Genomic DNA, 54,573 nt, shown 5'->3' on the forward strand with positions numbered 1-54,573 from the left:
CCACTCACCGACCTCCAACCCCCGCGCCTGCGGCGCTGCCCCCGAACTCCGGGGGCGGTAGTGCCGGCCGCTGGCCGGGTACGCTCGGCACATGCGTGCTGTCGCTCCCGCATTTCGCTGCGCGAACCGCGGGCCCCACTCACCGACCTCCAACCCCCGCGCCTGCGGCGCTGCCCCCGAACTCCGGGGGCGGTAGTGCCGGCCGCTGGCCGGGTACGCTCGGCACATGCGTGCTGTCGCTCCCGCATTTCGCTGCGCGAACCGCGGGCCCCACTTACCGGCCTCCAACCCCCGCGCCTGCGGCGCTGCCCCCGAACTTCGGGGGCGGTAGTGCCGGCCGCTGGCCGGCATCCCGATCAGCTCAGGGTGATTGCGGTTGCCGGCCAGCGGCCGGTACTACCGGGGGACGCCCAATTCCGAACCAGCCCAGCGTTACCCCGCACAGGGGGCCGATCAGCAGGGCGAAGGCGAGGGTGCCGACACCGACATTGCCGCCGAGCCACCAGCCCAGCAGCAGCACGCTGCCCTCGATCAGGCTGCGCACCTTCCAGATCGGCCAGCCGGTGCGGGCATGCAGGCCGGTCATCAGGCCGTCGCGTGGGCCGGGCCCGAGCTTGGCGCCGATGTACAGGCCGGTGGCCAGGGCGACCAGCAGCATGCCGGCGCAGAACATCGCCAGCTGCCAGCCAAGGCCGACCGCCGGGGGAAGCAACCACAGCCCGAACTGCGCGGATGGACCGATCAACATCACGTTGAGCACGGTGCCGACGCCCGGCTTCTGTCGCAATGGCCACCACAGCAGCAGCACCAGTGCACCGATCACATTGGTGGCCAGGCCGAACGATAGCGGCGTCTGTGCGGCGATGCCCTGCGACAACACGTCCCAGGGGGCCACGCCGATCGCTGCACGGATCATCAGCGAGGCGCCGAAGCCGTACAGGAACAGGCCGATGATCAGTTGCAGCAGACGCAGGGGCAGGGCGGTGGGCATGGTGGCGCTCGGGGAGAGGGGGGGGGGCTGTTTCCACCGTAATCCCGATTCAGTCACTCCCATAGATACAGATGCCGGCCGATCCACCGCTACAGGAGTCGTCGATCCTGCGTATGGGCCGTTCTGTGGAGCTGGGCCATGCTCCGGCTGCTTTGCCTGGCACCGCCAGCCGAACATGGCTCGGCACTGCACTGGCGTTCCAGCCTGGCTCAGTCGCCCCAGCCGGCCAGCGCCAGCTTGCCCACCGTGCGCCCGCTGGCCAAGCGCTGATGCGCGATGTCCAGATTCGCCGCATTGATCGCGCCCAGTGTCTCGCTGAGGGTGCCGCGCAGCTGGCCAGCGTCGATCATGCTGGCCGCGCGGCTGAGGATGCGGTGCTGTTCGATGCGGTCCGCCGTGGCGAAGCGCGAACGCGCGAACATGAACTCCCAGTGGATGCCGATGCACTTGGCCTTGTAGGGATCACCGATGCGCAGCGCGCCGCGCGGTTCGACGATGAGGCCGACATGGCCCTGTGGCGCCAGCAGCTGACCCAACGCATCCCAGTAATGGTCGGTGTCGGCCAGGTTGAGCGCGACCTGTACTGCGTCGATGCCCAATGCCTGCAGCTGGGGCAGCAGCGGCTGCCGGTGGTCGATTACATGCTGGGCACCCATCTGCCGGCACCAGTGGATCGATGATTCACGCGAGGCGGTGGCGATCACCTCGAATCCGGCATGCCGGCCCAGCTGGATCGCCATCGATCCAACACCGCCTGCTCCGCCGATCACCAGCAGGTGCTGGCCGGCATGGCGGCGATCATCCAGCTGCAATGGCATGCGCTGAAACAGCAGTTCCCATGCGGTGAGCGTGGTCAGTGGCAGTGCGGCCGCTTCGGCGAAGTCGAGCGTGGTCGGCTTGCGCGCTACCAGCCGTTCGTCCACAAGATGGAACTGCGCATTGCAGCCCGGCCGGGTGACATCACCGGCGTAGTAGACCTCGTCGCCGGACGCGAACAGGCTGGCGTCCTCGCCGATCGCTTCGACCACCCCGGCGGCGTCCCAGCCGAGTACGCGGGGTGCTTCGAGCGTGGCCGGATCGGTGGCCGCCCGCTGCTTGCCGTCGACCGGGTTCACCGAGACGGCCTCGACCCGGATCAGCAGGTCGCGGCCACCCGGAGGCAGCGGCGGGGGCAGGTGGATATCGCAGAGGGCGGGGGCGGATTCACGACTCAGGGCGACGGCTTTCATCTCGGCTCCGGCTGGGTACGTGGCTCCATCATAGAGTTCCTCACGTTTCAGCAGATACGCTGAATCGGGTGGAGCAAGCTGTTGCGCAATATGTCGTATTCCGCACTTAAACCCCGTCAAACCCTTGCAGCGTGAGGGTCTTGCGGATTTTCATCATCCTGTATAGGGTTTCAACGTCGGACCGGTGGAGGGTCGGGCGCGATACTTCACATGTTACGGGACTGTTAACATGACCTTCACCCGCCTGAGCATAATGTTCGCGGCGGTGGCGTGCTGAATCGGCTGTCGAACATCGACGCACTAGTGCTGGCCCATGCCTCTACCGGTTTCATACCCCCGAAATAGGAGCTGTACTCAATGAACAAGAAGATCCTTACTGCCGCGCTGCTGGGTGGTCTGGCTTTCGCCCAGGCTGCGTCCGCGCAGGAGTTCGATGACCGCTGGTACCTGACCGGTTCGGCCGGCTTCAACTTCCAGGACAGCGACCGCCTGACCAATGACGCTCCGTTCGTCACCCTGGGCCTGGGCAAGTTCATCAGCCCGAACTGGTCGCTGGACGGTGAGCTGAACTACCAGAACCCGAACTTCGACGCCAACAAGGACATGAACTGGTCGCAGTACGGCGTCTCGCTGGACCTGCGTCGCCACTTCATCAAGGAAGGCCGCGGCTGGAACCCGTACCTGCTGGCCGGCCTGGGCTACCAGAAGTCGGAAGAAGAGTACAACCCGATCAGCGGTGGCCTGGCTGACCGCAAGGACGGCAACTTTGCCGCCAAGGTCGGCGTCGGTCTGCAGACCACCTTCGAGAAGCGCGTTGCTGTCCGTGCCGAAGTCGCCTACCGCGCTGATTTCGACGACCAGAGCGTGAACCCGAAGCGTGCCGGCAACGATGAAAGCTGGTTCGGCGACGTGCTGGCTTCGGTCGGCGTCGTGATCCCGCTGGGCCCGGCTCCGGTCGCGGCTGCTCCGGCTCCGGCTCCGGTTGCCCCGAGCTGCGCCGACCTGGATGACGACGGTGACGGCGTCAACAACTGCGACGACAAGTGCCCGAACTCGCAGCCGGGTCAGACCATCGGTCCGGACGGTTGCCCGGTGCCGGTCTCCATCGACCTGAAGGGCGTCAACTTCGACTTCGACAAGTCGAACCTGCGTCCGGACGCCGTGGCGATCCTGAGCGAAGCCACCGAGATCCTGAAGCGTTACCCGGATCTGCGCGTTGAAGTCGCCGGTCACACCGACTCGAAGGGTACCGACGCTTACAACCAGAAGCTGTCGGAGCGTCGTGCTACCGCCGTGTACAACTACCTGACCAAGAACGGCGTTGACGCCGGTCGCCTGGTCGGCCCGATCGGCTACGGCGAGAGCCGTCCGATTGCTCCGAACACCAACCCGGATGGTTCGGACAACCCGGAAGGTCGCGCCAAGAACCGTCGTACCGAGCTGAACGTCCAGAACTAAGTTCTGACGCTCTGCCAGTAGGACACAGCAGGACCCGGCTTCGGCCGGGTCTTGTTGTTTCTGCGGCCCGGAATCCGGTGCCTGCCGGTCCGAGGGTAACCGTTCGTCGGGTTTTTGTCCGTAAAACCAATGGGTTGCCGTATTCATTGAAAGTGGCGCTTGAAAGCTGTCGCGGCATTGCTAAACTCGCCGCGTCACTTCCTTTCCTGGATGCCCTTCATGCTGCGCTCTGCATCGGCCGCCGTCCTGGCGCTGGCCCTGGTTCCCGCCGCCCACGCTGCGGTCGATTGCTCGGTCAACACCAGCGCCTCGCCGCTGCCGTTGCCGGCCACGACCATCGCGCCGGTGGCCGACGAGCTCTACATCCGTGGCAACCAGCTGGGCATGCCGGCCGGCGTGCTGAGCAGCAACTACGATCCGTCGCAGTCGCTGGACCAGGTGCTGCAGCGCCTGCGCATCGATGGCTGCCAGAACATCGCCAAGGCCATTCCGAGCGCACCGGCGGTGAAGCCGAACGATCCGGCGGCCTACAAGCCGCAGACCGAATTCGACAACACGCCCTGGCGCTTCGACATGAGCCAGAACGGCAAGCGCATGACCGCCGAAGAGTTCGACGCCTGGATGAAGGCGCGTGGCGTGCGTGTGGTCAAGGCGCGTCCGGCTCCGGCCGCCACTCCGGCCCCGGCCGAAGCACCGGCTGAGACCAAGCCGGTCGACAAGAAGTAAGCGCCGCGGGGAGCAGAGGCTTGCGCACGCGCCGCCCACCTGCCGCCCCCGCCGCCCGCTCCCACGCATCGCGTGGGCGTGCGACTCCCGCTGCCACCGCCGCCGGTGTCCGTCATGGCCTGGCGCGCGTGCTGTCCAAGGCCGGCGTGTGCTCGCGCAGCGAGGCCGCGCGCTGGATTGCCGACGGACGCGTACGCGTCTCCGGCCGCATCGTGCGGGATCCCGAGTTCCCGATTGGCCAGCCGGCGCCGCCGATCGAGGTCGATGGCCAGCCGATGGGCGCGCCGCAGCGCCTGTACCTGATGCTCAACAAGCCACGCGGGGTGGTGACCACCGCGCAGGACGAGCGTGGCCGCGACACCGTCTACCGCTGTTTCGATGGTGCAGGGCTGCCGTGGATCGCGCCGGTCGGGCGCCTGGACAAGGCCAGTGAAGGGCTGTTGCTGTTCAGCAACGATCCGCAGTGGGCCGCGCGCCTGACCGATCCGGAAACGGGTCCGCAGAAGACGTACCACGTGCAGGTCGACCGCCTGCCAGATGACGCCACGCTGGCGGCCCTGCAGGCCGGCGTGGAGGACGAGGGCGAGTTCCTCGTGGCCCAGGCCGTGCGCGTGCTGCGCAGCGGCGACAAGACCGCGTGGCTGGAGGTGGTCCTCGACGAGGGCCGCAACCGCCACATCCGCCGCCTGCTGGCGGCCTTCGACCTGCAGGTGCTGCGCCTGGTCCGGGTTGCGATCGGCGGGCTGCAGCTCGGCGATCTCGGCAAGGGTCAGTGGCGGATGCTGGAGGTCAATGACCAGCAGCGGCTGGGGGCCGCTGCACCGGGCTGATCATCGCCCGCGGCCGGCGGTTGCCGGCCACCGTTCCAGGCGTAGGGGGCGCCTGGTTGCTGAACTTCCCGAACGGAGCCTGCCCATGTACCACCCGACCCTCAACCAAACCCTGCGCTGCGCAGGCCTGCTGCTGCCGATGGTGCTGCTGACCGCCTGTGGTGGCCACAAGAAGGTGGCCAAGGCAGAAACGCCGGCCGAAACCCCGGTGGTGGAAGTGAAGACCCCGGAGCTGGATGGCCGCGGCAGCTACCGCTTCCTGATGAGCAACGGCGACAAGAAGATGACCGCCGACGAGTTCGATGCCTGGATGAAGGCCAACGGCATCCGCGTTGCCAAGGGCAACGGCCAGGACGCTGCCGCCAAGCCGGTGGTGGTGGCCAGCAAGGACGAGCCGAAGGGCAAGAAGAAAAAGAAGTGATGCCGGGAAGGTGCCGACCTCGGTCGGCACGCCCTCAAGCTCTGGTAGGTGCCGACCTTGGTCGGCACGCTTTGACCGCTGGGATCAACCCTTGATCACGCCCAGCTCGACACCGATGCGGGTGAACGCATCGATCGCGCGGTCCAGGTGCTCGCGGCTGTGCGCAGCGCTGATCTGGGTGCGGATGCGGGCCTGGCCCTTGGGCACCACCGGGAAGAAGAAACCGATCGCGTAGATGCCTTCTTCGAGCAGGCGCTCGGCGAACTTCTGCGCCAGCGGTGCGTCGTACAGCATCACCGGGCTGATCGGGTGCACGCCCGGCTTCACGTCGAAACCGGCGGCGACCATCTTTTCGCGGAAGTAGCGGGTGTTCTCCACCAAGGTGTCGCGCAGGTCGTCAGCGGCAGCCAGCATCTCGAATGCCTTGATGCCGGCGGCCACCACATGCGGCGGCAGCGAGTTGGAGAACAGGTACGGCCGCGAACGCTGGCGCAGCAGCTCGATCACCTCGGCGCTGGCGCAGGTGAAGCCGCCCAGTGCGCCGCCCATGGCCTTGCCCAGGGTGCCGGTGATGATGTCGATCTTCTCCAGCACGCCCTTCACTTCGGCAGAGCCGCGGCCGGTGGCACCGAGGAAGCCGGTGGCGTGGCATTCATCGATGTGCACCAGCGCGTTGTACTTCTTCGCCAGTGCGGTGATCTCGTCCAGCGGGGCAATGAAGCCGTCCATCGAGAACACGCCGTCGGTGGTGATCAGCTTGGTCTTGCAGCCGGCGGCATCGGCGGCCTGCAGCTGGGCTTCCAGGTCGGCCATGTCGCAGTTGGCGTAGCGGAAGCGCTTTGCCTTGCACAGGCGCACGCCGTCGATGATCGAGGCGTGGTTCAGTGCATCGGAAATGATCGCGTCGTTCTCACCGAGCAGCGGTTCGAACAGGCCGCCGTTGGCGTCGAAACAGGCCGCGTACAGAATGGTGTCCTGCTTGCCGAAGAAGTCGGCGATCTGCTTCTCCAGCTGCTTGTGCAGGTCCTGGGTACCGCAGATGAAGCGCACCGAGGCCATGCCGAAGCCGTGGGTATCCAGCGCATCCTTGGCGGCCTGGATCAGGTCCGGATGGTCGGCCAGGCCCAGGTAGTTGTTGGCACAGAAGTTCAGCACCTTGCGGCCATCCTCGAGGGTGATCTCGGCCGACTGCGGGCTGGTGATGATCCGCTCGGACTTGAACAGGCCCTGGGCGCGGATGGCGTCCAGTTCCTCGGCGTAGTGGCGGGTCAGGGCGGAGGAGGCGTCGGTCATGGCGTGGGCACGGCTCTGAACGGGGAAACCGTTGATTCTACCGGGCTACGACGGCCTTCGACCGGGCCGGGCAGGGCACCGCCACGGGTGACACATGTTGCATCGCAATAGCAAACGGGTTAAAAATTCGTGAACCGCGCCTGTCTGGCGCCGGTTGCCCGCTCCCCCTTCCCGCCCCCGCCACCCTCGGAGACGCCCATGAAGCACGCCCGTGCCTGCCTCGCCATTGCCGCTGCCCTGACCCTGGCCGCCCCGTTCGCCGCCAGCGCCCAGGAAAACGAATCGCCGTACAGCTGGAACGTCACCGCTGTTTCCGATTACCTGTTCCGTGGTGTGTCGCAGACCGACGAGGATCCGACCCTGCAGGCCGGATTCACCTACACCAGCCCGGTTGGCCTGTACGCAGGCGTGTGGGGCTCGGGCGTGGATTTTGGTGCGGGTGACCCGAAGACCGAGGTCGACTACCTGATCGGCTACGGCGTGGACGTCACCGAGCGCGTCAACTTTGACGTGCTGCTGAACCGCTACACCTACCTGAAGTCCAGCCACCAGAACTACAACGAGCTGATCACAACCACCACGCTGGATGACACCTACAAGCTGACGGTGGCCTACACCAACGATGTCTGGAACAGCAGCACCGATGGCTGGTACTTCGGCCTGGGCGGCAGCTGGGGCCTGCCGAAGGACTTCACCCTGAATGCCAACGTCGGTCGCAGCACCTTCGAAGACGGCATCGCCAAGGACTACACCGACTGGAACGTCGGCGTCGCGCGCCAGTTCGGCCTGTTCAACATCGGCCTGGGCTACTACGGCACCGACGGCAACGGCCGTGACAATTCCGGCAAGCTGGCCCACAGCCGCGTGATGCTGAGCGTCGCGATCGGTAACTGATGCGCCTTCGCTGATGTCCACGAAAAAGGCGCCCAATGGGCGCCTTTTTCAGTTCCAGCAGCATGCCTCACCCCGGCTGGGGGAGAGCCCCCTTGTTGTTCAAGGGGGCGCGCCGACGGCGCGGGGATAAGGAAACCTGCGGGGGAATTGACCCGAAGGGTCAATTCCAGCTGAGCACGACCTTGCCGGCCTTGCCTTCTTCCATCAGGTCGAAGCCCTTCTGGAAGTCGTCGATCGGCAGCTGGTGGGTCATCACCTTGCCGAGCGGGAAGCCGGACAGCACCAGCTGGGTCATCTTGTACCAGGTCTCGTACATCTTGCGGCCGTAGATGCCCTGCACGGTCAGGCCCTTGAAGATGATCTTGTCCCAGTCGCAGCCGGCGCCCTTGGGCATGATGCCGAGCATGGCGATCTTGCCGCCGTGGTACATGCAGTCGAGCATGTCGTTGAACGCGCGCGGGTTGCCGCTCATTTCCAGGCCCACGTCGAAGCCCTCCATGTGCAGTTCCTTCATCACGTCCTTCAGCGACTGGTTGGCCACGTTGACCACGCGGGTGGCACCCATGTCGGCGGCCAGCTTCAGGCGGAAATCATTGACGTCGGTCACCACCACGTTACGCGCACCGATGTGCTTGCAGATGCCGGCGGCGATGATGCCGATCGGGCCGGCACCGGTGATCAGCACGTCCTCGCCGATCACATTGAATTCCAGTGCACAGTGCGCGGCGTTGCCGTACGGGTCGAAGAACGCAGCCAGCTCCGACGGGATCTGGTCCGGGATCGGCCACAGGTTGCTGGCCGGCATCACCATGTATTCGGCGAAGGCGCCGTTGACGTTGACGCCGATGCCGACGGTGTTCGGGCACAGGTGCGGGCGGCCGCCACGGCAGTTGCGGCAGTGGCCGCAGACGATGTGGCCTTCGGCCGAGACGCGCTGGCCGATTTCATAGCCGGTCACGGCCGAGCCGAGTGCGGCGACGCGACCGACGAATTCGTGGCCGATGGTCAGGCCCGGCTTGATGGTGCGCTGGCTCCACTCGTCCCACAGGTAGATGTGCAGGTCGGTACCGCAGATCGCGGTTTTCTCCAGCTTGATCAGGACCTCGTTCGGGCCCGGGGTCGGCACCGGAACCTCTTCCAGCCAGATGCCCTTGGCCGCTTCACGCTTGACCAGGGCCTTCATCGTTTGCTGCGCCATCGGGGTGGAACTCATCAGGGGGAAAGCGCGGATTATAGGGTGCCGCGCGGATTTCCCATGTTGCGCTGCGGGTGCAGTGGCGGAACGAAAGGCGTGCGCAGGCGGGCGTTTCGAACGTGCCGCAAACAGCAGCGCCTCCTTGATTCCGGGGGAGGGGGCGTGGTCACCCTGGCCGGGACACGCAAAAGCCCATCCATGGTGCTCGATGGCGCCTTGCTCGTGCGCGCTGTCCTGCGCACACGGCAAGACCGGGGTTGGGCGTCCTGCCCAACCCGCCAGTCGCATGCGCCCGGCCCATGGCGCCAACGGTCCCGGCCAGGATGCTCTGGACGATTCCATGTGCGCGGCCGAGGTGCGCATGGCAGCGCAAGAAGTAGGCCCATGACTTCCGGGGTTCGGGCCGGGGCAGGGCGGCGGGCTACAATCGAGGGTTCCACTACCAGGGGCCGCTCCATGCGCTCGAACCTGCTTGCATTCTCCATCGTCGCCAGCCTCGGGCTGGCCCAGGTCGCCCATGCCGCTGAAGGCATGTGGGTGCCGCAGCAGCTGCCGGAAATCGCCGGCCCGCTGCAGAAGGCCGGCCTGAAGCTGTCCCCGGAACAGCTGTCCAACCTGACCGGCGACCCGATGGGCGCGGTCGTCGCCCTCGGCGGCTGCACCGCCAGCTTCGTCTCGCCGCAGGGCCTGGTGGTCACCAACCACCACTGCGCTTATGGCGCCATCCAGCTGAATTCGACCGCGCAGAAGAACCTGATCAAGGACGGCTTCAACGCGCCGACCCTGAAGGACGAACTGAGCGCCGGCCCGAACGCCCGCGTGTTCGTGCTCGACCAGATCACCGACGTCACCACCCAGGCCAAGGCCGCCATCGCTGCCGCCGGCAACGACCCGCTGGCCCGCAGCCGCGCGCTGGATGCCTTCGACAAGGCCCAGGTCGCCGCCTGTGAAGCCGATGCCGGCTTCCGCTGCCGCCTGTACAGCTTCTCCGGCGGCAACACCTACCGCCTGTTCCGCAACATGGAAATCAAGGACGTGCGCCTGGTCTACGCGCCCCCGGGCAGCGTCGGCAAGTTCGGCGGCGACGTCGACAACTGGATGTGGCCGCGCCACACCGGCGATTTCTCGTTCTACCGCGCCTACGTTGGCAAGGACGGCAAGCCGGCCGCCTTCGCCGCCGACAACGTGCCGTACCAGCCCAAGCACTTCCTGAAGTTCGCCGACCAGCCGCTGGGTGCCGACGACTTCGTGATGGTGGCCGGCTACCCGGGCCGCACCAACCGCTATGCACTGGCCGGTGAATTCAACGAAACCGCCAGCTTCACCTACCCGACCATCGCCAAGCACTACAACGCGGTGCTGAAGATGATCGCCGACGCCGGCAAGGCCGACGCCGACGTCAAGGTGAAGTACGCCGCCACCGCCGCCAGCATGAACAACGTGGCCAAGAACTACCTGGGCCAGCTGGAAGGCTTCAAGCGCATCGACGCCGCTGGCCAGAAGCAGGCTGAAGAAGCCGCCGTGCTGGCGTGGCTGAAGAAGCAGGGCGCTGCCGGCAAGCCGGCGCTGGCCGCACACGCACAGCTGCTCAAGCATCTGGATACCAGCAAGTCGACCCGCGAACGCGACCTGTTCGTCGGTCAGTTCAACAACACCTCGGCCGTTGGCGCGGCGATCACCCTGTACCGCCTGTCGATCGAGCGCAGCAAGCCGGATGCCGAGCGCGAAGCCGGTTACCAGGAACGCGACCTGACCACCATCGAAGGTGGCCTGAAGCAGATGGACCGCCGCTACGTGGCGAAGATGGACCAGCAGCTGCAGGCCTACTGGCTGGACCAGTACGTGGCCCTGCCGGCCGCACAGCGCGACAACGAAGTGCTGAACAAGTGGCTGGCCGGCAGCGATGCCGCTGCGGTGAAGTCGCTGGTGGGCAAGCTGTCGGGCACCGAGCTGGGCAGCCTGGACGCACGCTTGAAATGGTTCAAGGCCGACCGCGCCGCGTTTGAGGCCAGCAACGATCCGGCCATCCAGTACGCCGTGGCCGTCATGCCGGCGCTGCTGAAGCAGGAAGAGCAGAAGAAGATCCGCGAAGGCGAATCGCTGACCGCGCGCCCGCTGTACCTGCAGGCCGTGGCCGACTACAAGAAGAGCCAGGGTGAGTTCGTCTACCCGGACGCCAACCTGTCGCTGCGCATCACCTTCGGCAACGTCATGGGCTATGGCAAGGACGGCGTGAAGTACACCCCGTTCACCACCCTGGAAGGCGTGGCGGCGAAGGAAACCGGTGAGGATCCGTTCGATTCGCCGAAGGCGCTGCTCGATGCGGTCAAGGCCAAGCGTTACGGCGGCCTGGAAGACAAGCGCCTTGGTTCGGTGCCGGTGAACTTCCTGTCGAACCTGGACATCACCGGTGGCAACTCGGGTTCGCCGGTGCTGGATGCCAACGGCAAGCTGGTCGGCCTGGCCTTCGATGGCAACTGGGAATCGGTCAGCTCCAACTGGGTGTTCGACCCGGTGATGACCCGCATGATCGCCGTCGACAGCCGCTACATGCAGTGGATCATGCAGGAAGTGGCGCCGGCGCCGCAGCTGCTGAAGGAACTGAACCTGGCGAAGTGAGGTAGTGCCGGCCGCTGCCGGCAACCTCGACCAGACAGCCGGAGTTTCCGAAACCCCGCGACTCACGTCGCGGGGTTTTTTCATGCCCGGCCCGGCCCGGTGCGCCGAACAGGTATCATCCCTGTTCCGCGTACTTCACAGGATGTGAACGAAACGCGGAAACCTCCTCCCCCCAGGACCCCTTGCACGCATGCGCATCCTGCTTGCCCGCCACGGCGAAACGCCGTGGAACGCCGAAGGCCGCTACCAGGGCCAGATCGATATTCCGCTTTCGCCGATCGGTGAAGCCCAGGCCCAGGCACTGGGTGCCCGCCTGGCCTCGGTGGACATCACCCGTGCCGTCGCCTCGCCGCTGTCGCGCGCGCAGCGCACCGCGCAGCTGGCGCTTGGCGCCGCCCGCGCCGACATGCTGCTGACCGAGCCGGAGCTGCAGGAAATCGCCCACGGTGAATGGGAAGGGTTGCTCGCCAGCGAGATCCACGAGAAGGATCCGTCGCGCCTGCAGGCCTGGCGCGAGGAGCCGGATACGGTGCTGATGCCCGGCGGCGAATCGCTGCGCCTGGTGCTGGAGCGCAGCTGGCGTGGGCTGGCGCGTGCCACCGAAGGCCTCGGCGAGCACGACACTCTGCTGGTGGTTGCGCACGATGCGGTCAACCGCGTGATCCTGTGCAAGGTGCTGGGCCTGCCGCTTTCCCGCCTGTGGACCTTCCGCCAGGCACCGACCACGCTCAACCTGCTCGAAGGCGCCGACCTGGACAGCCTGGAAGTGGTGCGCCTGAACGACTGCGCCCACCACACGCCGTTCTTCGGCGAAGCCAAGCACCGCGCCCTCTGATCCATCCCCCGCATCAACTGCTTCTGCTGGAACCGCTGCCGTGACGAACACCCCGACCACCCTGGCCGACTGGCTGGACTACATTGAACGCCAGCACCCGGCGAGCATCGACATGGGCCTGGAGCGCGTGCGCGCCGTGGCCGCGGCGATGGGCCTGGGCGCGCCGGCCAAACGCACCATCGTGGTCGGTGGCACCAACGGCAAGGGCTCAACCGTGGCTTTCATCGAAGCCATTGCACGCGCCGCCGGCTGGAAGGTCGGTGCCTACACCTCGCCGCACCTGCTGCGCTACAACGAGCGCGTGCGCATCGACGGCCAGGACGTGGACGATGCCGCGCTGGTCGCCGCGTTCAATGCCATCGAAGCCGTGCGTGGCGAGATCACGCTGACCTATTTCGAGTACGGCACGCTGGCCGCGCTGCAGCTGTTCGCCGACGCCGGGCTGGACCTGGCGGTACTGGAAGTGGGCCTGGGCGGCCGCCTCGATGCGGTCAACATCGTGGACGCCGACGTGGCGGTGATCACTACCGTGGACATCGACCATGCCGAGTGGCTGGGCGAGGATCGCGAGGCGATCGGGACCGAGAAGGCCGGCATCATCCGCGGCTGGAAGCCGGTGATCCTGGGCGAGACCGATCCGCCGTCGAGCGTGCTGCGCCGTGCCTACCTGGTTGGCGCCAATGCGATCCGTGGTGGCAGCGACTATTTCTACGAGCCGATCGATGCGCAGCGTTGGCGCTGGCGCGATGTCGGCCTGCGCATGGAACTGCCGACCCCGGCGCTGGCCGGCCCGATCCAGCTGGCCAATGCGGGTGCCGCCATCGCCGCGCTGCGCGCGCTGGACAAGCCGGTGCCGCGTGCGGCGTGGGCCGCCGGTGTCGCAGCGGCACGCATTTCCGGCCGGCTGCAGGCATTCGAGCGCGATGGCGTGCAGATCCGCGTCGACGTCGGCCACAACCCGCAGGCGGCGGGCCAGCTGGCGCGTGCGCTGAAGGCCGAGGTCTCTGCCGGGCGCACCCTGGCGGTGTACGCCGCGCTGCAGGACAAGGACGCAGCGGGGGTGGTGCAGGCGCTGGAGGACGTAGTGGGCGAGTGGACCCTGGCCGGGCTGGAAGGCCCGCGCGGGCAGAGCGCCGTCCAGCTGCAGGCACGCCTGGCCGGCACCGCCGCCGCCACGGCGCTGCTGGCTGACAGCGTCGAACAGGCACTGGCGCAGGTGCTGGCCCAGGCCGAGCGCGGTGACCGCGTGCTGGTGTTCGGCTCCTTCCATACCGCTGCCGCCGCCCTGCAATGGCTGCAGGGCGATGCCTGATACGCGTTCAGCCAACGCCGACGCCGTCCGGTCCGGCACCCGTATAATCGATGCCAATCTCCGGACAGTTGCCTGCCTCACGTGGATACGCCTCTGAAACAGCGTCTGATTGGTGCCATCGTGCTGGTGGCACTGGCCGTGATTTTCCTGCCGATGCTGGTCAAGGGGCCGGCACCGGACAGCGGCGTGGCCAATGTGCCGATCGCCGCGCCGGATGCACCGGCCGATGGCCAGTTCGAAACCCGTGAGCTGCCCCTGGTCGCCCCGGCCGGTGGTGCCACCGGCCTGCAGACCGGGCAGGCCAAGCCGCTGCAGGACGCCGCCACGCCGGCCACTCCGCCGACCGTGGACACCTCGCCGACGGTCGCCGCCGGCAACTATGCGGTTACCTTCGGTGCCTACGGCAGCAAGGCCGACGCCGATGCGGTGATCGCCTACCTGAAGCGCTCGCAGCTGCCGGGCTTCGCCGAAACGGCGACCATCAACGGCCGCCAGGCATGGCGCGTGCGCGTGGGGCCGTACGCCGACCGTGCACAGGCCGAGGCCGCCCGCCTGCAGGCGGTGAAGATCCGTGCCGATGTGAAGGCCGAAGTGATCACCCTGGATGCCGCAGCGGACAGCAGCGCCCCGGTGGCAGCCACCCCGGCACCGGCTACGCCGAGCGCCAGTACCCCATCCGCCGCCACCGCGCCGTCGGCCAGCAGCAACCCGGTGCGCAGTGAAAGCCTGCCGCCGAGTACGCCGACTGCAACGACCACTCCGGCGGCCAAGCCCGAGCCGCCGAAGCCGGCGCCGAAGCCCGAAACCCCGAAGCCCGAGCCGAAGCCGGAGGCCACCGCCAGCAAGCCGGCAACGGCCCCGGCCACGCCGGCAGCGCCGGCCGCCAGCGGCGTCGGCTTTGCCGTGCAGCTGGGCGCGTTCGGCCAGGCCAACGATGCCAACGCCCTGCGCGACAAGGTCCGCGCCGCCGGCTTCAGTGCTTTTGTCGAGCAGGTGCGCACCGAAAAGGGCACCCTGCATCGCGTCCGCGTCGGGCCGGTGGCCAACCGTGGCGATGCCGAGCAGCTGAAGGCGCAGGTTGCCGCCAAGGTCGGCGTGGCCGGCATGGTCCGACCGCACCCATGACCCACGCGCAGCCTCGTTGCCAGCGCCGCCGAAGGAGCGGGGCGCCATGATCGACGTGGTGCTGCTGATCGTGATCGCCGCCTCCACCCTGCTGGGGATGCTGCGCGGCTTCGTGGGAATCGTCATCGGCACCCTGTCGTGGCTGCTGGCCGCGTGGGCGGCCTTCGCCTTCGGCAATGACGCCGCCCATTGGTGGGCCGCCCCGGCGGCCCCCGGTGGCGAACACTTCGTCGGTGGCTACCTGGGGGTCGGCATCGGCGTGATGATCGTGGTCGCGGTGATCGGCATGGTCATCAAGGCTCTGGTCCACCGCAGCATGCTGACCAGCCTGGACCGCCTGCTGGGCGGGGTGCTGGGCGCCGTGCGGGGCGGCCTGATCGCCGCGATCCTGCTGCTGCTGGGCAGTTTCACCCCGTTGACTGCCGAGCCCTCCTGGCAGCGCTCGGCGGTGCGCCCGCTGCTGAACCCCACCGTTGCCTGGATGAACAGCAAGCTGCCGCACTGGGAGGTTCCCGGGGCCGATCTGCTGCCCAAGGCCTTGCCGACCGACGCGCTGTCCCCATCTGCATTGATGGAGTTGGGCAAGAACGCAGGCGCCGGGTTGGGAAAGCCGGGCGCGGCAGGCGATAATGGCATCCTCAACCAGGTAGTGGCAGGCAGCGGATGGCTGCGGCCTGCGAAAGCGGAACAGGGCGATTCCTACGATCCGGCCGAAGTGCGTCCGGACGCCCCAGCACTGCCGGACAGTATCGAGCCGGGCGATCCGGCCAATGTCGACCGCAGGCGCGGCGACCACCGCGGCCAGGTACGGCCACCTTCCTTGTAACTGGGCACAGCCCAGCGGAGACCTCGCACCATGTGTGGCATCGTCGGAATCGTCGGCAACCAGAACGTCGCCGGGCAGTTGTATGACGGCTTGACCGTCCTCCAGCACCGTGGCCAGGACGCGGCGGGCATCGCCACCGCCAACGGCAGCCGCCTGCGTGTGCAGAAGGCCACCGGCCTGGTCCGCGATGTGTTCGATGCCCGCACCATGTCCACCCTGGAAGGCAGCGTCGGCATCGCCCACGTGCGTTACCCGACTGCCGGTTCGGAAGGCATGGACGAGGCGCAGCCGTTCTACGTCAATTCGCCGTACGGCATCGCGCTGGCCCACAACGGCAACCTGATCAATACCGAGGCGCTGCGCCAGCAGGTGTTCGAACAGGACCGCCGCAACGTCAACACTGATTCGGACAGCGAAGTGCTGCTGAACGTGTTCGCCTACGAACTGGAGCAGCAGCGCCAGCTGAGCCCGGAAGCCGCGATCCGCGCGGTGGCTGGCGTGCACCGCCGCTGCAAGGGTGGCTATGCAGTGGTCAGCGTGGTGCTGGGCCTGGGCCTGGTCGCCTTCCGCGACCCGCATGGCATCCGTCCGCTGGTGTTGGGCAAGCGCAGCCATGCCGAGGGCGACGAGTACATCGTGGCGTCCGAGTCGGCCGCGCTGGACGTGCTGGGCTTCCAGCGCGTGCGCGATGTGCAGCCGGGCGAAGCGCTGGTGATCACCGCGCGTGGCGAGCTGTTCTCGGAGATCTGCGCCGAGCCGGCCGAGCACACCCCGTGCATCTTCGAATACGTGTATTTCGCACGCCCGGATTCGATGATCGACAACGTGTCGGTGCACAAGGCGCGCATGCGCATGGGCATCAAGCTGGGCGAGAAGATCCTGCGCCTGCGCCCGGACCACGACATCGACACCATCATCCCGATCCCGGATACCTCGCGCGACGCTGCGCTTGAGATCTCCAACGTGCTCGGCGTGAAATACCGCGAAGGCTTCATCAAGAACCGCTACATCGGCCGTACCTTCATCATGCCGGGGCAGGGCGAACGCGTGAAGTCGGTGCGTCGCAAGCTCAACCCGATCCACCTGGAGTTCCGCAACCGCGTGGTGCTGCTGGTGGACGATTCGATCGTGCGTGGCACCACCAGCCAGCAGATCGTGCAGATGGCCCGTGACGCGGGCGCGCGCAAGGTCTACCTGGCCAGCGCCGCGCCGCCGGTGCGCTACCCGAACATCTACGGCATCGACATGCCGGCGGCCGAGGAACTGGTCGCGCACAACCGCACCGTGGAAGAGATCGAAGCCCACCTGGGCTGCGACTGGCTGATCTACCAGGACCTGGAAGACATGGAAGCGGCAGTGAGCGAGGGCAATCCGGCGCTGCGCAACTTCGATTCGTCCTGCTTCAACGGCCACTACCCGACCGGCATTGAACCGGGCTACTTCGAGCGCATCCAGCAGCTGCGTTCGGACGACGCCAAGCACAAGCGCCGCGCCTGAGGACCAGGCGTGGTTGACGTGCCCGACGTTGCTGGCGACCTGCTGCGCGCAGCGCAGCAGTGCCTGGCCGAAGCCGACCCGCTGCGCAAGGTTGCGCTGACCCAGGCCTACGCCGCTGCGTTCCGTGCCGGCCGCCTGAAGGTGGCTGCCGACGCGCCACCGCCAGAGCCGATCCGCATGCCGGGCCGGCCGGCACAGCTGGTGCTGGTGCACCCGCGCGAAGTGCCGCGGCGCGGACTGGGCGGTGTGGAAGGACGGGCTGCCTTCATCCACGCCATCGCGCATATCGAACTCAACGCGATCGACCTGGCCTGGGACGCGGTGTACCGCTTCCGCGGCCTGCCGCCGGCGTTCCATGCCGACTGGGTCAGCTGTGCCGACGACGAATCGCGGCACTTCATGCTGCTGCGGGAGCGCCTGCAGGTGCATGGCCACGACTACGGCGACTTCCCCGCGCACAACGGCCTGTGGGAAATGTGCGAAAAGACCGCGCACGATGGCCTGGCACGCATGGCGCTGGTGCCGCGCGTGCTGGAAGCGCGCGGCCTGGACGTGACGCCCGGCATGATCGAGAAACTGCGCAATGTCGGCGATGGCGAGACCGCCGATGTGCTGGAAGTGATCCTGCGCGAGGAAGTGGCACATGTGGCTGCCGGTTCGCGCTGGTACCGCTGGTACTGCGACCGCGCCGGCGTCGAGCCGCGCGCACGTTTCAAGGAACTGCTGGTGGAGTACGCCGGCGGCTACCTGCACGGACCGTTCAACATGGAAGCGCGCCTGCTGGCCGGTTTCGATGCGGATGAGCTCGCCAACCTGGTCGAACAGGCCGGTTGAAGAAAAGGGGACGGAGGGGATCAAGTCGTTTGTGGCACAAACGACTTGATCCCCTCCGTCCCCTTTTCTCAGGCGTTCGGCAACACCACGCGCTTGCCATCCACCGTCGGCCGGTTGATGTAGAACAGGCCGGGACCCGGCCGGTAGGGCAGTTCGCTGACGCCGGCATCGGCCGCGTAGGTCAGTGCGGTGTCGCCCAGTGCATCGAAGTTCCAGTGCGCCGATTGCATCAGGTAACGCCGGCGCAGCAGCGCCTCCTGTGTCTGCGTCAGCGGCTGTCCGGTCACCAGGCGCCGTGCGATCGGCTGCAGGGGGGACGGGAGCTCCCAGCCAGGAACCTCGGCGGCATTGGCGGTCCATTGCACGCCGGCGTCGATGGCCTGCTGCTGCATCACCTGCAGTGCAATCAGCTGGTAACGCCAGTCGATGCGCCGACGCAGCACCACCGCGGCAGTCACATACAGCACCGGTGACAACAGCACGCTGCGGCTGCCGGCGCGACGCTGCTGCTGCCACTGGTGCCAGACATCCACCCAGACCTCCTTCTCACCCACGCCCAGCTGCTGGCGCCAGCGTTCGGCATCGGCCTGTGCTTCGGCGTAGACCGTGGTGGCCCGCAGCAACGCCAGTGGAGGGACCTGGTAGTCGGCAACCGCGGGGCGGCGCAACTGTTGCCGGCGCGGGCGGCTGAGCAGCTTGGGACCTTCTTCCAGCTGGTTGTAGCCACCGCCGATATTCGCGTGTACGCCGGGTAGGGCGATCTCGGCAAACGGCGGTGCCACGCTGGTCAACGGATAGTGCTGGCGATGTTCATCGCGTGCAGTGAGCTGCACGACGCGACCGGCGATGCCGCTGTGCAGGGCCAGCTGCGGCCGCTCATCGGCGCGGCCGCCATTGACTGCGACAACGGTGTCGAACAGCCCGATGAAGCGCAGCACCGGCGTGGCCGGGGCGAAGTTCGCAGTGCAGGACAGGCCGGCGGCCTGCAGCAGCTGGCGCCAGCGCACGCTGTCCCAGCCCTGCAGTTGGTTGGCGATGTCACGTGCGGCAGCAGCACCGCGTGAATAACCGAACAGGTCCAGCTGCACGCCATGCAGCGGTCGCTGCCAGCGTGCGGATAGTTGCGCCAGCGCGGCCGGCAGCAGCACCTGCAGCGCGCGCTGCACTTTCGCGCGAACGCCACTGGCACCGATGCCGAAGGCCAGCCCGATCAGATCGTCGTCGGCATCATCGCGGGTACCCACGCCTTCGACATAGATCGACAGCGAGGGAGCGGCCATCGCATCACGGCGGCTGTCCGGATACAGCTGCTGCAGGCGCGCGATGTTGGTCAGGCCGTTGTCGTAGCTGCTGGTCAGCCGGCTCTGGTAGGTCGAATCATCGTCCGCGCGCAGCTGCGCCGGTCGAGGCTGCGGAACCTGCGGACGGCCGCGCGCCAGGTTGTGTGCGTTGTTGCGGGTGCCGTCGAAGAACAGGCCGATCCGCAGCAAGCCGACATCTTCGTCCGTGTCCTTCGCTGGTGCCATGTGCATTCCCCGTCGTGGCCGCGTCACGGTAGCGCGAAAGCGGTGTATTGGCGAAGTGTAGTGACGCTTTTGACCTTACTTAACGCAGATGCGGTCGATCACAGTTCCTGATTTTCATTCCCATCTTCTATTGAATTCACACGACCCGCGCGGGCCATATGGCCAAACCCGGCAAACCCGGGCGTGCTGCATCAACGCTGTTCACATCATTCAAGGAGCGACGCAATGTTGTCCAGATCGATTGGCAAAGCGGCAGGTGGCCTGGTGTTGGGTTTGTCGGTGGCGGCAGCCGCGCATGCGGCACCGTTGTTCGAACCGGTGACGGTCATCAGCCGGGCATCGGCCAACAGCGAGCCTGCACTCGGCAAGCTGCTGGCCACCCCGTCCACGGCGACGGTGCAGGAAGTGCGTGTCGACGCGGCGGCTACGGCGCAGCCGCAGCTGGAATTCGAGCTGCTCGGCAAACGGGTGCAGGCGGTGCGCAGCAAGGTCGAGGCGCTGCCCGATGGTGGCAGCATCTGGTACGGCCAGTTCCGTTCGCCGTCCGACCGGTTGACCGCCGCCACCTCCAGCGGCCAGGACGATCCGGGCAATTCGTTGATCCTGGTACGTTCGGGCGACACCATCACCGGTTCGATCCGCAAGGACGGCAAGCTCTATCGCCTGCGTCCACTGGGTAACCGCCACGTGCTGGTCGAAGTCGACGAATCGAGGATGCCAGCCGATCATCCGGCTGACTACAACCAGCTGCCGAAGATCCCGATGGCCGACAACGACCACATCGGCATCGCGCAGGCCTCGTCGGGAACGCCGGCGACCATCCGCGTGCTGGTGGTGGCGACCAATGCGGCGGTCACTGCCTATGGCGGCAACATGCAGTCGCTGGTGCAGCTGGCGGTGGCCGAGTCCAACCAGGGTTACGTCAACAGCAACGTTGGAATCACCATGCAGCTGGCCGGTTACGAGACCACCAGTTACACCGAGTCCGGCAGCTTCGATACCGATCTGGCGCGCTTCCGCGGCACCAGTGACGGCTACATGGACAGCATCCACACCAGCCGCAACAACACGGCGGCCGACGTGGGCGTGCTGCTGATCAACAACACGGCGTACTGCGGCCTGGCGTCGGGGATCGGCTCGACGGCGTCGACGGCGTTCGCTGCGGTGTACTGGGATTGCGCAACCGGCTACTACTCGTTCGCGCACGAGATCGGCCATCTGCAGAGCGCGCGGCATGACATCGCCACCGACTCGAGCACCTCGCCCTACGCCTATGGCCACGGCTATCGCTACGAGCCTGCCACCGGCACCGGTTGGCGCACGATCATGGCCTACAACTGCACCCGTAGCTGCCCGCGCCTGAACTACTGGTCGAACCCGAACATCAGCTACAACGGCATCCCGATGGGCAATGCCAGTACCGCCGACAACCAGCGCGTGCTGGTCAATACCAAGGCCACCATCGCGGCCTTCCGCTGAGGCCAGGCGCCGACCAGGGGCGGCGTCTACCCGGGCACGTGCACCTGCCCGGGTAGATGCCAACCTTGGTTGGCACCCTCGGACCCATCATTCGCGCGCGAGCGTATCCAGCGAACAGCCGCCGGCATCCACGCGCAGCACCGAACCCTGCTCGTACCAGTCGCCCAGCACGATGCGGGTGCAGGCACGGCCACCGGCCTGCAGCGAATGGATCGCCGGGCGGTGGGTGTGGCCATGGATCATCGTGTCCACGCCATGGCGCGCGAACGTGGCATCGACTTCGGACGGCGCCACGTCGGTGACGGTCTCGAACTGCGCGCGATCACCCTGCTTCATTTCCGACTGGCGGGCCTGGCTGGCTTCGCGCGCCTTCTGCGCGAACGCGATACGCGCTGCCAGCGGCTGTGACAGGAACTGTGCCTGGAACGCCGGGTCACGCGTCTGTGCACGGAACTGCTGGTAGGGAATGTCATCGGTGCACAGCAGGTCACCGTGCTGCAGCAGCACCGGGCGACCGTAGAGGTCGATCATGCACGGGTCGGGCAGGATGCGCAGGCCGGCACGGCGCGCGTAGTCCTCGCCAAGCAGGAAGTCACGGTTGCCGCGGATGAAGTACACCGGCACGCCGCTGTCGGACAGCACCTTCAGTGCATCGGCCACTGCGTCGGCGGCGGGCGAGGGAGTGTCGTCACCGATCCAGGCTTCGAACAGGTCGCCGAGGATGTACAGCGCATCGGCGCCGGGCGCCTGCTCGCGCAGGAAGCGCAGGAACAGGTCGGTGATCTCCGGACGGCTGGGGTCCAGGTGCAGGTCGGAAATGAACAACGTGGTCATGCGGGCATTCTAGGGCATCAACGATGACGGTAGCGCCGCCGGCATCGTGGGGATCAGATCCCTCCCCGAAGGAAAACGGATCTGACCCCGGGGGCTACACCGGCAACGGCAACCAGGCCAGGCTGGCCGAGGCCAGCCCGATGGCGATGCCGGTGGCGGCCAGCACATCGGACGGGTAGTGCAGGCCGAGTACCACCCGCGACAGCGCCACGCCCGCGGTGAACGGCACCAGCAGTGGCGCCAGCCACGGGTAATAGGCCAGCGCCACGATGGTGAACGACACCGCGTGCAGGGTATGCCCGGAGGGGAAGCTGAACTCGTCCAGCGGTGCCACCCAGGCACGGATGCGCAGGTCGGCGGCATACGGGCGCGGGCGCCGGGTCCAGCGCTTGAGGCCCTTGTACAGCAACAGCGCGGCCAGGCCGGTGGCGGCCATGTGCACCGATGCGCGCAGGCCGTCGAAGCCATCAAGCAGCACCAGGGCGCCCATCAGCACATACCAGAACACGCCATCACCGAGCCGGCTGATGACCGCGAACAGGCGGCGCACACGGCGGCGGCGGCAGTAGTGGTTGGCCCGCCGGCACAGGCGCGCTTCGCGGTCGGCCAGCAGTTCAAGCCGCGTTGTGCGCATGGCCGGTCCTCCGCGACTGGGCCAGTTCGGCCAGCAGGGCGTCGAATTCCGCCACCACCTGCTGCGGATGCAGGCGCTTCATGGCGCGTGCGGCGTTGCTGCCCAGCACGTGGCGCTGCGCGTCATCCGCGGCCAGTTGCACGGCCGCGTCGATGAACTGCTCGTCGTTGTCCACTGCGGCGCCATTCTCGCCATTGCGCAGGTACTCGCGCGCCGCGCCATAGTCGAAGGCCACCGTTGCCACGCCGCTGGCCATGCTTTCAAGGGTCACGTTGCCGAAGGTCTCGCTGCGGCTGGGGAACAGGAACAGATCGCCGCTGGCAAAATGACGTGCAAGCGCATCGCCGCGCTGGATGCCGCAGAAGATGAAATCGGGATTTTCATGCGCCAGCTTTTCGCGGGCAGGGCCATCGCCCACCCACACAAAGCGCGCCCTGGGGCGGATCTGCTGCAGCCGGCGGAAGGCCTTCACCGCCAGCCCGAGGTTCTTCTCCGCGGCGATGCGGCCGACGTAGATCGCCACCAGGCCGTTGCCGTCCACGCCCCACTCTTCGCGCAGGGCAGGGTCACGGCGGTTCGGATCGAACTGCTGGCTGTCGACCGCGCGCGCCAGCAGGCGCACGCGTTCGAAGCCCTGTTCGCCGAGGAACTGCTGCAGTTCGCGGGTAGGTACCAGGGTTGCATCGGCCTGGTTGTGGAAGCGGCGCATCCAGCGCATCGCGGCGGCCTGCAGCCAGGCCACGCCGTAGTCGGGCAGGTACTCGTCGAAGCGGGTGTGGAAGCCACTGGCCACCGGGATGCCGAGGCGCCGTGCGGTGCGCACCGCCGACCAGCCCAGTGGGCCTTCGGTGGCGACATAGACGGCATCCGGGCGTTGCTGCTGCCAATGGCGACCGAGCCGGATCGGTGCCGGCATGCCGAAGCGCAGGCCGGGGTAGCGCGGCAGGGCGGCGCCGGGAACCAACAGGGTGCCCGGTGCGGAGTCCAGCGCTTCGTTGGCCTGGCGGGGCCGGATCAGGTCGATCTCATGGCCGGAATTGCGCAGTCCCTGCTCCAGCCCCTGCACGGTGAGGGCAACGCCGTTCACTTCCGGCGGATAGGTCTCGGTGACGATGGCATAGCGCATGGCGGGCCTCCGGGTTTCCGGCATGCTCGGGCCTGGCGATGTAGCCGATGTGACCGCTTTGCGACCGGCAGATGACGCGGCCGGAAGCGTACGCCACCACGGCCCCGAAGGGCCGTGGTGGGCACCGTGCGTGGTGCGTGGATCAGAAGCGCTGCTGGTATTTCATGTAGATGAAACGGCCGATGTCGAAGCCACCGTAGTAGGAGAAGTTGGCACTCGGCTGGCTGTACATGGCCGGGCCCTGGCGGCCAAAGACGTTGTTGGCGCCGATTGAAACGGTGGCGTCCCACGGCAGGCTGTAGCGCGCCTGCACGTCATGGAAGGTGACCGATCCACGACGGTTGTAGTCGCGCGTACCGCTGAACCACGGCGCGCGCTGGTCGGGGTGGGAACACTCGTTCGGATAATCCTCCGCACCCAGGCAGCGTTCCTTGACGGCGGAGAAGTAACGCAGGCCCCAGGTCAGGCCGAGGTTGCCATGCTCCCAGCCCAGCGACGCGTTGGAGCGCACGCGGAAGCCGATGCCGCCGTTGGTGGCAATGCCATTGCTGGGGATGGCCGGTACGCCGGCTTCGTTGGTGGTCTTCTCTTCGGCGTTGACCACATAGGTGGACTTCCAGTCAGCGCTCAACCTGCCCCAGCGGGTTTCGACCTTGTGGCCGATCTCCAGGTCGTAGCCTTCTGCCTGGCGGAAGCCGCTGTTGCGGTTGCCGAAGTTGAGTTTGTTGACGATGCCCAGCTCCGGGTCGCGGGTGAAGCTGCTGCAGCGCTCGGCAATACCCAGCTCGTAGCAGTCGCGAAGGATGTCGTTGGGATGGTCGGAGACGATGGTGTTGTCGATGCGGATCTTCCACCAGTCCAGTGCGATGTGAAGCCCTTCGGCGAACGTCGGGCTCCAGACCAGGCCCAGAGTGCGGCTGGTCGAAGTTTCCGGCTGCAGGTCGGGATTGGAGCCGTTGGTGAAGGGCAGGGGCGTCTGCCCACTGCTGCCGGTGATGGGTTCATTGCCCTGGCCGAGCTGGCGGTAGGTGTCGGCGTTGGCGATGTCGGCAGCACAGCGCGCGCGGACCTCGGCACTGCTTGCGGCTGCGCCATGGACCGTATCGCAGGGATCGCGGAAGCCGGTGGTGAACGTCTCCGAGCCGCCGCCGTACAGGTTGGCGATGGTCGGCGCACGGAAGCCCTGTGCCCAGGTGCCGCGGACCAGCAGCTGATCGATCGGCTTCCAGGTGAAGCCGAACTTGCTGTTGAGGGTTCCGCCGAAGGTGGAGTAGTCCGAGTACCGCGTCGCCGCGCTGAGGGTGAGTTCGCGGGCGCCGGCGAGGTCGCGCAGCACCGGCACGCTCAGTTCCAGGTAGGCTTCGTCGACGCGGTAGCCGCCACCGGTGGGGCCTGCCGCCAGGTTGGTGGTGGCACCGGTCTGCGCAAGCGCATCGGGGATGAAGCGGCCGTCCTCGCGGCGGCTCTCGGCCCCCACGGCGAAGCCCAGCTCACCGGCGGGCAGGCTGGCAAGGCTGCCGCTGAGGTTGGCGAACAGGTTGCGGGTGGTGGTGCGGCCGCGGGTGAGTTCTTCCGGGAACAGCCAGTCCTGGAGCTCCGTGTTGCCGGTCAGGCCATAGGGATCGTCCTGGCCATACGGAACCAGCGGGTTCCAGGGTTTGCAGCCTGCGATCGGCGCATCCGGCGTTCCGCATTCGACCTTGCCGGTTGCCGGGTTGTAGAACGAAGGACCGGTGGCATCGGCCACGCGCTGCTTGTGCAGGTTGCCGGTGGCACGTTGGGTCAGCTCACTGCGGTTGTACTGATAACCCGCTTCCCAGTCGAAGTCGCGACCGCCGAATTCGAAGTTGCCCTCGAGTGCCGCGACGGCCTGCCAGGTGGTCAGATCGCTGGTGCTGACGCGAGGAATCTCCCAGGTACGACGGTTCCAGTGCACATCGCTGGGCGTGTCGTAGCCGTGATGGCTGCCGAACGGGTTGAACCAGCTGTCGGCCGACATCGGGGTGATGCCGGCTGGGCCGGACTGGAAGGGATAGCCGGCAATCTGGCGCGTGGTGGTGCGCCGGTTGTAGGCCAGCTGGGTGTTGAAACGGACCTGGTCGTTCAGCTCCACGCGCGCATCGACGAAGATCGAATCGCGCTTGATCGGCGTCTGCAGATGCATCTGCTCGTTGCTGTTGCTGACATCGCCGGTGAACGGTGTGTTGTCGCTGAGGTGAAAGCTGTCCGGCCCGCCCGGCTGGCTGCCACGGTCGAGCGAATAGCTGCAGCCCCGGCTGTTGCTGCAGCCGGGGCCCTTGAAGCCGGTGATGCGACCCCATTGGCCGACCGTGGTCCAGCCGTCATCCGCGTGGCCGTCGGTATAGGTATAGGCACTGAAGCCGCGGTCCCTGGCCCAGACGCCCTTTTCTTCGACATGCTCGGCAGCAACGCTGATGGAAGCACGGTCATTGGACCAGCCGGCAACCACGTCGTACTGGGTACGGGCACCGTCGCCTTCACTGTATTGGCCGTGATAGACGTTGGCGGTTACACCCTGAACGTTGCGCCGGGTGATGATGTTCACCACGCCGGCCATCGCGTCGGACCCGTAGATGGCCGAGGCACCATCCTTGAGCACTTCCATGCGTTCCACCGCAGCGGCAGGAATGCTGGAGATGTCCTGAAAACCCGAAGTGGTCATGCCCAGCCGCTTGCCGTTGACCAGCACCAGGGTGCGCTGGGCACCGAGACCACGCATGTTCACGTAGCTGCCGCCGGCGGCTTCGCCAGCGCTCAACGGGCTGGCGCGGCTCAATGCCGGGCTGCCGGTCGCGGTCAGGTTCTGCAGGATGTCGGCAACGGAGTTGAAGCCCTGTCGCTCGATGTCGGCGCGGCTGACGGTCAGCACCGGCTGTGCGGTTTCCAGGTCGACCTGGCGGATGCGTGAGCCGGTGATTTCGATGCGGTCCAGCGTGGTGGCTTCCGGTGCCTGCTGCGCGAGCGCCGGAACGGCCAGGGTTGTGGTCGCCGTGATTGCAAGCGCACGACGGATCGCCAGCCCCAGTGCGGGAATACGGATGGTCATGGGTGTCTCTCTCTCAGTCTTCGAAGTCTTCGGTGCGCAGCCAAGCGGGCCGCGCCAACGCCACCGCAGGCGGTGGTTGTTCGAACCTAGTGAAGGAGGAGAGGGAGAGGTATGGGGAAAGGACGAAATCGCCATGGAGCGGCATGACGCTTCCGCACAAACCGGAAGTGAATCAATCGATTGATCTGATCGACGGCGGAGCGATGGACGATGCACCCTCGTCCCGGCTCTGGACTGAAAGCGTCATGGCAATTGCAGGCAGCGACAACCTGCGCGGAAACAGAAAAGACCACGGCTCCGAAGGGCCGGGGTCGTAGAGCTTCAACAGCTTGTCGAACACGCGCGGAACAGGCCTATGGCGACGCGTCATGACGTGCCGCCCTGGCCGTAGGGATCAGGCCACGAACGGCCGGAACTGGATGCCCAGCCCGGCGATGCCGTCGGTCTCGCCGATCAGGTCGGCGCGGAGCAGCGGGCGCGCATCGATGAAGGCCTGCGGCACGATCAGCGACAGGCGGTTGTCGTCCGCGGTCAATTCCAATGCCGGCAGCGGATCGTCCTCGTGGGCGCGGTTGAGCAGTACCGCCAGGCGCAGCAGGGCGGCCAACCGGCGTGCAGTCAGCAGCAGGCGCTCGGGCAGGGCGTCGAACGCGGTCTTGGTCACGCTGCGGCGATGGCTGCGTACCAGTGCGGCCAGCATCTGCTGCTCCTGCCGCGAGAAGCCGGCGATGTCCGAGTGTTCCAGCACGTAGCTGCCATGCACGTGGTAGCCGCTGTGGGCAATCATCAGGCCCAGCTCGTGCAGGCGCGCGGCCCAGCCGAGCATGCGTGCGTCGTCGGCATCGAGTTTCCAGCGTTCCTGCACCTGCTCCAGCAGCGACAGCGCGGTGTCCTGCACGCGGTCGGCCTGTACCGTGTCGATGCCGTAGCGCTGGCTGAGCGCGGCCACCGATTCGTCGCGCAGGTCGTTCTCACCGGCACGGCCGACGATGTCGTACAGGATGCCTTCGCGCATCGCCGCCTTGCTGACCAGCAGCTTCTGCAGGCCCAGGGCCTGGAAGGCGGCCTCCAGCACCAGGATGCCGCCGGCGATGATCGGGCGGCGGTCGCTGGACAGGCCCGGCAACTGGATGTCGTCGATCTTCTTGGCCTTCAGCAGCTCGTCGCGCAGCTGGGGCAGGGCCTCGGCGGTGATCGCGCCCTTGCTCAGCTTCATGGTCGCGCAGATCTCGCTGATTGCCTTGTGCGTGCCCGAAGATCCGAGCGCTTCCTGCCAGCCCAGTGCGCGGTACTTGCTGGCGAAGGGCTGGAACTCGCGGCCGATCTCGGCCAGCGCGTCCTTCCAGCGCTTCTTGCTCAGCTTGCCGCCGGGGAAGAAGCGGCGGGTGCTGGCGATGCAGCCGGCCTGCAGGCTTTCACGCTCCAGGGTCTGCATGCCCATGCCGATGATGAATTCGGTGGAGCCGCCGCCGATGTCGATGACCAGCCGGCGCTGGCCAGGCTTGGGCGGTTGCGCGTGGGCCACGCCGAGGTAGATCAGGCGCGCTTCTTCGCGGCCACTGACCACTTCAATGGCATGCCCCAGCGCGGTTTCGGCCGGGACCAGGAACGACTGCGGCGAGCGCAGCTGGCGTACGGTGTTGGTGGCCAGCGCGCGTACCCGGTGCGGCGGCACATTGCGGATGCGCTGGCCGAAACGGGCCAGGCATTCCAGCGCGCGCTGCCGTGCGGCGGAAGAGAGCCCACCTTTGCCATCCAGGCCATCGGCCATGCGCACGGTCTCGCGCAGGCGGTCGATCACCCGCAGCTGGCCGAGCGTGTAGCGCGCGATGACCATGTGGAAACTGTTGGAGCCAAGGTCGATGGCGGCCAGCAGGTCGCCATCCTGCAATGCGGGCGGAGTCGTAGTGGTATGCGGCATGGGCGAATGTTAGCCGAAGGGGCGGTGTGCTCGTCACCGCGCGGCCTTCACATTTTGGAAGAGGGGAGTGCGGCAGGGCTGCGCCCTGCACCCGCAGAGGCAACGTCAACGTCAACGTCAAAAGCGGGGTATCCGTGGGATGGCGGACCCACCCCGCCTTTGACAGATTTCTGCGATCTGATGGTGGGTGCCGACCGTTGGTCGGCACTGATCCTATCCCGCCCAAAATCGGTGCCTACTGCTCTTGGTAGGTGTCGACCTTGGTCGACACACCGGGTCAGAGGCCCTGCATCAATGCCATCTGCGCAGAATGCGGGGCTTCGTCGTGCGCCGGGGCACGCTTGTGGTAGATGCCGTCGGCATCCAGTTCCCAGGCGTTGAGGTTGTCGTCCAGATAGTTCTGCAGCACCTCGCGGTAGACCCGCTTGGCCAGCTCCGGGTCGAGGATCGGGAAGCAGGTCTCGACCCGGCGCAGCAGGTTGCGCTCCAGCCAGTCGGCGCTGGCGCAGTACATCTCCGGTGCGCCGTCGTTGCCGAACCAGTAGACGCGGCTGTGCTCCAGGAAGCGGCCGACGATCGAGCGCACGCGGATGTTGTCCGAGATGCCCGGCACACCCGGGCGCAGGGTGCAGGCGCCGCGGATGATCAGGTCGATCTGCACGCCGGCCTGCGAGGCGGCGTACAGCGCGCGCACCACCTGCGGTTCGTTCAACGCGTTCATCTTGGCGATGATCCGCGCGGGGCGGCCGGCGGCGGCGATGCGCGTTTCACGCTCGATGCGGCCGAGGATGCCGGTGTGCAGGGTGAAGGGCGACTGCAGCAGGCGCTTGAGCTTCATCTTCGAGGCCAGCCCGGACAGCTGCTGGAACAGCAGGTGCACGTCGTTGCCGATGTCCGCATCGGCGGTGATCAGGCTGATGTCGGTGTACGCGCGGGCGGTGCCGCTGTGGTAGTTGCCGGTGCCCAGATGTACATAGCGGCGCAGCTTGCGGCCCTCGCGGCGCACGATCAGCAGCATCTTGGCGTGGGTCTTGTAGCCGACCACGCCGTACACCACCTGCACGCCCGCTTCCTGCAGGCGATCGGCCAGGCCCAGGTTTGCCTCTTCGTCGAAGCGTGCGCGCAGTTCAACGACCACGGTCACGTCCTTGCCGTTGCGCGCAGCCTGGATCAGCGCATCGACAATCAGCGAATCCTTGCCGGTGCGGTACAGGGTCTGCTTGATTGCCAGCACGTTGGGGTCGATCGCCGCCTGCCGGATCAGGTCCAGCACCGCGGTGAAAGCATCGAACGGGTGGTGCAGCAGCAGGTCCTGGCGCGCCGCGGTCTCGAAGATGCCGTCGCTGTCGCGCAGCGTGCGCGGGGTCATTGGCGGGTACTTCAGGTCCGGCTGTGCGATCAGGTCGTACAACTGGATGATGCGGTTGAGGTTGACCGGGCCGTCGATGCGGTACACCGCGTTCTCGGTCAGGCCGAAGTTCTGCAGCAGGGTACGCACGATCTCGCGCGGCATGTCCTGCGCGATTTCCAGCCGCACCGCCGGCCGGTAGCCGCGATCGACCAGTTCGTCGCGCAGTGCCAGCGCCAGGTTCTCCACCTCCTCCTCGTCCACCACCAGCTCGGAATTGCGGGTGACGCGGAACTGGTAGGCTCCCTGGACTTCCATGCCCGGGAACAGCTCATCGACGAAGGTGGACAGCACCGAGGACAGGAACACGAAATTCTGCGACCCGCCGAGCTTCTCCGGCAGCTGGATGATGCGCGGCAGCGAGCGTGGCGCACGCACGATGGCCAGATGGCCGGCGCGGCCGAACGCGTCGGTACCCTTCAGCACCACCACGATGTTCAGCGACTTGTTGAGGATCTTCGGGAACGGGTGCACCGGGTCCAGGCCCAGCGGCGACAGCACCGGCATGATCTCGTTGCGGAAATAGGCGCGCAGCCAGCGCCTCTGCCGATCGGTCCAGGAGTGGCGGCCGAGCACGCCGATGCCGGCCTCCATCAGCGCCGGGCGCAGCGTCTCGTTCCAGCAGCGGTACTGCTGGTCGACCAGTTGTGCCGCGCGGTCGTGGATGGCGTTGAGGATCGCCTGCGGGCTCATCCCGTCCGGTGCCGGTGGCAGGCCGAATTCCTGCGCGTGGCGGACGGCGGCGGCGCGGATCTCGAAGAACTCGTCCAGGTTGGTGCAGGAGATGCACATGAAGCGCAGGCGCTCCAGCAGCGGCACCTGCGGATCCATCGCCTGCGCCAGCACGCGGAAGTTGAAATCCAGCTGCGACAGTTCGCGGTTGATGTAGAGCGCCGGGTCGCGCAACGGATCGTTGTCCGGGCTCACGGGGAGGGGGAGGGATCCGAGGCTGCTCATGGCGTCATTCTTCGATGGAAGTCAGGGGGGCGGACTCGCGCGGGCGCACGTGGTCGGCATCGAAATGGCAGGAAAACACCGAGCCCTTGCCGACCTCGCTTTCAATCTCCAGCCGCGCGTGGTGCAGGCCGAGGATGTGCTTGACGATGGACAGGCCCAGGCCGGTACCGCCGCTTTCGCGGGAGCGGCTGCTGGAGACACGGTAGAAACGTTCGGTCAGGCGTGGCAGGTGGGAAGCCGGAATGCCGTAACCGGAATCGCGCACCGCCAGCACCGCGCCATCGCCTTCGCGGCGGAACTCCACGGCGATGCGGCCACCGGCCGGCGTATAGCGCACCGCATTGGTGACCAGGTTGGAGAAGGCGCTGTGCAGCTCCTTGGTGGAACCCTGCAGGTCGACGCCGGCCAGATCGTCGATGCTGACCTGGTGGCGGCCCTGGCTGTGCGCTTCGGCCTCGCGGCGTAGTGTGGCCAGCATCGGCTGCATGGCGACGGTCTCTTCCTCGCTGTGCTCCTGGGATTCCAGCCGCGACAGGGTCAGCAGGTCTTCCACCAGCTGGGCCATGCGCTGGCTCTGCTTGCGCATTTCTTCCAGCATCGGACCGGTGCCCGGGAAATCCTCCGGGTCCATCATGTCCAGGTAACCGTGGACCACGGTGAGCGGCGTGCGCAGTTCGTGTGAAACGTTGGCGACGAAGTCGCGGCGCACCTGTTCCAGGCGCAGCAGCTTGCTGACGTCGCGGGCGATCAGCAGCCAGTAGTCCGAAGAATACGGAATCAGTCGCAGGTTCAGGCGGATCGCAGGATCGACCGGTGAGGGCACGTCCAGGATCGGCTCGGCGTTGCGGCCGCCGGCCAGCCAGTGCGCCAGCGGCATCGGCTGCAGGCGTTCGACCAGCGCCTCGCCGAGGTCGCCCGGATGATGCAGGCCAAGCAGGGCGGTGGCCGCCTCGTTGAACCACTGCACGCGCTGGCTGTTGCGGTCCAGCACCACCACGGCATCGGGCAGCGCGGCGGCAGCGGCGCGGTAGCTGCGCAGCATGTCGAGCAGGCGGCGCTTGCGAACGCGCATTTCCACCTGGTTGCGGTACAGCAGGCGGTCCAGCTCGTTCCAGACGCCGGTGCCTTCCTCGGCGGTGTCCCAGCGCTGGCGCGCGGTCAGCCGGCGCAGCACGCTGCGCAGCCGCCAGTAATGCCAGGCCAGGGTGGCCAGCGCGCCCAGTGCGATGCACAGCCACAGGTGACCCGTGAACCACCCCACCAGTCCGGAGAACAGCAGTACCGCGGCAACGGTGGCCAGGGTCTTCAACCAGGCAGAGCGGATGTGGCGGGGCATTGCGATCTCGTCGTTGAAGTGCGGCGGTTCACTGGGGTGAACCGAGGGTTATAGCAGAGTTGCCGGCACCGGCACCCGCGGGTGCGCGGCGTCGGCACGACGAGACTCAGGTCGCGGTGGAGAAGCGGTAGCCGGCGCCGCGCACGGTCTGCACCATGTTCTCGGCGTTGAACGGTTCCAGCGTCTTGCGCAGGCGGCGGATGTGCACGTCGATGGTGCGCTCCTCCACGTACACGCTGCCGCCCCACACATGGTCCAGCAGCTGGGCGCGGGTGTAGACGCGCTCGGGGTGGGTCATGAAGAAGTGCAGCAGGCGGTACTCGGTCGGGCCGATCGGCACCGGCTGGTCGTTGGCGAACACGCGATGGGCGGCGCCGTCGATGCGGATCGGGCCGACGGCCACGCTGCCGTCCTCGTCGTCTTCGCGGGCGCGGCGCATGACCGCACGGATGCGGGCCAGCAGTTCGCGCGCCGAGAACGGCTTGACCACATAGTCGTCGACGCCGGCTTCAAGGCCACCTACGCGGTCGTTCTCTTCACCGCGGGCGGTCAGCATGATGATCGGCACTTCGCGGGTCAGCGTTTCCTTGCGCCAGCGGCGGGCCAGGTCCAGGCCGCTGGTGCCGGGCAGCATCCAGTCCAGCAGGATCAGGTCGGGGACGCGATCGGCGATGGCGGTCTGGGCCTCACGGGCATCGCCGGCGTGGACCGGCTCGTAATCGCCCTTGCGCAGGGCGAAGGCGACCATTTCACGGATCGCGGGCTCGTCATCGACGATCAGGATGCGTTTCTGCACGAGGACACCGTAGGGCTCGGTTACTGGAGTGGTGCCAGTAGACTACGGTTTGATGACATGTTTGTGACTGCCTGGCCGGAACCGGTCGGGATTGCCATCGACCGGTCACGCAGCACTCAGCGGCGGTCCAGGTCCGGGTCCTGCACGCCCTGGCGGCGCAGCTCCAGCACGGTGGGGGTGATCGCCTCGATGCGCGCATCCACCCGCGCCCGGCCCACGTAGTCCAGCGCCGGGTTGCGCTTGAGGGCCTGCAGCTGCATCAGCGATTGCTCCGGGCGGCCGCTGAGGAAGGCGGCCTCGGCATAGGCCTCGCTGGCGCGCACGCTGTCACCGGCCAGCTCGCTGGCGCGGGCGTATCGCTGCTGGAAGACCGGATCGTTACCACTTTGCGACAGCAGGGGCCGCAGCATGGCCTGCGCGCGCTGGCCCGCCTCGCGGGTGCCCTGTTCGTTCAGGATCTCGGCGTAGGTCAGGGCCACGGGCCGGCTGTTGGGGTGCTCGCGCAGCAGCTGCTCGAAACGGGTGTTGGCCTGCGCGCCCAGCCCGGCACGCGATTCGGCCTCGCCCAGCCCCAGTGCCAGCCACAGGTTGTCCGGGCGGGTCTGCAGCAGGCTGGCCAGGGTCTGCCGGGCCTGCGTGGCACCGCTGCGGCCGCCGCGCATGACCGCCAGCGCCTGGCCATAGCGCTGGGCGTCGTTGAGACCGTCCTTCTGCCGCTTGGCCATGTCCGCGTATTCGCGCTCCAGCTCGGCGGTGGAATCGGCGCTCAGCACGCGCAGGCGCTCGCGTGCCCACTCGAAGTCGCCGCTGGCGCCACGGGCCAGCTGGCCGACCGGAACGCGCAGCACGCTGCTGGGCAGCAAGGGGTTGTTTCCGCGCAACAGCGGCTCGGCCAGGCCCGGGTCGGCCGGATTCACCCGCTCCTTGCGTTCGCCGCTGGGGGTGCTGGTGGTCAGCAGCACCGTGTCCTTCTTCATCTGCTCGGCGCGGGCCTTGGCCTCGCTGATGCGGGTGATGTTGACCGGATGGGTGCGCAGGAACTCGGGCACGCTGTAGCCGCCCTCGTTGCCGCGCATCGCCGCCGACATGCGCTCGAAGAAGCCGGCCATGGCATCCACGTCGTAGCCGCTGCGCGACAGGGTGCGGATGCCGAGGCGGTCGGCCTCCGATTCGTTGGAGCGGGTGTAGTTGATCTGCCGCTGCTGCATCAGGCCCATGCCGGAGCTGATCGCGGCCATCGTCGCGTTGCCGGAGGAGGTGCTGTTGCTGGCCTGCGCGGCCACCACCGCCGCCAGCATGCCGAGCAGGATCGGTATCTGGTCGCGCTGGGCGCGTTCGACCCCGCGCAGCACGTGCTGCTGGGTGACGTGGGCGATTTCGTGCGACAGCACTGCAGCCACCTCGTCCTCGCGCTCGGCGGTCAGCACCAGGCCGGCATTGACCCCGATATAGCCGCCCAGCGTGGCGAAGGCGTTGATCTGGCGGTCCTTCATCACGAAGAACGTGTAGTGCTGGCGCGGCTGGTCGCTGTTGGAGCCAAGCCGGGTGCCCATGGTCTGCAGCCAGTCGTTGACCAGCGGGTCATCCAGCAGGTAGCCATAGTTGCGCAGCTCGCGCAGCATCATCGCGCCGTACTCGGCCTGGCGCGCCGGGGTCAGCAGCTCGCCGGCCGAGGAGCCGATGTCGGGCAGCTTCTCCTGGGCCTGGGCCAGCGGCATGGCCAGGGCCAGGGTAACGGCGGTAGTCAGCAGCAGGGCTCGCAAGCGGAAGGTCCTCGGGCAGGGCGCGCCAAGCGTGGCAGGGCAGGGGGCAACCATTCGTTAACCCACAGTGTTGCGGCGGTGGCGTGGAATTTCCAGCGCACCGGTACCATATGTAGACCGTCGATCCATCGTGGAGTTTCCCGTGACAGCCCAGACCGCCGGCGGCGCCCCCGCCATCACCATCTATTCCACCGCCGTCTGCCCGTATTGCGTGGCCGCCAAGAACTTCCTGAAGAGCAAGGGCCAGCAGTGGACCGAGGTCCGCATCGACCTGGACCCGGCCGAGCGCGAGAAGATGATGGCACTGACCCGCCGCACCAGCGTGCCGCAGATCTTCGTCGGCGACGTCCACGTGGGCGGCTACGACGACATGATGGCCCTGCACCGTGAAGGCAAGCTCGAGCCGCTGCTGGCCGGGCAGGGCCAGGCATGAGCGCGGCCGACGAAGGCAGCAAGGACCGCATCGCCGAATTCACCGACTTCCGCAAGCGCATGAACGAACGCATCCTGGGCGAACCGAACCAGGTGGTGCGGCGCTTCTTCGCACTGGACACGCAGACCTACCAGGCCGGCGCGCTGGACGTGAAGACCAAGGAACTGCTGGGCCTGGTGGCCTCGATGGTGCTGCGCTGCGACGACTGCATCAGCTACCACGTCGCCCAGTGCAAGGACGCCGGCGTGACCCGTGAAGAGTTCTTCGAGACCTTCTCGGTCGGCCTGGTGGTCGGCGGTTCCATCGTGATCCCGCACCTGCGCCGCGCGGTCGACTTCCTCGACCAGCTGGAAGGCGGCGCCAGCGCTCCGGCAGCGCACGAGCACTGAGGGTAGTGCCGGCCGCTGGCCGGCATCGCCTGAACTCGACCTGGCCGAGATTGCCGGCCAGCGGCCGGCACTACCGGGCCCGCGAGGGGGCCTGTCCCGCGATCCAGCAGCCCAGGAGCCCCTTCTTGTTGAAGGGGCGCGCCGACAGGCGGGGGTAGAGGAAGAATGCGCGGGCAATTCTGCCTGAGCCGGGCACTGGGACCATGGTCTATTTGGGACCTCGGCCCCGTCTCAGGCATAATTGCCGGTGAAACTTCCTTTGCGCCGGCGTTTCCGGGCACGTCCGGACGGCGTTTTTCCCCCTGTTCGGAACATCGATCAATGACGCAGAAAATTACGGTCATCCGCGGCGACGGCATTGGCCCGGAAATCATGGACGCCACCCTGTTCGTGCTCGACCAGCTCAAGACTGGCCTGGAGTACGAAGACGCCGACGCCGGCCTGGTGGCCTTGGAAAAGCACGGCGACCTGATGCCGGCGGTGACCCTGGAATCGATCGCGCGCAACAAGGTCGCGCTGAAGAGCCCGCTGACCACCCCGGTCGGTGGTGGCTTCACCTCGATCAACGTCAGCCTGCGCCGCCATTTCGACCTGTACGCCAACGTGCGTCCGGCCCACACCTTCCCGAACACCAAGTCGCGTTTCGACAACGTCGACCTGATCACCGTTCGTGAGAACACCGAGGGTGCCTACCTGGCCGAAGGCCAGGAAGTGTCGGCCGACGGCGAGACCGCCTTCTCCGGCACCCGCATCACCCGCAAGGGCTCCGAGCGCATCGTGCGCTACGCCTTCGAGCTGGCCAAGAGCACCGGCCGCAAGAAGGTCACCGCTGTGCACAAGGCCAACATCATCAAGTCGACCTCGGGCCTGTTCCTGAACGTCGCCCGTGAAGTGGCCGCGCAGTACCCGGAGATCGAGTTCCAGGAAATGATCGTCGACAACTGCTGCATGCAGCTGGTGATGCGTCCGGAACAGTTCGACGTGATCGTTACGACCAACCTGTTCGGCGACATCATCTCCGACCTGTGCGCCGGCCTCGTCGGCGGCCTGGGCCTGGCCCCGGGTGCCAACATCGGCAAGGACGCGGCGATCTTCGAAGCCGTGCACGGCACCGCGCCGGACATCGCCGGCCAGGGCAAGGCCAATCCGTGTGCGCTGCTGCTGGCAGCCGCGCAGATGCTGGACCATATCGGCCAGCCGGAAAACGCCGAGCGCCTGCGCAAGGCCATCGTGGCCACCATGGAAGCCAAGGATTCGCTGACCGGCGACCTGGGCGGTACCGGCACCACCATGAGCTTTGCCCAGGCCATCGCCAGCCGCCTGTAAGCGGCCGGTCGACCTCGGTTGGATCCACAGCGGGGCGCCTTCGGGCGCCCCGTTGCGTTGTGGGCTGACTCGTAGATCCACGCCATGCGTGGATGGCGTGGCTTTGGTCCGCAGCCACCCATGGGGTGGCTCTACAGGGGGTTGTCTGTGCGTATCTCGCACAGATCATGTGCTGTTGCACGGCTGGTTCGTGCGCCATCCGCTCCGCATCCTGTGCCCACTTTCCACTGCACAGGAGTCGCTCCATGAATCTCACCGCCTTCGGCCTGGCCAGCCTGATCGGCATGGCCGCCACCACTCCGGTCGTTGCCGCCGAGCCGGCCCATCCCACCATCCGCCATATGGCGGGCGCGCCGGTCGCGACCTCGCTGGATGCGGCGAAGACCGCCGTGCTGGTGATCGACTTCCAGAACGAGTACTTCGATGCCAAGGCCGCGCCTGGCTTTGCCGGTGGCCGCATGGTCATTCCCGGTGGCGTGGCCGCACTGCGCCAGGCCAAGCGGGTGGTCGCGTTCGCCGATGCCCACGGCATCCGCGTGATCCACGTGCAGCACGTGTTGCCGGCCGGTGCACCGCTGTTCGCGCAGGGCAGCGTCAATGCCGACTTCCATCGCGACCTGCAGCCGCGCAAGGACGAGACGGTCGTGCAGAAGGACGACGTCAGTGTGTTCGCTGGCAACTCGGCCGCGGTGCTCGACACGGTGCTGAAGGATGCCGGCATCGACACCCTGATCGTCACCGGCCTGCAGACCCATGCCTGTGTGGCCGGTGCCGCGCGCGACGCGGCGGCCGCACCCCGTGGTTACCGGGTGATCGTGTCGTCCGATGCCAGCGCCAGTCGTGACCTGGACCTGGCCGGTGGCCAGCGCATCGATCATCGCGCGCTGCACGATGCCTCGCTGGCGCAGATCGAAGACGCCTTCGGTGATGTCATGAGTACCGACGCGATCCTGGCGTTGCCGGTGCGCAAGGCCGGCGACGGCGCTTGATAAGCTGGCGGGGCCCGCATGCCGTGTGGGCCCCGCCACATGGAGCTGCCCGCCGATGGATCACTTCGCCGCCCTGCGTGCGCTGCGCGCCATCGTTGACGCGGGCAGTTTCACCGCGGCCGCTGAACGCCTGGGGACCACCCACTCGGCGATGTCACGGCAACTGCGCCAGCTGGAAGAGCATCTGCAGGTTCGCTTGCTCGATCGCAACAGCCGCAGGCTGTCATTGACCGAGGCCGGGCGCGACTACTACCGCGAGGCGGCAACGCTGCTGGACCGCCTGCAGGAGGCGGACGACCGTGCCCGCGCCGGGCAGGCGCAACCCAGTGGCAGCGTACGCATCAGCGTGCCGCAGGTCGTGGCCAGCCAGGAGTTGCCGCATTGGTTGCCGTCGTTCCTGCAGCGTTACCCGCACGTCTCGTTGGATCTGTCGGCCGATGATCAGCTGGTCGATGTCGTCGGTGGTGCGTTTGACCTGGCCCTGCGCATCGCGCATGCGTTGCCGGACAGCCAGCTGGTCGCACGTGAACTGGCCAGCTGCCCTCGCATCCTGGTGGCCGCGCCAGCCTACCTGGCGCGTCATGGCCTGCCGCGTCAGGCATCGGATCTCGCGCAGCACACGCTGCTGGGCTTCAGTCCCACGCCGTCAATGCCGCCCTGGCAGTTGCAGGGGCCGCGCGGTGCCAGTGCGAGCGTCGAGGCCGGGCAACGCCTGCGGGTGGATGCGACGCCGGCGTTGTACGCCGCCGCGTTGGCTGGCATGGGCATCAGCCTGTTCACCGCACTGACGGTGCAGGAAGACCTACGCGCCGGTCGTTTGATCCGTGTGCTGCCGGCCTGGCACGCCGGACAGCGGCACTACTTCGCGCTGTATCCGCATGCACGTGCGCTGGCGCCGAAAGTGCGTGCGCTGGTCGAGCACCTTGCGGCGCACTACGCTGCACAGGTGGGCGCGGCAGGGTAGTCGCGCGGTTGCAGCCGAGGTGGTGATGGAGTCGGTGTATCTGCTGGTCGCACTGGGCGCGATCGTCGCCGGATTCGTGCAGGGCCTGTCGGCCTTCGCCTTTGGCATGGTGGCGATGTCGTTCTGGGCATGGGGGCTGGAGCCGCGACTGGCGGCCACGCTGTCGGTGTTCGGCGCGCTGGTCGGCCAGCTGGTCGCGGTGTTCACCGTGCGCCGCGGTTTCAACCTGCGCCTGCTGCTGCCGTTCGTGCTGGGTGGGTTGGCCGGCGTCCCGCTGGGCGTGATGGTGCTGCCGCAGCTGGACATGGACTGGTTCAAGGCGCTTTTGGGCGGCTTCCTGGCGTTGTGGTGCCCGGTGATGCTGATGGCGCGCTCGTTGCCTCCGGTCCGCGTTGGCGGCCGTATCGGTGATGCGATTGCTGGCATGGCCGGTGGCGTGCTCAGCGGCATCGGCGGCTTCGCCGGGCCGGTGCCGACGTTGTGGAGCACGCTGCGCGGCTTCGGCAAGCACGAGCAGCGCGCGGTCATCCAGAACTTCAATCTGGCCATGCTGGCGGTGACCATGGCCACCTATGTCGGCAGTGGCCTGGTGAGCCGGCAGATGCTCCCGTACTTCGCCATCGTGGCGCCAGCCATGCTGGTGCCGACCCTGCTGGGCGCGCGCGTCTACATCGGCATCAGCGAGCTGCGCTTCAGGCAGGTCGTACTGGGCCTGCTGACCGCATCAGGCATTGCGTTGCTGGCTTCGTCGCTGCCGACGCTGCTGGCGCGCTGAGGGAGGAACGAAAAAGGGCGCCACGAGAGGCGCCCTTTGTCGTCTATGGCATGTTCCGACTCAGCGCTGCTGGATCTTCGACAGCAGGCGCAGGAACTCCACATACAGCCAGACCAGGGTCACCATCAGGCCGAATGCGCCATACCACTCCATGTACTTCGGCGCGCGCTGGGCCACGCCGGTCTCGATGAAGTCGAAGTCCAGTACAAGGTTCAATGCGGCCACGACCACCACGAACAGGCTGAAAGCGATGCCCAGCCAGCTGGAGTCATGGATCACCGGCACGTTGATGTTGAAAAAGCCCAGCACGAACGATGCCAGGTAGAGCAGGGCGATGCCGCCGGTGGCGGCGACCACGCCCATCTTGAAGTTCTCGGTGGCCTTGATCACGCCGCTGCGGTACGCGACCAGCAGGGCGGCCAGGGTGCCGAAGGTCAGCAGTACGGCCTGGAACACGATACCCGGGTATTTCATGTTGAACAGCGCCGACACGGCGCCCAGGAACAGGCCTTCGACCAGCGCGTACATCGGCGCGGTGACCGGCGACCATTCCTTCTTGAAGATGGTGATCAATGCCAGCACCAGGCCGCCGATCGCGCCACCGATGGCGTACAGGCTCGCGCTGCCGGAAATCTGGCCGTACTCGTCGACCGCCTGGCTCCAGGCGAACGCCGCGGTCAGCACGGTCAACAACAGCAGGATGCCGGTCTTGTTGGCGGTGCCGTTGAGGGTCATCACCTGGTCGGGGCTGGTCACCACCGAGCCGCTGGCGAGGTCGAGGAAGGTCGACTCGGAAAGAGCCGGGTTGCCGCTGCGCATGCGTGTTCTCCGTGCGGATGAGGGGCTGGACGGCCATCCGGCCGATGACCGGGAGCATAGCCGATGGCTGCACGTGGTGCCGTGCCAGGCTTCGGGTTCGAGTCGCCCGCGTTGACAGTTCATGATGCGCTTGGCCACAATGACCAGCTCCCCGGGCCTGGCCCGAGGGGATTGCAAGACCGGGGTATAGCGCAGTCTGGTAGCGCGCCTGCTTTGGGAGCAGGATGTCGGGGGTTCGAATCCCTCTACCCCGACCAATCCCACATCACGTCGGATTGGACACCGTTCCGGTCCGGGCGCCCGTAGCTCAACTGGATAGAGCACCGGCCTTCTAAGCCGGCGGTTACAGGTTCGATTCCTGTCGGGCGCGCCATAGAAATCAACGACTTATGTCGTTTTCTGTTGAAAAGTCCCGAAAATTGTCCTGAAATTGGTCTGAAGAATTTCGCGTTTTCGAGTTTTTTTTAACAACTTTCCTCGTGACGTTGTTTCATACTGTCTTCGACCCGAGAGGTCCTGGGCCCTTCCACAGCCCCTATCCCTACCCAGAGAGAAAAGCATGAACACTGCTGTCGGCGAAGGCTAAGTGCCAGGTCTGGAGGCGTACGCCTCAGCGACGGTTCCGGCGCAACCGGACAGAAGATAGAAGGAGGATCGATATGAATTCCATGAACACTGCAGTTGGCGAAGGCTGAGTTAGAGCCAAGCTCCTTACGCAATTCGTCGCTCACCACAAAGGCCCCGGAAACGGGGCCTTTGCTTTATATTTACAGGACGTTCACACAGGGGACACGGAAGTGCAGGATCACAAGAAGGACAACGTAATTGCGCTCGCCTGGCGCCATGTTCTGTGCCCGCTTGCGCGCCATGCAGACGCATTGAGCTGGATCTTGTTTGCGGTATTTCTGGCCTCGGTCGTCGTAACCGTGTACCTGCGGTACCTGGGTGATGGAAAGAGCGAGAGCTTCTACGGGCAGAATTACTCACTCTTCTGGTATCTGTCTTGGGGGCTGTTGGTCGCTTCGACTATCGGCCCGATGTTCAACGTGTTCCGGGCTCGCAATGAAGTTCCGCTTGGCGTGATGATTGGCGCCGGCGTCACACATGTGCTCGTATTTATTCTTATGAGTGTGGTCGTCTTGGTTCAGGCTAACAAGGCGGAGGCGGTCACCGGATTGCTAGCAGCTGTCGCCGGTGCGGTGATGGTCGGTATCGGCTGGGTTGTCCAAAACCAAAGCAGCGCCCGTGCATCGAGGCGAGCCCACACCTTCTCTGTTTTGACCCAGTCGCGGCTCAGTGCTGAATTTCAGAGTCACGTCAAGTCGCGAATTCTTCACTACCCGGCGGGCACGGAGATCTCGGTGGAAGATGCTGCGCTCTTCTACAAAGACGGCTTGATCGATGCGGAGAAGAAGCTTGATCAGAAGTTTGCAGAGGATCTGGCGCGGTCAAAGGATGAACACCACGACAGCCTGCGCGCAGCACATGAGAAGGCTTTGGAGGAAGTGCGATCGAAGTACCTGGCAATGCAGTCAGTAAAGTACCTGCTTAACTTCTACGAATTCATCTGCGCGGGCCTGCGTCTAAAAGAGCTTGATGAGGTCATGGTGCGGGCGACCCTTTCTGACGTCGCTGTCGGCATCTACAACGATACGATCCACGTCCGGCGGCATGCGCAGAAGCGGCAGCCGGCAGCTTTCACTGAGCTGGACAGGCGCATGCCTAAAGGCATCTGGCTGGAAGCCGCGGCACCTGTGCCAGTGGCAGAGCAAAAGGGCTAACGGCTTTTTCGTCCCGCATCTTCGCGGGTCCGGCCTGAATTTTCGTCAGTACCTGACTCTGCGACCAAGGGGAGCGAATGGTCGTAGACGTGCAGCATGGCGTCTGTGACGTGGCCACTAGCTTCCTTCTTGTTGCCCTTAGTATCCGTTACCCCGCGATGCTTCAGGCCGTGCAGCGCAAAGCGCTCTTCTGCCGTGATAATTCCATCCCTGACCGCGTTGCGCATCAGGCGACCCCAGGTGGTGTGCCAGCCGTGCCCGGTGAGCATTTCCCCGTCTTCGCTGACGAAAAGCGGCCGCATCTTGGGCGACAGGGGCGCATTGAACTGAGCAATGCCGCGTTTGGCCCAAATGGCGGCGCGGCGATCCTGCAGGACCTTGATCGCGACTTCGGTCTGCTCGCCTTTGCGCACCAGGTTGTCGCGGCTGCCCTTTCGGCGGTTGGTCTGAAGAACCTCGCCCTCCACATGGTAATCGGTCAGCGTTCGCACTTCGATGCCGCGCAAGCGTGCCTGGTAGGCCAGTTCCATGGCCGCCCATAGGTAGACCGGCAGCGCTCCTTTCTCGCGCGCGCCGCGCTCGCTGCAGCGGCGTGCGTAATCCTGCACCCGGCGGAAAACATCGCGCTCGGGCATGCGGTGATCGCGCTTCTCCTTGACCTTCTTGATGCCGGCGGCGGGGTTGGTGGTCACATGATCGTGCTCTCGCGCCCAGCCAAACACGCGGCGCAGATAGCTGAGCCAGTGGTTAGCCTTGGTCGGGTACCCAGGAATGGGGGCATCACCAGGCTTCGTGCCTGGCCGGCCCAGGGCAATGATGTCGATCAGCTTGCGGATAAAACCTGGCGATAGGCGGTCCACGATGGCGTCCCCCAGCTTGCTCCCGTTCTTCAGCGGGAACACCTTGATCGCCTTCGCGTAGTCTCGATAGTGCTGCTGTGTGGTGGCACCGAGCTGGGAGAACGCGAGACTCTTAGCGTGTTGATCGATGACGTAGGCAACGGTACCCCTCTGCGCCTCGCCGCCGCGAGCTTCGGCGATTGCGTGCAGGTCTGATAGCCGCGCAGCCGGGCCGGCCACGGTCTTGCACTTCGTTCCGTGTCCCTCGGGGTGCGGATCGCGCACATACCATCGCCCACGGCCGGTCCCGTCCCAGTAGACCCCTTGGGGAACCTTGTCATAGTCGATGTGCTTGGGGAGGTTCGAAGGAACCTTGCGAGGGCGTGCCATGTTCTCGGCTGTTTCCGTTAGAGCAAGTCGGTCGAATAGGTGTCGCCATTGCTGGCGGGCGCTGTGAGGCCCAGTGCCTCGTTCAATGCCGTCGTGGTGGTCCAGATTCCGCCGCAGGCGTCGTACTGAAATCGGATGTGGCGATCACGCGCCCAACGCTCGACCGTTGCCAGTCGCGGGCGCTTCCCCGGTTGGCAGAGTTCCTGCAGGTCACGGAATTGGAGAATCTCGCCGATCAAGGCGTGGCTCCTTCGACCGCCCGGAATCGAGACGGCGACCAGTCACAGCTTTCGTCTGCAGGGATGTGGCCGAACATCGCTGTGCATCGACGGCAATGCACGCAGTCGCTGCAGGTCTTGCCCTCCGGCAGATCCATGTCGTCGCCAGTGCGTCCGTACGGCTTTCGCTCATCCATGGGTGGTCACCTCGTCGTCATGCTTGGGGCGTACACCGGGACCATGCTCCAGTGCATCCGCTGCCGTGAGACGTTTGCCGGATTCGGCCAGGTCGAGCCCGACATTGACAACTTCGGGCTGCACTTCATGTGCCCCTGCTGCGGACGACGTAACAACCTGATGGTCGTCGGCAGGGATGAATGCGGGGCGCTGATCGAGCAGTGCGAGCCGAAGCCGCTCACCGGCACTGGTGACGGCATCCCGCGACGCCGCTGACTCACAGCGGATGATCACAGACGGGTCAGCCACCGTAGCGTTGTAGAAATCCTTGGCTGCGGCCAGCAGTTCGTCAGCCATTGCCCGGCGCCTCGCTGTCGACCAGATACATCTCGTGCGCAACGCGATTGTCGGCCGTTTTCGTGCGCTCGTCGCGGTACTTAGCGCAATCGAGCCATGTATCCATATCGGCGCGGGTGGGCCTGTACGCTCTGGTAAAGAAGGTGTAGCCACCGCAGCACTGATACCCGTGCCAGCCGCCCGCATGGGGTCCAAGCCGGATAGCGAGCGCGGACGCGCCTGTGCCATATCTAACCAAGTCGCCCTCACGTGGCCATTCCTCAACGGGGGCGCCAGCATTGCCCGGCAGCGGCGTGTCGAAGTGCAATGCGTTCTTCGCCTCCTGCTTGGCCTGGATCTTCGCCATCACGTCAGGCTGGTTGATGCGAGCCAGCTCAGCATCGCCAGCAGCGTGCATGTCCAGGCCCGCTATCCAGCAGTAGCCGGCCAGGGTGACCATGACGCCGCCGACTTCCTGCGCTGGATCGCCGACCGGGCGACCGAACACGTAGTCGACCAGCGTGGGCACGCGCGCTTTGTCGTAGCCGTGGGCCTGCAGCAGCTCCAACACCTCTTCCAGCAGGCGGTCGCCTCGCTCCGTCATGTTGCTGTAGAGCGATGGCAGGAAGCACTGGCCCATCCATTCGGCCACGCCAGCCTGGAAGCTGCGCCCCACCGGCTGGTGGGCGGCGAGTGCGTCTTCCAGCGCGGCATAGGTCGCTTCCGAGATCTCGCCGTGGTAGTCGCCGCTATCAATGTCGCTGATTACGCGGCGCGCGGCTTCCGCCAGCGCATCCTGACCACCCGGGGAGGGATGGGCGGAGAGGGCAGCGATTGCCGCGTCCAACGCGGCGGTACGCGACGGGCTGCCGGCATCCGTGAACCTGGTGCGCATCTCCTGCAGCACCAGAACATGCGCATTGCGGCGCAGCTCGGCGTTGCAGAGGGCCTGATACCTCAGCCTCACCCTCCCACCAGGCTGTGCGCCCGCCAGGGTGGGGGCGCCGACTTCCGGACCCGGTGGAGGCGTGGGCGCGCAAGGCAGGGGCTGATAGCCATTACCGTTCTGACCGTTGTACTGGGTCTTGTCGTTGCTCATGCCTGCATGTCCTTGCTGTTGGCGGGAAGGCGCGCCAGGCGCAGCGATTCCCAGGTAAGGGGATAGGGGCCGCGCTTCACCCGCGTGTCGGCAGTGGTCATCGACACGCCCAGTTCGTCGGCGATCTGGCGCATCGTGTAACGCTTGTTCTCGATCACGCGGGCGTAGAGCGCTGCCTTCGCTCTACCTGCCCGGACGCGGTAGTGGTGATGCATCCTGGTGAGCGTCGGGTCCATCAGGCAGCCTCCAACTGCGGCTCCACAGCCGCGCCTACGTTCGCTTCCAGGATGGCAATCAGCGGCGGCGGGCTCACGCTGTTGCCAACCATGGCAACGGCGCGGCTGTTGCTGACCTGTCGACCGTCCTGCGTGCGATCGATGATGTAGCTGGCCGGGAAGCCTTGTGCGCGGAACAGCTCGTGCGGCTTGAGCATGCGCAGCCCGATATCCACGATCACATACGGCACGCCGCTCAGATGCACCGTGACCAGCGCCAGCCGGTCCTTCGTGGTAACGGTCGCCAGGGGCTCGTCCAGATCGCCATGCTGTCCGCCGGTGCCGTAGTAGCGCATCAGGAACGCGGCAACGCGCAGCGCGCCAGCCTCCTGCTCTGGGCTTAGCATGCATTCCACGACGCCAAATCGCTGTGCGCCCGCGAGGACTGTCGGCAGAGCGTCACGTGGGTCGTACCCAATGACGTTCTGCGCCATCGCGGTCACGTGCGCGGTCACCAGGCGCTGGTGACTTCCGTTGGCGCAGATGGTCGGCATGGGCTCATCGACGGCGCTGCCGGCGCCCTGGTAGAACCCGCCGTTGGCCTGTTCCAGAAACGCCGCCATGACCCCCATGGCATGGGCGGCGCCGGCCGGGCGCGCCGCGCCAGCGCCGCTGGTGATGGTCGGCATCGGCTGGCCGGCGTCCGCGCCATCACTGCTGCCCCGGAACTTCACTAAGCTTGCAGCGGCCAGCGCGTGCTTGGTGCCTCCCGCGACCACAGTGCCCAACGGCTTATCGATGTCGAGACTGCGAGGGGCCTGACCGATCCTCTCGCCGTACCCGGACTGCACAAGCACAGGTGCCACAACGGCGTGGGAACCGCCGCGCGGCCAGGCGGTGATGGTGCCCAGCGGATCACTTCCGGTAGCGACGCCGTTGGCAGATGCGTTCGCGCACTGCACGATGGTGGGCGACACGATCATCATCTCGCCACGGTTGGCTGCAGTGATGGTCGGCATCGGTTCACCGATTCCGTGCGGCCTACGTTCCCCGCCGTGGGTGGCGTGGACGATGAACGGCTCAGCGGCATCCAGCACGAAGCGCTTGATGCCTCGGGCGATGCGCGCCTGCGTCGCGTTCGCGAGCGGCTTCTTGCGGCCAAAGATGCTTGGGCACGGAATGGACCAGTCGATGCTGGACGCTGCCGACACGTGCGACTGTGCGCGGTCAGGACCATGGGTCGGTTCGGGCCAGACAATCGCCTCACCATCGCAGCGGGCGACCATGTAGAGCCGCTCCCTCGTCGTCCCTGCGCCGTAATCGCAAGCCCGAAGAACACGCCACTCCACCTGATACCCGAGCGCCCGCAGCACAGCGACGAAGCGACGCCAGGTGCTGCCCTCGCGCTTCTTGTCTGGGATCAGGAACTGCTGGTCCAGCGGGACGCGCTCGCCGACAGCGGCGACTGTGCCGTCCAGCTTGATCACACGGCCGGTCGCCTTGTCGCGCTTGGCAATCAGCGGCCCCCACTTCAGGATCTGCTTGACGTTCTCCAGCGTGATGATGCGCGGACGCACGGTGCCGGCCCAGCGGGGCACAACCCACGAAAGCGAGCGGGTTGCTCGGCTGCGCGGCTGACCACCCTTGGCCTGGCTGAAGTGCGTGCAGTCCGGACTGGCATGTAGTGCACCCACAGGGCGACCGCCGCACTCGACGCGCGGGTCTGCTTCCCACACGTCCTGGCACAGGTGGCGAGTAAAGGGGTGATTGGCGGAGTGCAGTCCCACAGCCCAGGGGTTGTGGTTGATCGCAATGTCGACCGCCCGAGCCAGCGCGGTCTCCATCGCGTGGCTGGCGCCGCCTCCTCCTGCGAACAGATCAACTACGATCTCGTCCGAGCGCAGCCGTGATTTGAGGTCGTGCAACGGGAAGCGGAAACCGCCGGAGCCGTCAGCCATGTGCTGCCTCCCAGGCGACAAGCGCCTCAGCTGCAAGCGGCCGCACGAACCATGCCGCTGGGCCATCTTCGGTATCACCCAGCCAGACCAAGCGCCAATCTGCGCCGGGGCCAGTGGGCTGCCACGCGCGCATCTCGTCCCAGTAGCGATGGTCCCCGGTCTCCACGGCTTCTTCGGTGAAGTCGCCAAACGTCACCTGCAGGTCGAATCCTTGTGCGAGGAACAACGGCCGTAGCGACACCTCGCGACCGTCAGCCCACATCGGCACGTCCGGGTGGCACAGGATCTCGCCGTCGGCGTTGCGCGCCGGGAGGCGACTCGGGTGGTACAGGCCGCGCCACGGGTCCGCAGGATCGATGACAGTGCGGCTCTGATTCCGGACCAGCTCCAACAGTTCGTCGGCCTGCGCCAGCCGGGCGCGGGTCGTATCGCAGAGCGGCGTGTCGCCATCCTGCATGCTGCTGCGCAGGGTGGCGCGATAGGCGGTGACGGCGGTTTCGAATACGCGCAGATCCTGCAAGCGCGGCAGGCGGTGGTGCAGATCCCGCAGCGCGGTCTGGGCCTGGCCGAGGGTGATGGCCTTCGCCTGGTTGGGCAGCCACACAGCCTCGACAGCGATTGCGCTGATCGTTTCGAATGCGTCGCGCAGAACGGGGCAGTTCGTGGGGAGAGTGGCAAGTTTCTCGGTCATCGGCGGGCCTGCTTGAATTGGGTGTCGGTGTTGACGAACGCTCCAGCGAGCGGCGCTACCTGGCACGCCTGCTCGGCGCCAGCGGAGCGAAGGGGGAAGGGCGGTGAATGTCGATATCGGCGATTCGGATCGGCTGCGTACTTGCCATCGCTGATGCGCGTCACCTGGTACTCGGGGAACGCTTCATCCGGCAGCGCCTCGCGTGCCTCGAAAATCAGGGCGACAAAGCGCGCCTGCCATTCGATCGGCATGGATTGCAGGGTGCGACGTGGCACAACGTGATAAGCGGCCCGGCTGAGGCCGAATGCATGCCACACAGGGCCATCGGAGTAGGTGCTGCCGGGCCGGCCGGGTTCGGTAACGGTCGCTGCGTGCGACTCGCTGCTCATGGGTACCTCAGTCGATGTCATGGGCGGCCATGCGTTCTGCATAGCTGCCGTGGTTGGCTGCGTGGCGGCTCATCAGCGGGCGAAGCGGCGTGTGCCCCAACACTTCGATGTGCCCGCCGGCTGCGAGGAATGCGTCCAGGTCATCGGCCAACTGTTGCCGGTCGAATTCCCGGTGTCGGATCGTGGTCGCCGCGTCACTGACGCCTGTAATCGGCCCCACTGCGCAGGTCGGCTGCACTCGAGCAGGTGCCGCGCGCAGCGGGGCGATCGCATGTTGCGTGTGGCTGGACAGACGCCAGATCCCGCGCACGCCGGAGCGGTGGCAGATGGCCTGGCCGCTGCGCGCCAACCCCTTCAACGTGTAGCCGATGGCCTGGTGGGTGCCGTTGATGCGGCCAGCGGTCTTGATCTGCGCGACCGTGGCGCCTTGCGGAAACATGGACAGGACCCTGCGCACTTCGGCAGCGCGGCCGGTCTGCTGTGGACGGGCGCTCATGCGCGCGCCTCCGCAAGCAGTTCACGCATGGCCCAACCGTGATGCATCACCTTTGATGAGCTGTCCGCGACAGCGTCGGGGTTCTCGGTCAGAACGAGTGTGTTGTCGAGCGGGTAGCTGCTGTGCCCATCCCAGTCCTCGATCACGTCCTGCAGGCCGAAGTGCTCGCGCAGTTCCTGCACGTTTGCGTTTTTGCCGCACAGGTGCGGCCCATAGATCACAACAGAACGGCTCATGCGGGGATTCCTCGCGTGCGGCGCGTAGCGCGGTTGATGGGGGAGGTCGACCGAACGCGGACGCCCTGGCGGTCAAGCCAGCGGTGCGCGGCCTGTGCGGCCAGTCGATTGAGGGGGAACGTGATGCCGCCGAGCGTCAGCGAGTGGTGCGATACCCCCACGCTCCGGCTGGCGCTGGCGGCGACCTTCAGGAGCGACTCGCGCGGTGCGGTGGTGTACAAGCCGGCCCAGAGCCAGCCCTGGCACACCATCAGGACGATGGATTCGCCCTGATGCCCGGTGGCGAATTGCTGCTCCACTGGCAGCCCGGTATGCACGCTCATGCCGTCAGCGCCAGGTCGCGGGCCTTGGCGATCTCGGCCTCGGCGGCGGCGATGCCGATGGCGGTCAAGGTCGCCTTGCGCGGCAGCTGCGGATCGTCGTACCTGATCAGCACCCGCTCATCCAGCCAGTTCATGACGCGGCGCGTGAAAAGCTTCTCGGGGCGGTTGCGGGGTGCAAATCCGTTCGCGGTGCGGTGGAGGGTGTGGTCGGATGCGCCATGCGCTGCGAGCAACGCGGCTTTTTCCTTCGGCTTCAGTGGAGCGGCCATGGGCAGTTCTCCTGGTCAGGCAGCGATGGGCGTGGAAGGGGGTTGGGCGGCGATCTCGGCCAGGACCTCGCCGCGATGGCGGGCAAGCAGGGAGATCGGTATGCGTAGGTGGGCAAGGCTCGCGTCGGTCCAGCGCAGCTCGGCCAACGCGGCTCTCTCCTTCGGTACTGGACGGGTCGCCAGGCCACAGCGATGGCATTCGATGTGCAGCAGCGGTGGGCAGGGGGCGCCCAGGCGATGGCCGGTCGGTGCGCCTTCGGTCACGACGATTTGCGGTCGGTGACCGGGCGCGCACAGAGGCACTGAGTCGGGCAGCGGGCGAGCGGTCTGGCGCATGATCAGCCCCTCACCGAAGTGCTGAGCGCCCAACGCGCCTTGGCTGCGTCGCGGTCCGTGTGCGCCTGGTGGATCTCCGCGATGCGGAGCGGCACGACAACCGCGGCCACCAGCGCAACAGCTGCCCAAGCGAGTCGGATGCGCCGGCTCATGCCGCGCCTCCTTTGGCGCGGGCGAGTGCTGCGTCGAAGGCAATCAGCGACTCTTCGCACTTCTGGGCGAGCCGCGAGCGATCAATCAGGCTGTTGTCGAGGCCAAGCGCACGGAATGCAGCGGTCAAGCGGTCGCCCTGGTCGACCAAATCCGAAAGCAGGGCATGGGCCGTGCGCAGGTCGATGGACTGCTTTTTCAACATGGATTCGCCAACGCGAATCATGAAATCGGGCGTCGCTGCCGCCACGGCGCCGAACTCGGCGTTCACTCCCGCAATGCGCTCCAGGGTTGCCAGCGGGGTCTCAGCGGCGGTCATGCCCGCACCTCCGCAGACATGTCGCGCGAACAGGCTTCCAGGCGGAGGCTGGCGACGCCCATGCGCCGGGAGCGGCGCAGCTGATTGCGGTTGTGTTCGCCCTTGCTACGGAGCCACAGGGTCCGAGCGGTGCTGTGATCGCGTGCTGCCACTGCCCGCAGGGCCTTCACGGCCAACAGCGGCAGCGGGCTCGGGGTTGGATCGGCGTAGCGATGAGACATGGCGCGCTCCTGTTCGAAGGAGGGCGCCGGCGGGTCAGTAGCCGAGGGGGCGGCTATCGCCGGTGAGGGGAGGGGCCGGCGAGTGACGACCCGCCGGTCGCCCGCCAGCTGCAAAGCTGGCAGGACGGACTCTACAAACAAACTTGCGTGATCGTCAACAAGAAAACTTGCGCAATCAGCCGATCACCTCGTAAACCCTGACCTTCGGCCTTCTTGGGTCAAAGCTGAATGGGTCAACGGGTGCTAACCTCCGGGCCTTCTATGGAGGGAGGGGAGGTGTATGGAAGTGTTCTTCAGCACGCTGGGTGCGCTGGGCGTGTGGCTCGTGGCGCTGGCCGTGCTTGCTTTGGCCGTCATGGGGCTGCTTATGCCCTTGGCCGTGTTCGGCATCAAACCTCTTTTGCGGGTGCTCATTGAGGAGCAGCGCAGGAACAACCGTTTGCTCGCGAGGCAGGTGCTGCGGGATCAGGGTATTGAGCCGGAGGACGTGGCAGGAGTAGCCACGTCCAGAGATGATGGTGAGCCGCAGACGCTGCAGGACTTCATTCGCGAGCGTGACGGGCACAAGCCGTAAGGGAATCAATCAAGGACGTGGCAAAACTGCGGCCATGTTCTTGATGAGCCCGGTTTGTTCGAGGGGGAAGCCCTCCATGATGGCTTCCCTTGCTTCTTCCATTTCGCACAGCAAGGCGCGCAGCTCTGCCGTTGATAGGTCGCTAAGACGCTGTCTCAGAACCAGGTGCTGGTCGACAAGCCAGGCAAGCTGGAACGCGTCGCAAAGCATGCGAATTCTTCGAATATATGCCAAGGCGGTAGCGTCGCTTGGCTCATGTGCGTGGCACTGGCGCAGGCATCTTGCGTCGGGCGGCCGTGCCTGCTGCCGGACCTTGTTAGCGAGTGCCTGCGCGAGAGCTTCCAGTGCTGCCGCTTCCTTCATGATCAACCCCCTTTGAAATCTGGCGCTTCCGCAGGTGCGCGGTAAAGTCGACCACGTTGTCCGGCGTGACTGTCTTCTCCTGACGGGCGGTCAGATAGCTGTGAGCCAAGATGACAATCGAGGCGTCGCTGGCATCCTCTGGATCGAACGGCGATCCAAGAGCGAGACAGGCCAGGCGGACAAGTTGGTACGACGCGGCAAGCGTAGGGGCGTCGAGTTGCACGGTTTGAGACTGCGCAGCTCGGGGTGTTGAGAGTGCATTCAGTGGCTCATCCTTGTGCCAGCCAAGGAACTGCTCGACTGACATGCCGAACGCGCGTGCAAGCTCCACCATGTACCTGGGGCGGCGTGTCGGGGTATCTAGTAGCTGCTGGATGTGCTGGTACTTCACGTTGGGAGCGCCCGCAGCGCGGACACGGGCTGCCAGAGCCTCAACGCCAAGCCCGTGGGCCTCCATCAGGCCCCGTGTGATTTCACCGATCAACATGCAAGCAATCTTGCACTGTTGATTCGCAAGAAAGATTGCGCTAGTTTATCGCAAGAATTCTTGTGAACGGGCATTTCATGACCCCTCTGCAACGGGCTATCGCGATCTGTGGGACCCAGAGTGAGCTGGCGCGGCGTGTGACCGGCAAGCCTGCGACTGGCTACGTCTATCACTGGCGAAAGAACGGTGTGACCGAGGAGGTGGCGATCGCCATCGAGAGGGCGGTCGCCTCGGCGATGGCCGAGAACCAGGATGCCGCAAAGCGGGCCGCTACCCTCGGGGGCAGAGTAACCGCCGACGAGCTGATACCGGACGTGCGCTGGGAGCGTGATGCTGGTGGCACCATCGTCGGCTACTTCAAGCGCGTCAGCGGATCGCTGGGGGTAGCCAGTGCCAGCCCGTGACCCAGCGCTAATCGTCTCCATAGCTCGCTACGGCTGGGTGCGCGGCCACCAGCGCTACCGCCTTTTCCGCATCCGGCAGCAGATCCGCAAGAGCGGGGTGGTGATGATCCTCCTGGCGATGATTGCCGCTCTTGCGCTGGGAGTGCACGGGCGCCCACAGGATCGCAACAACCCCGCCTGCCCCGGTGCGAGCGTCAAAGGATCGGATGGTTTGAAAGCGCATGCGCTGAGGGAACGTGATGATCTCTGGCATGGCAGCAATGTTGATCGACGCACTGATCAGCGCGGAACGATGAAATGCCCGGTGTTTCAGGGGGAGCGCTATGACCTGTCTTCGCTCTGATCTTCATTGGCGGGATGCCTTGAATAATGCAGTTTCGTGCGCGCCGGGTGGAGTGCAAGACGCTGCTGCCCACATCAGCAAGCGCCGTGGAAAATCCATTTCCACGGAGACACTACGGAAGAAGCTGCGTGGAATAGAGGGTGAGTCCGTCTCCATGGAGATGGCCGAGATCCTAACCGAGTACCTGCAGCGATTCGTAGGAACCCAGGCAATGGCTACTGACTGGGTCTGCTCACTGGCCGGTCAGTTCGGCCTGATGGTCGACTATGTACCCGCACCACCTATGGGTGGTTGGCCGGACGAGTTGGCAGCTATCCAGGCGAAGCTGCTGGAACTGCACAAGCTGACGGGGCAATTGGCAGGCGCAGGTATCGATGCGCTCGCGGATCGGCGCCTGACTGTCCCCGAAGCTGATCGTATCCAAGACCTCTCCCGGGAAGTCCGCACCCTCTGCTTCCGACTGGAGCGGAATGCATGCCGCGCTGCCGGCCTGCAAGGAACTGAGGACTGACGTGGCAATTCACCACGCCCCTCGGTCCAAGTATCGACGGCGTGGCCGAGCCAGTGCTTCTGCGTGGCGAGCGATGGAGTTGGCGGCACTGGCCTTGACTGACGCGGTGCCGGGGTTAGTGGGAGATGAAGCATTGGCAGAGCGCGAGCGAATCCGCCAAGAAACCGAACGCAGAGATAGCGCCCAGCGCCAGCTTGATGAAGGAGGTATCCGTTGGGTGTAAACCGATGTCTGCACCAGGCCCTGCTGATCGCACGTCAGCCGCGTACAGAATGGCGCACACAGATCGATCAGATTGCAGAAGCCTGTCAAGCGCCCGGCGTTTGCACTGGTGGCGTGGGATGCCGGCAGCGAATTGCCGAGTACCTGCGGGTGCAGTGGTGGATGATCGAGCGCCGCGAATCCAAAGGCGGGGTGCGACGCTGATGGCAAACAGTCAGGTAGACACCGATGCAATCCGCCAATCCGCAGACATCGCCGATGTTATCGGACGTTACGTCAAGCTCAGGCCGGCCGGCCGGGGGGAGTACAGCGGGCTATGTCCCTTCCACGATGAGTCGTCGGCGAGCTTTACCGTCAACGAAGTCAAAGGCTTCTATCACTGCTTCGGCTGTGGCGCGCACGGTGATGTGATCGGCTTCCTGGTGAAGCACCTACAGGTCGGATTTCTTGATGCATGCGCGCAGCTCAGCGGCGGTCAGTTGGGTACTGCATCTGAGCGAGAGAAGCTTCCAAGCCGAGAGTCGCTTCGGGTCAAGTGGGTGCCCATCCTGCCAGTGCCAGATGATGCGCCCGCGTTGCTGACCGACAGCGGCTGGACA

59 protein-coding genes and 2 tRNA genes (1 of these 61 only partly in view) are annotated in these 54,573 nt (G+C 66.2%); 28 read left to right on the plus strand and 33 right to left on the minus strand.

What is annotated here, in order from left to right:
- Positions 1–361: 361 nt before the first annotated feature.
- On the minus strand, positions 362–991 hold the full coding sequence (gene yczE / locus AC5P6X_RS05665; protein ID WP_005408232.1) for a membrane protein YczE: 630 nt from the start codon (positions 989–991) through the stop codon (positions 362–364).
- Between the two features lie 209 nt (positions 992–1,200).
- Positions 1,201–2,220: a zinc-binding alcohol dehydrogenase family protein gene (locus AC5P6X_RS05670; RefSeq protein WP_108270715.1), complete on the minus strand. Its 1,020-nt coding sequence runs from the start codon at positions 2,218–2,220 to the stop codon at positions 1,201–1,203.
- Positions 2,221–2,577: 357 nt separating this feature from the next.
- Between AC5P6X_RS05670 and AC5P6X_RS05675 the strand changes: the two genes are divergently transcribed.
- The 4 genes from AC5P6X_RS05675 (at position 2,578) to AC5P6X_RS05690 (ending at position 5,655) form a co-directional block, all read left to right on the plus strand.
- Positions 2,578–3,678 carry an OmpA family protein gene (locus AC5P6X_RS05675; protein ID WP_005408234.1) on the plus strand — a complete coding sequence of 367 codons (1,101 nt, stop codon included), beginning with the start codon at positions 2,578–2,580 and terminating at the stop codon, positions 3,676–3,678.
- 219 nt (positions 3,679–3,897) lie between these two features.
- Positions 3,898–4,404: a hypothetical protein gene (locus AC5P6X_RS05680; protein WP_005408235.1), complete on the plus strand. Its 507-nt coding sequence runs from the start codon at positions 3,898–3,900 to the stop codon at positions 4,402–4,404.
- A 20-nt stretch (positions 4,405–4,424) separates the two neighbouring features.
- Positions 4,425–5,234 carry a pseudouridine synthase gene (locus AC5P6X_RS05685; protein WP_005408236.1) on the plus strand — a complete coding sequence of 270 codons (810 nt, stop codon included), beginning with the start codon at positions 4,425–4,427 and terminating at the stop codon, positions 5,232–5,234.
- Between the two features lie 85 nt (positions 5,235–5,319).
- Complete coding sequence (locus AC5P6X_RS05690; RefSeq protein WP_005412356.1) at positions 5,320–5,655, plus strand: hypothetical protein; 336 nt, start codon at positions 5,320–5,322, stop codon at positions 5,653–5,655.
- Between the two features lie 84 nt (positions 5,656–5,739).
- On the opposite strand, the gene kbl is transcribed toward AC5P6X_RS05690, so the two are convergent.
- Positions 5,740–6,948 (minus strand): glycine C-acetyltransferase, encoded by a 1,209-nt coding sequence (gene kbl, locus AC5P6X_RS05695; RefSeq protein ID WP_005408238.1) that lies wholly within the window; start codon positions 6,946–6,948, stop codon positions 5,740–5,742.
- A gap of 198 nt (positions 6,949–7,146) precedes the next feature.
- Here kbl and AC5P6X_RS05700 point away from each other — a divergent pair, with 198 nt between their 5' ends.
- Entirely contained in the window at positions 7,147–7,842 is a 696-nt protein-coding gene (locus tag AC5P6X_RS05700; protein WP_108270719.1) for a TorF family putative porin, read from the plus strand.
- Positions 7,843–8,002: 160 nt separating this feature from the next.
- Here the strand turns inward: AC5P6X_RS05700 and tdh are convergent, their stop codons facing one another.
- Entirely contained in the window at positions 8,003–9,025 is a 1,023-nt protein-coding gene (gene tdh, locus AC5P6X_RS05705; protein ID WP_010483949.1) for an L-threonine 3-dehydrogenase, read from the minus strand.
- A gap of 468 nt (positions 9,026–9,493) precedes the next feature.
- Here tdh and AC5P6X_RS05710 point away from each other — a divergent pair, with 468 nt between their 5' ends.
- From AC5P6X_RS05710 to AC5P6X_RS05740, 7 genes are all read left to right on the plus strand, one after another.
- Positions 9,494–11,656, plus strand: a complete 2,163-nt coding sequence (locus AC5P6X_RS05710; protein WP_005408241.1) for a S46 family peptidase — start codon at positions 9,494–9,496, stop codon at positions 11,654–11,656.
- Positions 11,657–11,846: 190 nt separating this feature from the next.
- Positions 11,847–12,491 (plus strand): histidine phosphatase family protein, encoded by a 645-nt coding sequence (locus tag AC5P6X_RS05715; RefSeq protein WP_005408242.1) that lies wholly within the window; start codon positions 11,847–11,849, stop codon positions 12,489–12,491.
- A 40-nt stretch (positions 12,492–12,531) separates the two neighbouring features.
- Positions 12,532–13,803, plus strand: a complete 1,272-nt coding sequence (gene folC / locus AC5P6X_RS05720) for a bifunctional tetrahydrofolate synthase/dihydrofolate synthase (RefSeq protein ID WP_024956070.1) — start codon at positions 12,532–12,534, stop codon at positions 13,801–13,803.
- An 81-nt stretch (positions 13,804–13,884) separates the two neighbouring features.
- Positions 13,885–14,928 carry an SPOR domain-containing protein gene (locus AC5P6X_RS05725; RefSeq protein ID WP_005408244.1) on the plus strand — a complete coding sequence of 348 codons (1,044 nt, stop codon included), beginning with the start codon at positions 13,885–13,887 and terminating at the stop codon, positions 14,926–14,928.
- A gap of 46 nt (positions 14,929–14,974) precedes the next feature.
- Entirely contained in the window at positions 14,975–15,754 is a 780-nt protein-coding gene (locus AC5P6X_RS05730; protein ID WP_012479253.1) for a CvpA family protein, read from the plus strand.
- 30 nt (positions 15,755–15,784) lie between these two features.
- Positions 15,785–17,251: an amidophosphoribosyltransferase gene (gene purF / locus AC5P6X_RS05735; protein WP_005408246.1), complete on the plus strand. Its 1,467-nt coding sequence runs from the start codon at positions 15,785–15,787 to the stop codon at positions 17,249–17,251.
- Positions 17,252–17,260: 9 nt separating this feature from the next.
- Positions 17,261–18,085, plus strand: coding sequence for a ferritin-like domain-containing protein (locus tag AC5P6X_RS05740; protein WP_049449919.1), 825 nt, complete (start codon positions 17,261–17,263; stop codon positions 18,083–18,085).
- Positions 18,086–18,153: 68 nt separating this feature from the next.
- On the opposite strand, the gene AC5P6X_RS05745 is transcribed toward AC5P6X_RS05740, so the two are convergent.
- Positions 18,154–19,611 carry a T6SS phospholipase effector Tle1-like catalytic domain-containing protein gene (locus AC5P6X_RS05745; RefSeq protein ID WP_049449918.1) on the minus strand — a complete coding sequence of 486 codons (1,458 nt, stop codon included), beginning with the start codon at positions 19,609–19,611 and terminating at the stop codon, positions 18,154–18,156.
- Between the two features lie 225 nt (positions 19,612–19,836).
- Between AC5P6X_RS05745 and AC5P6X_RS05750 the strand changes: the two genes are divergently transcribed.
- Positions 19,837–21,090, plus strand: coding sequence for a zinc-dependent metalloprotease (locus tag AC5P6X_RS05750; RefSeq protein WP_049449917.1), 1,254 nt, complete (start codon positions 19,837–19,839; stop codon positions 21,088–21,090).
- An 87-nt stretch (positions 21,091–21,177) separates the two neighbouring features.
- On the opposite strand, the gene lpxH is transcribed toward AC5P6X_RS05750, so the two are convergent.
- From lpxH to AC5P6X_RS05770, 4 genes are all read right to left on the minus strand, one after another.
- Entirely contained in the window at positions 21,178–21,924 is a 747-nt protein-coding gene (gene lpxH / locus AC5P6X_RS05755) for a UDP-2,3-diacylglucosamine diphosphatase (RefSeq protein WP_049449915.1), read from the minus strand.
- 94 nt (positions 21,925–22,018) lie between these two features.
- On the minus strand, positions 22,019–22,558 hold the full coding sequence (locus AC5P6X_RS05760) for a phosphatase PAP2 family protein (protein ID WP_005408251.1): 540 nt from the start codon (positions 22,556–22,558) through the stop codon (positions 22,019–22,021).
- Positions 22,539–23,684, minus strand: a complete 1,146-nt coding sequence (locus AC5P6X_RS05765; RefSeq protein ID WP_049449914.1) for a glycosyltransferase family 4 protein — start codon at positions 23,682–23,684, stop codon at positions 22,539–22,541. Before AC5P6X_RS05765 ends, AC5P6X_RS05760 begins: the two co-directional genes overlap by 20 nt.
- Before the next feature lie 142 nt (positions 23,685–23,826).
- Positions 23,827–26,751: a TonB-dependent receptor plug domain-containing protein gene (locus tag AC5P6X_RS05770; RefSeq protein WP_005408253.1), complete on the minus strand. Its 2,925-nt coding sequence runs from the start codon at positions 26,749–26,751 to the stop codon at positions 23,827–23,829.
- Positions 26,752–26,894: 143 nt separating this feature from the next.
- Here AC5P6X_RS05770 and AC5P6X_RS05775 point away from each other — a divergent pair, with 143 nt between their 5' ends.
- Positions 26,895–27,068, plus strand: a complete 174-nt coding sequence (locus AC5P6X_RS05775) for a hypothetical protein (RefSeq protein ID WP_158230911.1) — start codon at positions 26,895–26,897, stop codon at positions 27,066–27,068.
- Between the two features lie 77 nt (positions 27,069–27,145).
- Here AC5P6X_RS05775 and ppx read toward each other — a convergent pair whose 3' ends face one another.
- The 5 genes from ppx to AC5P6X_RS05800 form a co-directional block, all read right to left on the minus strand.
- A complete protein-coding gene (ppx, locus tag AC5P6X_RS05780) occupies positions 27,146–28,672 on the minus strand; it encodes an exopolyphosphatase (protein WP_005408255.1) in 1,527 nt (508 codons plus the stop codon).
- Positions 28,673–28,949: 277 nt separating this feature from the next.
- The gene (gene ppk1 / locus AC5P6X_RS05785; RefSeq protein WP_005408256.1) at positions 28,950–31,037 is read right to left on the minus strand and encodes a polyphosphate kinase 1; all 2,088 of its coding nucleotides are present in this window, start codon (positions 31,035–31,037) and stop codon (positions 28,950–28,952) included.
- Between the two features lie 4 nt (positions 31,038–31,041).
- On the minus strand, positions 31,042–32,373 hold the full coding sequence (gene phoR / locus AC5P6X_RS05790) for a phosphate regulon sensor histidine kinase PhoR (protein WP_099605474.1): 1,332 nt from the start codon (positions 32,371–32,373) through the stop codon (positions 31,042–31,044).
- A gap of 106 nt (positions 32,374–32,479) precedes the next feature.
- A complete protein-coding gene (gene phoB / locus AC5P6X_RS05795; protein ID WP_005408258.1) occupies positions 32,480–33,169 on the minus strand; it encodes a phosphate regulon transcriptional regulator PhoB in 690 nt (229 codons plus the stop codon).
- A gap of 116 nt (positions 33,170–33,285) precedes the next feature.
- Positions 33,286–34,932, minus strand: a complete 1,647-nt coding sequence (locus AC5P6X_RS05800) for a M48 family metalloprotease (protein ID WP_108270720.1) — start codon at positions 34,930–34,932, stop codon at positions 33,286–33,288.
- Positions 34,933–35,074: 142 nt separating this feature from the next.
- On the opposite strand from AC5P6X_RS05800, the gene grxC reads away from it, so the two are divergent.
- The 6 genes from grxC (at position 35,075) to AC5P6X_RS05830 (ending at position 39,808) form a co-directional block, all read left to right on the plus strand.
- Complete coding sequence (grxC, locus tag AC5P6X_RS05805) at positions 35,075–35,365, plus strand: glutaredoxin 3 (RefSeq protein WP_004154541.1); 291 nt, start codon at positions 35,075–35,077, stop codon at positions 35,363–35,365.
- Positions 35,362–35,754: a carboxymuconolactone decarboxylase family protein gene (locus tag AC5P6X_RS05810; protein ID WP_088435502.1), complete on the plus strand. Its 393-nt coding sequence runs from the start codon at positions 35,362–35,364 to the stop codon at positions 35,752–35,754. Before grxC ends, AC5P6X_RS05810 begins: the two co-directional genes overlap by 4 nt.
- Before the next feature lie 321 nt (positions 35,755–36,075).
- Positions 36,076–37,080: an isocitrate dehydrogenase gene (locus AC5P6X_RS05815; protein ID WP_005408261.1), complete on the plus strand. Its 1,005-nt coding sequence runs from the start codon at positions 36,076–36,078 to the stop codon at positions 37,078–37,080.
- Between the two features lie 245 nt (positions 37,081–37,325).
- A complete protein-coding gene (locus AC5P6X_RS05820; protein ID WP_049449908.1) occupies positions 37,326–38,069 on the plus strand; it encodes a cysteine hydrolase family protein in 744 nt (247 codons plus the stop codon).
- A 55-nt stretch (positions 38,070–38,124) separates the two neighbouring features.
- Positions 38,125–39,033, plus strand: coding sequence for a LysR family transcriptional regulator (locus AC5P6X_RS05825; RefSeq protein ID WP_049449907.1), 909 nt, complete (start codon positions 38,125–38,127; stop codon positions 39,031–39,033).
- A gap of 25 nt (positions 39,034–39,058) precedes the next feature.
- Positions 39,059–39,808, plus strand: coding sequence for a sulfite exporter TauE/SafE family protein (locus AC5P6X_RS05830; protein ID WP_329755895.1), 750 nt, complete (start codon positions 39,059–39,061; stop codon positions 39,806–39,808).
- Positions 39,809–39,868: 60 nt separating this feature from the next.
- On the opposite strand, the gene AC5P6X_RS05835 is transcribed toward AC5P6X_RS05830, so the two are convergent.
- Positions 39,869–40,627 carry a Bax inhibitor-1/YccA family protein gene (locus tag AC5P6X_RS05835; protein ID WP_005408265.1) on the minus strand — a complete coding sequence of 253 codons (759 nt, stop codon included), beginning with the start codon at positions 40,625–40,627 and terminating at the stop codon, positions 39,869–39,871.
- 180 nt (positions 40,628–40,807) lie between these two features.
- On the opposite strand from AC5P6X_RS05835, the gene AC5P6X_RS05840 reads away from it, so the two are divergent.
- From AC5P6X_RS05840 to AC5P6X_RS05850, 3 genes are all read left to right on the plus strand, one after another.
- Positions 40,808–40,884, plus strand: a tRNA-Pro gene (locus tag AC5P6X_RS05840).
- 39 nt (positions 40,885–40,923) lie between these two features.
- Positions 40,924–41,000: transfer RNA gene (locus AC5P6X_RS05845), tRNA-Arg, on the plus strand.
- Positions 41,001–41,424: 424 nt separating this feature from the next.
- Positions 41,425–42,408 (plus strand): DUF4760 domain-containing protein, encoded by a 984-nt coding sequence (locus AC5P6X_RS05850; RefSeq protein WP_495215347.1) that lies wholly within the window; start codon positions 41,425–41,427, stop codon positions 42,406–42,408.
- Here the strand turns inward: AC5P6X_RS05850 and AC5P6X_RS05855 are convergent.
- The 16 genes from AC5P6X_RS05855 to AC5P6X_RS05930 all read right to left on the minus strand — a co-directional run bounded on the left by AC5P6X_RS05855 (position 42,405) and on the right by AC5P6X_RS05930 (position 51,070).
- A complete protein-coding gene (locus AC5P6X_RS05855) occupies positions 42,405–43,637 on the minus strand; it encodes a site-specific integrase (RefSeq protein WP_495215348.1) in 1,233 nt (410 codons plus the stop codon). The genes AC5P6X_RS05850 and AC5P6X_RS05855 overlap by 4 nt on opposite strands.
- A gap of 17 nt (positions 43,638–43,654) precedes the next feature.
- Complete coding sequence (locus tag AC5P6X_RS05860) at positions 43,655–43,876, minus strand: hypothetical protein (protein WP_088431035.1); 222 nt, start codon at positions 43,874–43,876, stop codon at positions 43,655–43,657.
- 168 nt (positions 43,877–44,044) lie between these two features.
- Positions 44,045–44,389, minus strand: a complete 345-nt coding sequence (locus AC5P6X_RS05865; RefSeq protein ID WP_495215350.1) for a hypothetical protein — start codon at positions 44,387–44,389, stop codon at positions 44,045–44,047.
- Positions 44,382–45,467: a hypothetical protein gene (locus AC5P6X_RS05870; RefSeq protein ID WP_495215351.1), complete on the minus strand. Its 1,086-nt coding sequence runs from the start codon at positions 45,465–45,467 to the stop codon at positions 44,382–44,384. The genes AC5P6X_RS05865 and AC5P6X_RS05870 overlap by 8 nt, the downstream gene beginning before the upstream one ends.
- The gene (locus AC5P6X_RS05875; RefSeq protein WP_279702392.1) at positions 45,464–45,703 is read right to left on the minus strand and encodes a leucine zipper domain-containing protein; all 240 of its coding nucleotides are present in this window, start codon (positions 45,701–45,703) and stop codon (positions 45,464–45,466) included. The genes AC5P6X_RS05870 and AC5P6X_RS05875 overlap by 4 nt, the downstream gene beginning before the upstream one ends.
- The gene (locus tag AC5P6X_RS05880; protein WP_495215352.1) at positions 45,703–47,640 is read right to left on the minus strand and encodes a DNA cytosine methyltransferase; all 1,938 of its coding nucleotides are present in this window, start codon (positions 47,638–47,640) and stop codon (positions 45,703–45,705) included. The genes AC5P6X_RS05875 and AC5P6X_RS05880 overlap by 1 nt, the downstream gene beginning before the upstream one ends.
- Positions 47,633–48,331, minus strand: a complete 699-nt coding sequence (locus AC5P6X_RS05885; protein WP_279702394.1) for a hypothetical protein — start codon at positions 48,329–48,331, stop codon at positions 47,633–47,635. The genes AC5P6X_RS05880 and AC5P6X_RS05885 overlap by 8 nt, the downstream gene beginning before the upstream one ends.
- The gene (locus AC5P6X_RS05890) at positions 48,328–48,720 is read right to left on the minus strand and encodes a hypothetical protein (protein WP_279702395.1); all 393 of its coding nucleotides are present in this window, start codon (positions 48,718–48,720) and stop codon (positions 48,328–48,330) included. Before AC5P6X_RS05890 ends, AC5P6X_RS05885 begins: the two co-directional genes overlap by 4 nt.
- A gap of 7 nt (positions 48,721–48,727) precedes the next feature.
- The gene (locus tag AC5P6X_RS05895) at positions 48,728–49,216 is read right to left on the minus strand and encodes a hypothetical protein (RefSeq protein WP_279702396.1); all 489 of its coding nucleotides are present in this window, start codon (positions 49,214–49,216) and stop codon (positions 48,728–48,730) included.
- Positions 49,213–49,452 carry a hypothetical protein gene (locus AC5P6X_RS05900; protein ID WP_242912735.1) on the minus strand — a complete coding sequence of 80 codons (240 nt, stop codon included), beginning with the start codon at positions 49,450–49,452 and terminating at the stop codon, positions 49,213–49,215. The genes AC5P6X_RS05895 and AC5P6X_RS05900 overlap by 4 nt, the downstream gene beginning before the upstream one ends.
- On the minus strand, positions 49,449–49,775 hold the full coding sequence (locus tag AC5P6X_RS05905; RefSeq protein ID WP_242912737.1) for a hypothetical protein: 327 nt from the start codon (positions 49,773–49,775) through the stop codon (positions 49,449–49,451). Before AC5P6X_RS05905 ends, AC5P6X_RS05900 begins: the two co-directional genes overlap by 4 nt.
- Complete coding sequence (locus AC5P6X_RS05910; RefSeq protein WP_049460328.1) at positions 49,772–50,044, minus strand: hypothetical protein; 273 nt, start codon at positions 50,042–50,044, stop codon at positions 49,772–49,774. The genes AC5P6X_RS05905 and AC5P6X_RS05910 overlap by 4 nt, the downstream gene beginning before the upstream one ends.
- 15 nt (positions 50,045–50,059) lie before the next feature.
- Complete coding sequence (locus AC5P6X_RS05915) at positions 50,060–50,308, minus strand: hypothetical protein (RefSeq protein ID WP_495215354.1); 249 nt, start codon at positions 50,306–50,308, stop codon at positions 50,060–50,062.
- A gap of 74 nt (positions 50,309–50,382) precedes the next feature.
- Complete coding sequence (locus AC5P6X_RS05920) at positions 50,383–50,532, minus strand: hypothetical protein (RefSeq protein ID WP_279702398.1); 150 nt, start codon at positions 50,530–50,532, stop codon at positions 50,383–50,385.
- Positions 50,529–50,849 (minus strand): hypothetical protein, encoded by a 321-nt coding sequence (locus AC5P6X_RS05925; protein ID WP_279702399.1) that lies wholly within the window; start codon positions 50,847–50,849, stop codon positions 50,529–50,531. The genes AC5P6X_RS05920 and AC5P6X_RS05925 overlap by 4 nt, the downstream gene beginning before the upstream one ends.
- Positions 50,846–51,070, minus strand: coding sequence for a hypothetical protein (locus AC5P6X_RS05930; RefSeq protein WP_279702400.1), 225 nt, complete (start codon positions 51,068–51,070; stop codon positions 50,846–50,848). The genes AC5P6X_RS05925 and AC5P6X_RS05930 overlap by 4 nt, the downstream gene beginning before the upstream one ends.
- Before the next feature lie 280 nt (positions 51,071–51,350).
- Here AC5P6X_RS05930 and AC5P6X_RS05935 point away from each other — a divergent pair, with 280 nt between their 5' ends.
- Complete coding sequence (locus AC5P6X_RS05935) at positions 51,351–51,644, plus strand: hypothetical protein (RefSeq protein WP_049460326.1); 294 nt, start codon at positions 51,351–51,353, stop codon at positions 51,642–51,644.
- A 9-nt stretch (positions 51,645–51,653) separates the two neighbouring features.
- On the opposite strand, the gene AC5P6X_RS05940 is transcribed toward AC5P6X_RS05935, so the two are convergent.
- On the minus strand, positions 51,654–52,007 hold the full coding sequence (locus AC5P6X_RS05940; RefSeq protein ID WP_143565971.1) for a hypothetical protein: 354 nt from the start codon (positions 52,005–52,007) through the stop codon (positions 51,654–51,656).
- The gene (locus AC5P6X_RS05945; protein WP_033835724.1) at positions 51,961–52,494 is read right to left on the minus strand and encodes a hypothetical protein; all 534 of its coding nucleotides are present in this window, start codon (positions 52,492–52,494) and stop codon (positions 51,961–51,963) included. The genes AC5P6X_RS05940 and AC5P6X_RS05945 overlap by 47 nt, the downstream gene beginning before the upstream one ends.
- A 137-nt stretch (positions 52,495–52,631) precedes the next feature.
- On the opposite strand from AC5P6X_RS05945, the gene AC5P6X_RS05950 reads away from it, so the two are divergent.
- The 4 genes from AC5P6X_RS05950 to AC5P6X_RS05965 all read left to right on the plus strand — a co-directional run.
- Positions 52,632–52,898, plus strand: a complete 267-nt coding sequence (locus tag AC5P6X_RS05950) for a hypothetical protein (RefSeq protein ID WP_143565972.1) — start codon at positions 52,632–52,634, stop codon at positions 52,896–52,898.
- Entirely contained in the window at positions 52,885–53,241 is a 357-nt protein-coding gene (locus AC5P6X_RS05955; RefSeq protein ID WP_242912741.1) for a hypothetical protein, read from the plus strand. The genes AC5P6X_RS05950 and AC5P6X_RS05955 overlap by 14 nt, the downstream gene beginning before the upstream one ends.
- A 211-nt stretch (positions 53,242–53,452) precedes the next feature.
- Positions 53,453–53,752, plus strand: a complete 300-nt coding sequence (locus AC5P6X_RS05960; protein ID WP_279702402.1) for a hypothetical protein — start codon at positions 53,453–53,455, stop codon at positions 53,750–53,752.
- A gap of 425 nt (positions 53,753–54,177) precedes the next feature.
- Positions 54,178–54,573, plus strand: partial view of a CHC2 zinc finger domain-containing protein gene (locus AC5P6X_RS05965; RefSeq protein WP_495215355.1) — the 5' end (the start) only. It continues 666 nt past the right edge of the window; 396 of the gene's 1,062 nt are visible here — the first part of the coding sequence; its start codon is at positions 54,178–54,180; its stop codon lies off the right edge, out of view.

It is taken from the genome of Stenotrophomonas sp. YJH_SMC_40 (genome assembly GCF_059368615.1).

Excerpts from the sequence above, each read along its gene's own strand:
- AC5P6X_RS05835 (WP_005408265.1), bottom strand. The coding sequence starts at position 40,627 with ATGCGCAGCGGCAACCCGGCTCTTTCCGAGTCGACCTTCCTCGACCTC.
- AC5P6X_RS05875 (WP_279702392.1), bottom strand. The coding sequence starts at position 45,703 with ATGGACCCGACGCTCACCAGGATGCATCACCACTACCGCGTCCGGGCA.
- ppx (WP_005408255.1), bottom strand. The coding sequence starts at position 28,672 with ATGCCGCATACCACTACGACTCCGCCCGCATTGCAGGATGGCGACCTG.
- AC5P6X_RS05700 (WP_108270719.1), top strand. The coding sequence starts at position 7,147 with ATGAAGCACGCCCGTGCCTGCCTCGCCATTGCCGCTGCCCTGACCCTG.
- kbl (WP_005408238.1), bottom strand. The coding sequence starts at position 6,948 with ATGACCGACGCCTCCTCCGCCCTGACCCGCCACTACGCCGAGGAACTG.
- AC5P6X_RS05895 (WP_279702396.1), bottom strand. The coding sequence starts at position 49,216 with ATGAGCGCCCGTCCACAGCAGACCGGCCGCGCTGCCGAAGTGCGCAGG.
- yczE (WP_005408232.1), bottom strand. The coding sequence starts at position 991 with ATGCCCACCGCCCTGCCCCTGCGTCTGCTGCAACTGATCATCGGCCTG.
- AC5P6X_RS05765 (WP_049449914.1), bottom strand. The coding sequence starts at position 23,684 with ATGCGCTATGCCATCGTCACCGAGACCTATCCGCCGGAAGTGAACGGC.
- AC5P6X_RS05815 (WP_005408261.1), top strand. The coding sequence starts at position 36,076 with ATGACGCAGAAAATTACGGTCATCCGCGGCGACGGCATTGGCCCGGAA.
- AC5P6X_RS05865 (WP_495215350.1), bottom strand. The coding sequence starts at position 44,389 with ATGGCTGACGAACTGCTGGCCGCAGCCAAGGATTTCTACAACGCTACG.
- AC5P6X_RS05910 (WP_049460328.1), bottom strand. The coding sequence starts at position 50,044 with ATGGCCGCTCCACTGAAGCCGAAGGAAAAAGCCGCGTTGCTCGCAGCG.
- AC5P6X_RS05885 (WP_279702394.1), bottom strand. The coding sequence starts at position 48,331 with ATGACCGAGAAACTTGCCACTCTCCCCACGAACTGCCCCGTTCTGCGC.
- AC5P6X_RS05670 (WP_108270715.1), bottom strand. The coding sequence starts at position 2,220 with ATGAAAGCCGTCGCCCTGAGTCGTGAATCCGCCCCCGCCCTCTGCGAT.
- purF (WP_005408246.1), top strand. The coding sequence starts at position 15,785 with ATGTGTGGCATCGTCGGAATCGTCGGCAACCAGAACGTCGCCGGGCAG.
- AC5P6X_RS05730 (WP_012479253.1), top strand. The coding sequence starts at position 14,975 with ATGATCGACGTGGTGCTGCTGATCGTGATCGCCGCCTCCACCCTGCTG.
- AC5P6X_RS05675 (WP_005408234.1), top strand. The coding sequence starts at position 2,578 with ATGAACAAGAAGATCCTTACTGCCGCGCTGCTGGGTGGTCTGGCTTTC.
- AC5P6X_RS05760 (WP_005408251.1), bottom strand. The coding sequence starts at position 22,558 with ATGCGCACAACGCGGCTTGAACTGCTGGCCGACCGCGAAGCGCGCCTG.
- AC5P6X_RS05825 (WP_049449907.1), top strand. The coding sequence starts at position 38,125 with ATGGATCACTTCGCCGCCCTGCGTGCGCTGCGCGCCATCGTTGACGCG.
- AC5P6X_RS05710 (WP_005408241.1), top strand. The coding sequence starts at position 9,494 with ATGCGCTCGAACCTGCTTGCATTCTCCATCGTCGCCAGCCTCGGGCTG.
- AC5P6X_RS05750 (WP_049449917.1), top strand. The coding sequence starts at position 19,837 with ATGTTGTCCAGATCGATTGGCAAAGCGGCAGGTGGCCTGGTGTTGGGT.
- AC5P6X_RS05930 (WP_279702400.1), bottom strand. The coding sequence starts at position 51,070 with ATGTCTCATCGCTACGCCGATCCAACCCCGAGCCCGCTGCCGCTGTTG.
- AC5P6X_RS05960 (WP_279702402.1), top strand. The coding sequence starts at position 53,453 with ATGGCTACTGACTGGGTCTGCTCACTGGCCGGTCAGTTCGGCCTGATG.
- AC5P6X_RS05900 (WP_242912735.1), bottom strand. The coding sequence starts at position 49,452 with ATGAGCCGTTCTGTTGTGATCTATGGGCCGCACCTGTGCGGCAAAAAC.
- AC5P6X_RS05920 (WP_279702398.1), bottom strand. The coding sequence starts at position 50,532 with ATGAGCCGGCGCATCCGACTCGCTTGGGCAGCTGTTGCGCTGGTGGCC.
- AC5P6X_RS05905 (WP_242912737.1), bottom strand. The coding sequence starts at position 49,775 with ATGAGCGTGCATACCGGGCTGCCAGTGGAGCAGCAATTCGCCACCGGG.
- AC5P6X_RS05715 (WP_005408242.1), top strand. The coding sequence starts at position 11,847 with ATGCGCATCCTGCTTGCCCGCCACGGCGAAACGCCGTGGAACGCCGAA.
- AC5P6X_RS05810 (WP_088435502.1), top strand. The coding sequence starts at position 35,362 with ATGAGCGCGGCCGACGAAGGCAGCAAGGACCGCATCGCCGAATTCACC.
- AC5P6X_RS05745 (WP_049449918.1), bottom strand. The coding sequence starts at position 19,611 with ATGGCACCAGCGAAGGACACGGACGAAGATGTCGGCTTGCTGCGGATC.
- AC5P6X_RS05820 (WP_049449908.1), top strand. The coding sequence starts at position 37,326 with ATGAATCTCACCGCCTTCGGCCTGGCCAGCCTGATCGGCATGGCCGCC.
- AC5P6X_RS05925 (WP_279702399.1), bottom strand. The coding sequence starts at position 50,849 with ATGACCGCCGCTGAGACCCCGCTGGCAACCCTGGAGCGCATTGCGGGA.
- AC5P6X_RS05770 (WP_005408253.1), bottom strand. The coding sequence starts at position 26,751 with ATGACCATCCGTATTCCCGCACTGGGGCTGGCGATCCGTCGTGCGCTT.
- AC5P6X_RS05945 (WP_033835724.1), bottom strand. The coding sequence starts at position 52,494 with ATGTTGATCGGTGAAATCACACGGGGCCTGATGGAGGCCCACGGGCTT.
- AC5P6X_RS05940 (WP_143565971.1), bottom strand. The coding sequence starts at position 52,007 with ATGAAGGAAGCGGCAGCACTGGAAGCTCTCGCGCAGGCACTCGCTAAC.
- AC5P6X_RS05890 (WP_279702395.1), bottom strand. The coding sequence starts at position 48,720 with ATGAGCAGCGAGTCGCACGCAGCGACCGTTACCGAACCCGGCCGGCCC.
- AC5P6X_RS05870 (WP_495215351.1), bottom strand. The coding sequence starts at position 45,467 with ATGAGCAACGACAAGACCCAGTACAACGGTCAGAACGGTAATGGCTAT.
- ppk1 (WP_005408256.1), bottom strand. The coding sequence starts at position 31,037 with ATGAGCAGCCTCGGATCCCTCCCCCTCCCCGTGAGCCCGGACAACGAT.
- AC5P6X_RS05830 (WP_329755895.1), top strand. The coding sequence starts at position 39,059 with ATGGAGTCGGTGTATCTGCTGGTCGCACTGGGCGCGATCGTCGCCGGA.
- AC5P6X_RS05855 (WP_495215348.1), bottom strand. The coding sequence starts at position 43,637 with ATGGCACGCCCTCGCAAGGTTCCTTCGAACCTCCCCAAGCACATCGAC.
- lpxH (WP_049449915.1), bottom strand. The coding sequence starts at position 21,924 with ATGACCACGTTGTTCATTTCCGACCTGCACCTGGACCCCAGCCGTCCG.
- AC5P6X_RS05775 (WP_158230911.1), top strand. The coding sequence starts at position 26,895 with ATGACGCTTCCGCACAAACCGGAAGTGAATCAATCGATTGATCTGATC.
- AC5P6X_RS05690 (WP_005412356.1), top strand. The coding sequence starts at position 5,320 with ATGTACCACCCGACCCTCAACCAAACCCTGCGCTGCGCAGGCCTGCTG.
- AC5P6X_RS05680 (WP_005408235.1), top strand. The coding sequence starts at position 3,898 with ATGCTGCGCTCTGCATCGGCCGCCGTCCTGGCGCTGGCCCTGGTTCCC.
- AC5P6X_RS05935 (WP_049460326.1), top strand. The coding sequence starts at position 51,351 with ATGGAAGTGTTCTTCAGCACGCTGGGTGCGCTGGGCGTGTGGCTCGTG.
- AC5P6X_RS05880 (WP_495215352.1), bottom strand. The coding sequence starts at position 47,640 with ATGGCTGACGGCTCCGGCGGTTTCCGCTTCCCGTTGCACGACCTCAAA.
- phoR (WP_099605474.1), bottom strand. The coding sequence starts at position 32,373 with ATGCCCCGCCACATCCGCTCTGCCTGGTTGAAGACCCTGGCCACCGTT.
- tdh (WP_010483949.1), bottom strand. The coding sequence starts at position 9,025 with ATGAAGGCCCTGGTCAAGCGTGAAGCGGCCAAGGGCATCTGGCTGGAA.